The 49744-nt window shown below is 69.9% G+C and carries 80 protein-coding genes (2 of these 80 cut by a window edge); 25 read left to right on the forward strand and 55 right to left on the reverse strand.

The features are described 5' to 3' along the window. Positions 1-245, reverse strand: the beginning of a protein-coding gene (locus IG05_RS0120930; RefSeq protein ID WP_030344721.1) for a helix-turn-helix domain-containing protein. 961 nt of this gene lie to the left of the window's left edge; 245 of the gene's 1206 nt are visible here — the first part of the coding sequence; it begins with the start codon at positions 243-245; its stop codon lies off the left edge, out of view. A gap of 102 nt (positions 246-347) precedes the next feature. On the opposite strand from IG05_RS0120930, the gene IG05_RS47010 reads away from it, so the two are divergent. After that, positions 348-542 carry a hypothetical protein gene (locus IG05_RS47010; RefSeq protein WP_107051392.1) on the forward strand — a complete coding sequence of 65 codons (195 nt, stop codon included), beginning with the start codon at positions 348-350 and terminating at the stop codon, positions 540-542. A 24-nt stretch (positions 543-566) separates the two neighbouring features. Here IG05_RS47010 and IG05_RS42410 read toward each other — a convergent pair whose 3' ends face one another. Genes IG05_RS42410 through IG05_RS0120975 form a run of 8 tightly spaced genes read right to left on the reverse strand, consistent with a single transcriptional unit; the run spans position 567 to position 4773 of the window. Further along, on the reverse strand, positions 567-845 hold the full coding sequence (locus IG05_RS42410) for a hypothetical protein (RefSeq protein ID WP_037814323.1): 279 nt from the start codon (positions 843-845) through the stop codon (positions 567-569). 5 nt (positions 846-850) lie between these two features. Beyond that, positions 851-1831 (reverse strand): hypothetical protein, encoded by a 981-nt coding sequence (locus IG05_RS0120945; RefSeq protein ID WP_030344722.1) that lies wholly within the window; start codon positions 1829-1831, stop codon positions 851-853. Positions 1832-1857: 26 nt separating this feature from the next. Further along, positions 1858-2304: a hypothetical protein gene (locus IG05_RS0120950; RefSeq protein ID WP_030344724.1), complete on the reverse strand. Its 447-nt coding sequence runs from the start codon at positions 2302-2304 to the stop codon at positions 1858-1860. Positions 2305-2331: 27 nt separating this feature from the next. After that, positions 2332-2997, reverse strand: coding sequence for a collagen-like protein (locus IG05_RS45495; protein ID WP_234335950.1), 666 nt, complete (start codon positions 2995-2997; stop codon positions 2332-2334). An 11-nt stretch (positions 2998-3008) separates the two neighbouring features. Then, a complete protein-coding gene (locus tag IG05_RS0120960; protein ID WP_030344727.1) occupies positions 3009-3299 on the reverse strand; it encodes a hypothetical protein in 291 nt (96 codons plus the stop codon). A gap of 12 nt (positions 3300-3311) precedes the next feature. Beyond that, positions 3312-3683 (reverse strand): hypothetical protein, encoded by a 372-nt coding sequence (locus IG05_RS0120965; RefSeq protein ID WP_030344729.1) that lies wholly within the window; start codon positions 3681-3683, stop codon positions 3312-3314. Further along, positions 3680-3880 carry a hypothetical protein gene (locus IG05_RS42415; protein ID WP_037814325.1) on the reverse strand — a complete coding sequence of 67 codons (201 nt, stop codon included), beginning with the start codon at positions 3878-3880 and terminating at the stop codon, positions 3680-3682. Before IG05_RS42415 ends, IG05_RS0120965 begins: the two co-directional genes overlap by 4 nt. Next, a complete protein-coding gene (locus IG05_RS0120975) occupies positions 3877-4773 on the reverse strand; it encodes a peptidoglycan-binding domain-containing protein (protein ID WP_030344731.1) in 897 nt (298 codons plus the stop codon). The genes IG05_RS42415 and IG05_RS0120975 overlap by 4 nt, the downstream gene beginning before the upstream one ends. A 193-nt stretch (positions 4774-4966) precedes the next feature. On the opposite strand from IG05_RS0120975, the gene IG05_RS42420 reads away from it, so the two are divergent. The 15 genes from IG05_RS42420 (at position 4967) to IG05_RS0121060 (ending at position 13305) form a co-directional block, all read left to right on the forward strand. Then, positions 4967-5410 carry a helix-turn-helix domain-containing protein gene (locus IG05_RS42420; RefSeq protein WP_051790081.1) on the forward strand — a complete coding sequence of 148 codons (444 nt, stop codon included), beginning with the start codon at positions 4967-4969 and terminating at the stop codon, positions 5408-5410. Between the two features lie 100 nt (positions 5411-5510). Then, positions 5511-5810 carry a hypothetical protein gene (locus tag IG05_RS0120990; RefSeq protein ID WP_030344734.1) on the forward strand — a complete coding sequence of 100 codons (300 nt, stop codon included), beginning with the start codon at positions 5511-5513 and terminating at the stop codon, positions 5808-5810. Continuing rightward, a complete protein-coding gene (locus IG05_RS0120995; RefSeq protein WP_030344736.1) occupies positions 5807-6145 on the forward strand; it encodes a hypothetical protein in 339 nt (112 codons plus the stop codon). The genes IG05_RS0120990 and IG05_RS0120995 overlap by 4 nt, the downstream gene beginning before the upstream one ends. Then, positions 6135-6323 carry a hypothetical protein gene (locus IG05_RS47885; protein WP_158838967.1) on the forward strand — a complete coding sequence of 63 codons (189 nt, stop codon included), beginning with the start codon at positions 6135-6137 and terminating at the stop codon, positions 6321-6323. The genes IG05_RS0120995 and IG05_RS47885 overlap by 11 nt, the downstream gene beginning before the upstream one ends. Then, complete coding sequence (locus IG05_RS47890) at positions 6320-6469, forward strand: hypothetical protein (protein ID WP_158838969.1); 150 nt, start codon at positions 6320-6322, stop codon at positions 6467-6469. The genes IG05_RS47885 and IG05_RS47890 overlap by 4 nt, the downstream gene beginning before the upstream one ends. After that, complete coding sequence (locus tag IG05_RS0121010) at positions 6466-7539, forward strand: NAD-dependent epimerase/dehydratase family protein (protein WP_063760098.1); 1074 nt, start codon at positions 6466-6468, stop codon at positions 7537-7539. The genes IG05_RS47890 and IG05_RS0121010 overlap by 4 nt, the downstream gene beginning before the upstream one ends. A gap of 217 nt (positions 7540-7756) precedes the next feature. Continuing rightward, a complete protein-coding gene (locus IG05_RS0121020) occupies positions 7757-8350 on the forward strand; it encodes a hypothetical protein (protein ID WP_030344741.1) in 594 nt (197 codons plus the stop codon). Position 8351: 1 nt separating this feature from the next. After that, on the forward strand, positions 8352-9362 hold the full coding sequence (locus tag IG05_RS0121025) for a glycosyltransferase (RefSeq protein ID WP_030344743.1): 1011 nt from the start codon (positions 8352-8354) through the stop codon (positions 9360-9362). Next, positions 9359-9760: a DUF6221 family protein gene (locus IG05_RS47895; RefSeq protein WP_051790082.1), complete on the forward strand. Its 402-nt coding sequence runs from the start codon at positions 9359-9361 to the stop codon at positions 9758-9760. The genes IG05_RS0121025 and IG05_RS47895 overlap by 4 nt, the downstream gene beginning before the upstream one ends. Then, complete coding sequence (locus tag IG05_RS47900; RefSeq protein ID WP_030344745.1) at positions 9757-9972, forward strand: hypothetical protein; 216 nt, start codon at positions 9757-9759, stop codon at positions 9970-9972. The genes IG05_RS47895 and IG05_RS47900 overlap by 4 nt, the downstream gene beginning before the upstream one ends. Continuing rightward, positions 9969-10835, forward strand: a complete 867-nt coding sequence (locus IG05_RS0121040; RefSeq protein WP_030344746.1) for an NAD-dependent epimerase/dehydratase family protein — start codon at positions 9969-9971, stop codon at positions 10833-10835. The genes IG05_RS47900 and IG05_RS0121040 overlap by 4 nt, the downstream gene beginning before the upstream one ends. After that, entirely contained in the window at positions 10832-11596 is a 765-nt protein-coding gene (locus tag IG05_RS0121045; protein WP_158838971.1) for a glycosyltransferase family A protein, read from the forward strand. Before IG05_RS0121040 ends, IG05_RS0121045 begins: the two co-directional genes overlap by 4 nt. Further along, positions 11589-12209: a hypothetical protein gene (locus IG05_RS0121050; RefSeq protein ID WP_030344748.1), complete on the forward strand. Its 621-nt coding sequence runs from the start codon at positions 11589-11591 to the stop codon at positions 12207-12209. Before IG05_RS0121045 ends, IG05_RS0121050 begins: the two co-directional genes overlap by 8 nt. After that, positions 12206-13072 (forward strand): hypothetical protein, encoded by an 867-nt coding sequence (locus tag IG05_RS0121055; RefSeq protein ID WP_030344749.1) that lies wholly within the window; start codon positions 12206-12208, stop codon positions 13070-13072. The genes IG05_RS0121050 and IG05_RS0121055 overlap by 4 nt, the downstream gene beginning before the upstream one ends. Continuing rightward, positions 13072-13305 carry a hypothetical protein gene (locus IG05_RS0121060; RefSeq protein WP_030344750.1) on the forward strand — a complete coding sequence of 78 codons (234 nt, stop codon included), beginning with the start codon at positions 13072-13074 and terminating at the stop codon, positions 13303-13305. Before IG05_RS0121055 ends, IG05_RS0121060 begins: the two co-directional genes overlap by 1 nt. On the opposite strand, the gene IG05_RS0121065 is transcribed toward IG05_RS0121060, so the two are convergent. From IG05_RS0121065 to IG05_RS0121175, 22 genes are all read right to left on the reverse strand, one after another. Then, the gene (locus IG05_RS0121065) at positions 13302-13523 is read right to left on the reverse strand and encodes a hypothetical protein (protein WP_030344751.1); all 222 of its coding nucleotides are present in this window, start codon (positions 13521-13523) and stop codon (positions 13302-13304) included. The two genes, IG05_RS0121060 and IG05_RS0121065, sit on opposite strands and share 4 nt — an antisense overlap. A gap of 24 nt (positions 13524-13547) precedes the next feature. Continuing rightward, complete coding sequence (locus IG05_RS0121070; RefSeq protein WP_030344752.1) at positions 13548-14462, reverse strand: hypothetical protein; 915 nt, start codon at positions 14460-14462, stop codon at positions 13548-13550. Next, positions 14455-14667, reverse strand: a complete 213-nt coding sequence (locus IG05_RS47905; RefSeq protein WP_158838972.1) for a hypothetical protein — start codon at positions 14665-14667, stop codon at positions 14455-14457. The genes IG05_RS0121070 and IG05_RS47905 overlap by 8 nt, the downstream gene beginning before the upstream one ends. Then, a complete protein-coding gene (locus tag IG05_RS42425) occupies positions 14667-17567 on the reverse strand; it encodes a fibronectin type III domain-containing protein (protein WP_037814328.1) in 2901 nt (966 codons plus the stop codon). Before IG05_RS42425 ends, IG05_RS47905 begins: the two co-directional genes overlap by 1 nt. Before the next feature lie 3 nt (positions 17568-17570). Further along, on the reverse strand, positions 17571-18788 hold the full coding sequence (locus IG05_RS0121085; RefSeq protein ID WP_030344753.1) for a hypothetical protein: 1218 nt from the start codon (positions 18786-18788) through the stop codon (positions 17571-17573). Further along, entirely contained in the window at positions 18788-23737 is a 4950-nt protein-coding gene (locus IG05_RS0121090; protein ID WP_051790084.1) for a hypothetical protein, read from the reverse strand. The genes IG05_RS0121085 and IG05_RS0121090 overlap by 1 nt, the downstream gene beginning before the upstream one ends. Before the next feature lie 402 nt (positions 23738-24139). Further along, positions 24140-24550, reverse strand: a complete 411-nt coding sequence (locus IG05_RS0121100) for a hypothetical protein (RefSeq protein ID WP_030344758.1) — start codon at positions 24548-24550, stop codon at positions 24140-24142. Positions 24551-24594: 44 nt separating this feature from the next. Then, the gene (locus IG05_RS0121105; protein WP_030344760.1) at positions 24595-25155 is read right to left on the reverse strand and encodes a hypothetical protein; all 561 of its coding nucleotides are present in this window, start codon (positions 25153-25155) and stop codon (positions 24595-24597) included. A gap of 3 nt (positions 25156-25158) precedes the next feature. Continuing rightward, complete coding sequence (locus tag IG05_RS0121110) at positions 25159-25368, reverse strand: hypothetical protein (protein WP_030344761.1); 210 nt, start codon at positions 25366-25368, stop codon at positions 25159-25161. Beyond that, entirely contained in the window at positions 25368-25592 is a 225-nt protein-coding gene (locus IG05_RS0121115; RefSeq protein ID WP_030344763.1) for a hypothetical protein, read from the reverse strand. The genes IG05_RS0121110 and IG05_RS0121115 overlap by 1 nt, the downstream gene beginning before the upstream one ends. Next, positions 25589-26053, reverse strand: coding sequence for a hypothetical protein (locus IG05_RS0121120; RefSeq protein WP_030344764.1), 465 nt, complete (start codon positions 26051-26053; stop codon positions 25589-25591). Before IG05_RS0121120 ends, IG05_RS0121115 begins: the two co-directional genes overlap by 4 nt. Beyond that, positions 26050-26421 (reverse strand): hypothetical protein, encoded by a 372-nt coding sequence (locus tag IG05_RS0121125; RefSeq protein WP_051790087.1) that lies wholly within the window; start codon positions 26419-26421, stop codon positions 26050-26052. Before IG05_RS0121125 ends, IG05_RS0121120 begins: the two co-directional genes overlap by 4 nt. 71 nt (positions 26422-26492) lie before the next feature. Continuing rightward, positions 26493-26825, reverse strand: coding sequence for a hypothetical protein (locus IG05_RS0121130; RefSeq protein WP_030344768.1), 333 nt, complete (start codon positions 26823-26825; stop codon positions 26493-26495). Further along, a complete protein-coding gene (locus IG05_RS0121135) occupies positions 26825-27271 on the reverse strand; it encodes a hypothetical protein (protein WP_030344769.1) in 447 nt (148 codons plus the stop codon). The genes IG05_RS0121130 and IG05_RS0121135 overlap by 1 nt, the downstream gene beginning before the upstream one ends. Positions 27272-27274: 3 nt before the next feature. Further along, positions 27275-27733, reverse strand: coding sequence for a hypothetical protein (locus IG05_RS0121140; RefSeq protein WP_030344771.1), 459 nt, complete (start codon positions 27731-27733; stop codon positions 27275-27277). Positions 27734-27801: 68 nt separating this feature from the next. Then, positions 27802-28716: a phage major capsid protein gene (locus IG05_RS0121145; protein ID WP_030344772.1), complete on the reverse strand. Its 915-nt coding sequence runs from the start codon at positions 28714-28716 to the stop codon at positions 27802-27804. Positions 28717-28849: 133 nt separating this feature from the next. Continuing rightward, positions 28850-29635 (reverse strand): hypothetical protein, encoded by a 786-nt coding sequence (locus IG05_RS0121150; protein ID WP_030344774.1) that lies wholly within the window; start codon positions 29633-29635, stop codon positions 28850-28852. Positions 29636-29699: 64 nt separating this feature from the next. Continuing rightward, complete coding sequence (locus IG05_RS44135) at positions 29700-30011, reverse strand: hypothetical protein (protein WP_037814331.1); 312 nt, start codon at positions 30009-30011, stop codon at positions 29700-29702. Between the two features lie 20 nt (positions 30012-30031). Further along, positions 30032-31048, reverse strand: coding sequence for a hypothetical protein (locus IG05_RS0121160; protein WP_030344775.1), 1017 nt, complete (start codon positions 31046-31048; stop codon positions 30032-30034). Beyond that, the gene (locus IG05_RS0121165) at positions 31048-32574 is read right to left on the reverse strand and encodes a phage portal protein (RefSeq protein ID WP_030344777.1); all 1527 of its coding nucleotides are present in this window, start codon (positions 32572-32574) and stop codon (positions 31048-31050) included. Before IG05_RS0121165 ends, IG05_RS0121160 begins: the two co-directional genes overlap by 1 nt. 99 nt (positions 32575-32673) lie before the next feature. Further along, positions 32674-34281 (reverse strand): hypothetical protein, encoded by a 1608-nt coding sequence (locus tag IG05_RS0121170; protein ID WP_030344779.1) that lies wholly within the window; start codon positions 34279-34281, stop codon positions 32674-32676. Positions 34282-34285: 4 nt separating this feature from the next. Continuing rightward, positions 34286-34837: a hypothetical protein gene (locus IG05_RS0121175; RefSeq protein ID WP_030344780.1), complete on the reverse strand. Its 552-nt coding sequence runs from the start codon at positions 34835-34837 to the stop codon at positions 34286-34288. A 90-nt stretch (positions 34838-34927) separates the two neighbouring features. On the opposite strand from IG05_RS0121175, the gene IG05_RS0121180 reads away from it, so the two are divergent. Then, positions 34928-35125, forward strand: coding sequence for a DUF7218 family protein (locus IG05_RS0121180; protein ID WP_158838973.1), 198 nt, complete (start codon positions 34928-34930; stop codon positions 35123-35125). 427 nt (positions 35126-35552) lie between these two features. Here the strand turns inward: IG05_RS0121180 and IG05_RS0121190 are convergent, their stop codons facing one another. The 7 genes from IG05_RS0121190 to IG05_RS0121220 form a co-directional block, all read right to left on the reverse strand. Beyond that, positions 35553-35765, reverse strand: coding sequence for a hypothetical protein (locus IG05_RS0121190; protein WP_030344785.1), 213 nt, complete (start codon positions 35763-35765; stop codon positions 35553-35555). 26 nt (positions 35766-35791) lie between these two features. Beyond that, a complete protein-coding gene (locus IG05_RS47910; protein ID WP_158838974.1) occupies positions 35792-35956 on the reverse strand; it encodes a hypothetical protein in 165 nt (54 codons plus the stop codon). Positions 35957-36044: 88 nt separating this feature from the next. Then, positions 36045-36287, reverse strand: a complete 243-nt coding sequence (locus tag IG05_RS0121200) for a hypothetical protein (RefSeq protein WP_030344787.1) — start codon at positions 36285-36287, stop codon at positions 36045-36047. A 13-nt stretch (positions 36288-36300) separates the two neighbouring features. Beyond that, positions 36301-36465: a hypothetical protein gene (locus tag IG05_RS47915; protein WP_158838975.1), complete on the reverse strand. Its 165-nt coding sequence runs from the start codon at positions 36463-36465 to the stop codon at positions 36301-36303. A 16-nt stretch (positions 36466-36481) separates the two neighbouring features. After that, a complete protein-coding gene (locus tag IG05_RS0121210; protein ID WP_030344788.1) occupies positions 36482-36826 on the reverse strand; it encodes a ParB/Srx family N-terminal domain-containing protein in 345 nt (114 codons plus the stop codon). Positions 36827-36844: 18 nt separating this feature from the next. Further along, positions 36845-37153, reverse strand: coding sequence for a hypothetical protein (locus tag IG05_RS0121215; protein ID WP_030344790.1), 309 nt, complete (start codon positions 37151-37153; stop codon positions 36845-36847). A 9-nt stretch (positions 37154-37162) separates the two neighbouring features. Beyond that, positions 37163-37501, reverse strand: a complete 339-nt coding sequence (locus IG05_RS0121220) for a hypothetical protein (protein WP_030344792.1) — start codon at positions 37499-37501, stop codon at positions 37163-37165. Positions 37502-37607: 106 nt separating this feature from the next. Here IG05_RS0121220 and IG05_RS0121225 point away from each other — a divergent pair, with 106 nt between their 5' ends. Genes IG05_RS0121225 through IG05_RS0121235 form a run of 4 tightly spaced genes read left to right on the forward strand, consistent with a single transcriptional unit; the run spans position 37608 to position 38468 of the window. Beyond that, complete coding sequence (locus IG05_RS0121225; protein WP_051790091.1) at positions 37608-37832, forward strand: hypothetical protein; 225 nt, start codon at positions 37608-37610, stop codon at positions 37830-37832. Beyond that, positions 37829-38065, forward strand: coding sequence for a hypothetical protein (locus IG05_RS0121230; protein ID WP_030344796.1), 237 nt, complete (start codon positions 37829-37831; stop codon positions 38063-38065). The genes IG05_RS0121225 and IG05_RS0121230 overlap by 4 nt, the downstream gene beginning before the upstream one ends. Then, entirely contained in the window at positions 38062-38253 is a 192-nt protein-coding gene (locus IG05_RS47920) for a hypothetical protein (protein ID WP_158838976.1), read from the forward strand. Before IG05_RS0121230 ends, IG05_RS47920 begins: the two co-directional genes overlap by 4 nt. After that, positions 38250-38468 carry a hypothetical protein gene (locus IG05_RS0121235; protein WP_030344797.1) on the forward strand — a complete coding sequence of 73 codons (219 nt, stop codon included), beginning with the start codon at positions 38250-38252 and terminating at the stop codon, positions 38466-38468. The genes IG05_RS47920 and IG05_RS0121235 overlap by 4 nt, the downstream gene beginning before the upstream one ends. A gap of 45 nt (positions 38469-38513) precedes the next feature. Here the strand turns inward: IG05_RS0121235 and IG05_RS0121240 are convergent, their stop codons facing one another. The 7 genes from IG05_RS0121240 to IG05_RS50005 form a co-directional block, all read right to left on the reverse strand. Beyond that, positions 38514-38993, reverse strand: coding sequence for a hypothetical protein (locus IG05_RS0121240; protein ID WP_030344799.1), 480 nt, complete (start codon positions 38991-38993; stop codon positions 38514-38516). Between the two features lie 148 nt (positions 38994-39141). Then, entirely contained in the window at positions 39142-39594 is a 453-nt protein-coding gene (locus IG05_RS42435; protein ID WP_051790093.1) for a hypothetical protein, read from the reverse strand. After that, on the reverse strand, positions 39594-41690 hold the full coding sequence (locus IG05_RS0121250; RefSeq protein WP_030344802.1) for a hypothetical protein: 2097 nt from the start codon (positions 41688-41690) through the stop codon (positions 39594-39596). Before IG05_RS0121250 ends, IG05_RS42435 begins: the two co-directional genes overlap by 1 nt. Positions 41691-41710: 20 nt before the next feature. After that, a complete protein-coding gene (locus tag IG05_RS47925; RefSeq protein ID WP_158838977.1) occupies positions 41711-43183 on the reverse strand; it encodes a hypothetical protein in 1473 nt (490 codons plus the stop codon). A 225-nt stretch (positions 43184-43408) separates the two neighbouring features. Further along, entirely contained in the window at positions 43409-44404 is a 996-nt protein-coding gene (locus IG05_RS0121270; protein ID WP_051790094.1) for a hypothetical protein, read from the reverse strand. 22 nt (positions 44405-44426) lie between these two features. Continuing rightward, positions 44427-44636, reverse strand: a complete 210-nt coding sequence (locus tag IG05_RS0121275; RefSeq protein ID WP_030344810.1) for a hypothetical protein — start codon at positions 44634-44636, stop codon at positions 44427-44429. 152 nt (positions 44637-44788) lie between these two features. After that, complete coding sequence (locus IG05_RS50005; protein ID WP_267883320.1) at positions 44789-44911, reverse strand: hypothetical protein; 123 nt, start codon at positions 44909-44911, stop codon at positions 44789-44791. A 164-nt stretch (positions 44912-45075) separates the two neighbouring features. On the opposite strand from IG05_RS50005, the gene IG05_RS0121280 reads away from it, so the two are divergent. From IG05_RS0121280 to IG05_RS0121290, 3 genes are all read left to right on the forward strand, one after another. Continuing rightward, positions 45076-45363, forward strand: coding sequence for a helix-turn-helix domain-containing protein (locus tag IG05_RS0121280; RefSeq protein ID WP_030344812.1), 288 nt, complete (start codon positions 45076-45078; stop codon positions 45361-45363). 2 nt (positions 45364-45365) lie between these two features. Further along, the gene (locus tag IG05_RS0121285) at positions 45366-45581 is read left to right on the forward strand and encodes a hypothetical protein (RefSeq protein WP_030344815.1); all 216 of its coding nucleotides are present in this window, start codon (positions 45366-45368) and stop codon (positions 45579-45581) included. A 208-nt stretch (positions 45582-45789) separates the two neighbouring features. Beyond that, on the forward strand, positions 45790-45996 hold the full coding sequence (locus IG05_RS0121290; RefSeq protein WP_030344816.1) for a hypothetical protein: 207 nt from the start codon (positions 45790-45792) through the stop codon (positions 45994-45996). A gap of 9 nt (positions 45997-46005) precedes the next feature. On the opposite strand, the gene IG05_RS0121295 is transcribed toward IG05_RS0121290, so the two are convergent. Next, on the reverse strand, positions 46006-46263 hold the full coding sequence (locus tag IG05_RS0121295) for a hypothetical protein (RefSeq protein ID WP_030344818.1): 258 nt from the start codon (positions 46261-46263) through the stop codon (positions 46006-46008). Positions 46264-46515: 252 nt separating this feature from the next. Here IG05_RS0121295 and IG05_RS0121300 point away from each other — a divergent pair, with 252 nt between their 5' ends. Then, on the forward strand, positions 46516-46869 hold the full coding sequence (locus tag IG05_RS0121300) for a hypothetical protein (protein ID WP_158838978.1): 354 nt from the start codon (positions 46516-46518) through the stop codon (positions 46867-46869). Between the two features lie 301 nt (positions 46870-47170). Here IG05_RS0121300 and IG05_RS0121305 read toward each other — a convergent pair whose 3' ends face one another. The 9 genes from IG05_RS0121305 to IG05_RS44140 form a co-directional block, all read right to left on the reverse strand. Next, on the reverse strand, positions 47171-47560 hold the full coding sequence (locus tag IG05_RS0121305) for a hypothetical protein (RefSeq protein WP_030344823.1): 390 nt from the start codon (positions 47558-47560) through the stop codon (positions 47171-47173). Continuing rightward, positions 47557-47751, reverse strand: coding sequence for a hypothetical protein (locus tag IG05_RS0121310; protein WP_030344824.1), 195 nt, complete (start codon positions 47749-47751; stop codon positions 47557-47559). Before IG05_RS0121310 ends, IG05_RS0121305 begins: the two co-directional genes overlap by 4 nt. Positions 47752-47806: 55 nt before the next feature. Continuing rightward, the gene (locus IG05_RS0121315; RefSeq protein WP_030344826.1) at positions 47807-47998 is read right to left on the reverse strand and encodes a hypothetical protein; all 192 of its coding nucleotides are present in this window, start codon (positions 47996-47998) and stop codon (positions 47807-47809) included. Positions 47999-48152: 154 nt separating this feature from the next. After that, positions 48153-48443 carry a hypothetical protein gene (locus IG05_RS47015; RefSeq protein WP_051790095.1) on the reverse strand — a complete coding sequence of 97 codons (291 nt, stop codon included), beginning with the start codon at positions 48441-48443 and terminating at the stop codon, positions 48153-48155. Between the two features lies 1 nt (position 48444). Then, complete coding sequence (locus tag IG05_RS47930) at positions 48445-48612, reverse strand: hypothetical protein (RefSeq protein WP_158838979.1); 168 nt, start codon at positions 48610-48612, stop codon at positions 48445-48447. Then, positions 48609-49136, reverse strand: coding sequence for a hypothetical protein (locus IG05_RS0121330; protein WP_158838980.1), 528 nt, complete (start codon positions 49134-49136; stop codon positions 48609-48611). The genes IG05_RS47930 and IG05_RS0121330 overlap by 4 nt, the downstream gene beginning before the upstream one ends. 46 nt (positions 49137-49182) lie before the next feature. Beyond that, positions 49183-49353: a hypothetical protein gene (locus tag IG05_RS47935; RefSeq protein ID WP_158838981.1), complete on the reverse strand. Its 171-nt coding sequence runs from the start codon at positions 49351-49353 to the stop codon at positions 49183-49185. Then, positions 49350-49586: a hypothetical protein gene (locus IG05_RS0121340; RefSeq protein WP_030344832.1), complete on the reverse strand. Its 237-nt coding sequence runs from the start codon at positions 49584-49586 to the stop codon at positions 49350-49352. Before IG05_RS0121340 ends, IG05_RS47935 begins: the two co-directional genes overlap by 4 nt. A gap of 80 nt (positions 49587-49666) precedes the next feature. Next, positions 49667-49744, reverse strand: the 3' end of a protein-coding gene (locus IG05_RS44140; RefSeq protein WP_030344834.1) for a DNA cytosine methyltransferase. It continues 879 nt past the right edge of the window; the window shows 78 of its 957 coding nt (coding positions 880-957); its start codon lies off the right edge, out of view; its stop codon occupies positions 49667-49669.

Here is a 49744-nt window from a genome sequence, read left to right on the forward strand (position 1 = left end):
GCGATCAGCCCGCCATCGTCCTGGAGTTGCTGGGTCATGGTGGGCTGTCCTACCAGGCGCTCAAGCTGGACATCGAGGGCGCGAGCGAGCGCGCGGAGTGTGGTGATGCGGGCGGACTGTCGGACGCCTTGTTCGAGCTTGCGGATGGTGTCGACGTGGACGTCGGCTCGGGTGGCGAGCTGCTCTTGGGTGAGGTCGCGGAATTCGCGCAGGGAGCGGATGCGGTCGCCGATCGTTGTGGTCATGTGTACCCCCGCCAGAAGGTATGTGTGGGTCCACCGTACTGCGGTGCAGATCTGACGGGATCGGGATGACTCCGACGGAGGAGGGCCCGATAGGCTGGGACCATGTCCCCCTCTTCTCGGCCCTCGGGCCCGGTGCGCTCTGCCGCCGACGAGATCAACGAGGAGATCCGCCGCCTCTGGACCGGGCCGGGCGCGCATCCAACGCTGCCGCTGTCACCGGCGCAGCGGGCCCGGTATCAGCACCTGCTGGCAGAACTGCGACGAGTGGAGGGCGAGGGCGTCACCACGGCCGCGTAGCGGCGACCAGGGCCCGCCGCCGTGTCACCTTTCCTTGATCGTGAGAAAGATCGACCGCTCATCGATCAACCCCCCACCAGTGACGATCTGGCAGACCACCGAGTAGACGCCATCGACGGTCCCGCCCGACACTCGCTGGGTCACGGTGGTGTCGCCCACGATCGGCGCGCCGACGGCCGTAAGCCCGGCCGGCACGGTGACCGTCGCAGAACTGATGGTGTCGGCGACCTCGGCCAGCCACGCCGACCAGTCCCAGCTGTAGTCCAACTTTGACGCTGGGTCTTTGATGAAGCTGTCGGACATACGGGCTACCTCACTGTCAGGGTGCGGTGCTCGGCCGGCACGGCGAGCCGGCGGCGCTCGGCGGGGATCCTGTAGGTGCGCTCCGGGCTGGGGGCCGTGCTGCCGATGGACGGGATGGTGAGCGGTCGCGCCGTGTCGACCTCCAGCGCGGTCGGCAGAACTGCCGCCTTGACCCCAGTGAGAGGGAGCGCGGTCTCTACTGTGCCGGCCGTCGGCAGTGCTGCCGTGACGGTCGCGGTGAGCGACTGCGCGGACTCGACGGCACCCGCAGTACTGAGCGTTGCCGTCTTGGTACCGGCGAGGGCCTGAGCGGTGCTCTGCTCGACAGCCGGCGTGAGGACAGCGGACTTGGTTCCGGTGAGCGGCTGCGCTGATTCTGTGGCCCCAGCCACGCCTAGGGCGGCCGTCTTCGTCCCCGTGAGCGGCTGGGCGGTCTCGGTACTGCTGGCGATGGGGAGGGTCGCGCCAGCGGTGATGTCTGCGGCGGCGAAGTCGTCATAACGGACACCGTTGGTCGAGTCGGAGCGGATGCCGACGCTGGTGCCCGTCGTGACCGCGGTGTTGACGACCGAGACGCGCTGGATGCCGTTGACATACGCCGTGATGGTCGAGCCGACCGCCTGGACTTTCGCGACGTCACCAGGCGCAGCGGCTGCGGCATAGGTGCCGATGACGGTGAAGGAGCCGCCGACGACGCTGAACAAGTCCCAGCTGCTTCCGTTGTTCCGCCACAGGTAGCCGCTGGAGATGTTGGAGTTGCCGCGGATCCACACGCCCTGGCTCGCCGCGGTGGTGGCAGCGATCGTCACCTGAGCGAAGTGATCGCTGCTGTCCATCGCGGTGGCGGCGCGCAGGATGATCGTGCCGCCCGCCGCGCCCGGGCTGAGCTGCTGAGAGATGATCGACCAGTCGCCGCTCACCTCAACCCACGAGCTGCCAAGGTCAGTCGAGTCGGCGCGGTTGAAGCTATCGCTGAAGATCGCCACGGCATACTCCCCAGGGCCTCTCGCTCCTAGGCGGAGGAGCTGGACCGGAAGAAGTCCGCAATGCCGAGCGTGAACGAATTGCCGTCAGGCGTCCAGGTCAGATCATGCTTGGTCAGCGGAATCAGGTCGGCGTCGGTGCCAGTGGTGGTGTCCGGGTCGTAGCAGATCACGACCGCCCCGACCGGATTGCCGGTCGGCGATGTCCAGGTGACGTCGGCGGCGTCGATCGCAATGCGGTCGTTGGTGTCGTCAACGGTGACCGTGACCGACGTCAAGGCCTTCCGCCCGACGGTGGTCTGCTCGTTGGTGGTACCGGCGACCACTGCGGCGAAGTCGTCCTTGTCGCGCAGGACCGAGTCCGCTTCCAGCCCGCTCGCCTCCAGGGCGATCAAGACGAGGCCGTCGTTGGCGGCGGGCAGTGAGGCGTAATAACCGACCTTGCCGAGGGCGATGTTGAAGGTGATGGTGGCCATGCTGTATCACTCCGTTCTCGCACGTCGTTACACGTACAGGCGGCGCTGGGGGTCGAGGGCTGCGGCGGCCTGCGGCGACGGTGAGTCGCTGCCGCCCGGGTCGGGGGCACCGTCGCGGCGGCACACCAGCGCGTCGGGGTCGTCGGGAGGGGGCTGCTGGGAGTAGCCGTCGGGGCAGGCGGGCCCGGCGGGCCCCGTCGGCCCGCGCTCTCCCTGCGGTCCCTGCTCGCCGCGCGGGCCGGCTGGCCCCGGATCGCCCTGCGGTCCTTGAGGCCCGGCCGGTCCCGCCGGTCCTGCCGCGCCGGCGGGCCCGGCCGCGCCGGGCCGCCCGCTCGGGCCCGGACTGCCCTGCACGCCCGGCGTGCCGTTCTTCCCGTTCCTGCCAGGAGAGCCGGACGGCCCTGGGTCTCCCGGTGCCCCGGCTGGCCCCGGCCGGCCATCTGCTCCCCGTGGACCGGTGACGCTCTTGCCCGGCTCACCGCGGGACCCGGGCGGCCCGGCGACTGGCTGCTCGCCGAGCTGCTGGACCTGGCGGGCGAGGGCATCCCTGGCTTCGTTGGCTGTGTGCAGTTCGTCGGTGAGGGACTGGACGCTCAGCATGATCCACGCGAGGGCTCCACCGAGCGCCAGCGCTACTGCCACGACCAGCACGTCGCCGCGGCGGCCACGGCGTTCCTCCGCTCGGATCTGCACCCGGCTCACAGTCAGGTCCCCCTGGTGAGCAAGATGATGACGGGGAGGAGGATCCCAACGAGCGGCACGATCACCGCACCGATCAGCCACCTGCGGGTGGCGATCAGCTTCTCGGTGTCCTTCTCCCGCAGCGTCTCCAACGTCCCTACTCGCGCCGTGAGTGCTTCATGACGTAGGTCGTAGATCCGCTGGTCGACCTTCTCGTCCATGCGGCGGCCGAGCTGCTGGATGTCGTCGCGGACATCGGTGAATCGCTCGTCGAAGCGCCTGACGACTTCACCCAGCGTCGGCTCATCCGGCATGCGGGTCTCCGATCAGGCGGCCTTGATCAGGCTGGACTGTTCGATCCGAAGGGATGCGATCGGGGCGGTGACCTGCGGGCGGACGACGAACAGTGCGAGGGCGCCTTCGATGGCGAACATCCACAGGGACTGCTGCTCGGCGCTCATGTGGAGGCCGAAGCCCATGAAGAGTGCGAGCGCGGCCTGCGCCAGGTTCACGAGGGCGGCGAATGCCGCGCCGGTGTGGAGGATGAGCGCCTCGGCCACGGCGACGCAGCAGGACAAGAACGCCATGATGCAGGCCTGCTGCGCGGTGGATACGTCGAGCCCGTAGGCGGCGCTGAGCTTGAGGGCGACGGCGATGAACGCCAGGATCGTCGCCGGTTCACGTCCGAAGATTCTCATGATTCTGCTTCCTGTTCGGCGCGTGCGGCACCAGCGGCCGTCACGTGCTGGGCGATGAGTGCGTAGATGGACATGAAGGCGACCCAGAGGATGCTGTTCCGCCAGAGCAGGACGGTGGGCACGGTCAGGAGAGCCCACAGCGCAGCAAGGCTGTAGTGGATGACGACCTTGCGGTGCGCGGGTTGGGCGCCGCTCATGCCGTCACCGTGAAGCCATGACGGGCGGCGAGGCGGCGCAGGGATGCGGCGCCGGGAATACCGTCGGCGTCGGAGCCGACGTAGCCGCCGCCGGCCGGGGAGCGTTGCCAGCGGGCGTATGCGGCGATGGTCTTCGTCCCGAAGCTGCCGTCGACCCACTGTGCGGCGAGCAGGCCTTCGGCCTTGAGGGCGCGTTCGACGATGAGGACTTCGTCCTTGTGGCTGGTGTGACCCTGGGCGGCGGCGGGGTCGTGCTTGGCGGCGTACACGATGTGCGCCAGCGACACCTTCGGCTTCGCAGGCGGCTTGGCCGGTGCGGCAGGGAAGGCGGGCCAGCTGAGCGGGTCGTCGTGCTTGTTCTCGGGGGTGCCCTTGTGGGGGTACCAGCCGCTCTGGGTCTCCCACGTGTGCTCGTCCCGGGTGCAGTTCTCCGGGCGACCGTTCGGCCACGCGTTCGCCACACCCCAGCTGTGCACCCAGGCGTGCAGTTCCTCCCAGCCCTTGCACGGGGTGTCGACCAGCCGCGGGTACACCTGCTTGCCCACCCGGCAGTAGGGGAAGAAGAGCGCCTCCACCTGGATGACCACCGAGCCTGCGCGGTTGGTGCGGGTGCCGCCGGCCTGGTCAACGAGCGACTTCGAGCGGGAGTTGGCCGGGACGAACTGGGTGAAGCGGCCGCCGAAGGGATCCCAGAGGATGTGCGGTGCGACGCCCTTGCCGCTGCCGGAGAAGTAGGAGCGCAGGTCCTCGTAGGGGACGAGGTCGGCGGGCTTGGCGGCGGTGGCGTTGCGGTCCCAGGTGATGTGGCTCACCGCCTTGGCGGGGCCGCCGTCGGTGGGGGCGTGGTCGCCTATGTCGAGCCGGGTGGCGCCCGGCATCCAGAGGTCGGGCATGTGTCCTCCCAGAGGGTTGCTCTCCTTGGAATCGTAGCCCGCAACGCCTCTTCTACCTACGATTCGTAGGCTACAGTTCGGGATGGCTCTTCCGCTCAGAGGGCCTGCGGCAGGGATGTGTCCGTGCGGGTCGCGTCCCTGCCGCTGCAAATCCCGCACCCCACCCGCACGAACCCGCACTGGAGCAACGCCCATGACTGACTCACAGGTCGCTCCCGCCGTCACGGCGCCCACGAGCGAGGCCATCATCAGCGCCAACGTGCGCCGCCTCCGTAAGACGCTGAACCTCACGCAGACCGCCTTGGCTGAACGGGTCACCGCAGCGGGGATTCCCTTTGGGGACATGGCCGTCTGGGGCGTCGAGAATGGCAAGCGGCGCATCAACGTGGACGACCTCTACGCGCTCGCCCACGCACTCCAGACGACGCCGCGAGAACTGCTCAGCGCCGAACCCGAGGCGCTGAGCGAGTCTCTGGTCTACGAGGTTCGGTTCGACGGGGGATCCGTGGAACGCGTGAGCGCCGACCGCGTGGAGACCGACGAGCATGGCTGGCTGAACTTCTACGAGGGTGAGCACCGCGTGCTCTTCGCCTCCGTGGCGCGCGTCCTCTGCGTGCGAGTGCAGGGCACGGCATGAGCGGCGTCTGCGCGGCGCTCGCGTTCCTGTTCGCGTTCGGCGTCCTCTATCCGCACCCCGCTCCGCCACCTGCGGACCGGCCTGTCGCGGGGATCAGCCGATGAGCGAGCCAATCACCCACGACTTCGGCCCAGGCCGCCGCTGCTGGGGCCACGACTACAGCATCAGTAACGTCCGCGACGGCGGGCATCGCGTGCGTGCCACCGGATGGGGGCACGACGGTCGTCTCATCCAGAAGGGCGACTACCTACTCCTCGAAGCCAAGGGTGGCAAGCGGGCCACCCGCTACCAGGTTGAGGAGATCAAGCGCGTCATGGACCCGCCCGATATGTGGTTCGCCGAGCTGGTCTTTGCGCCCCGCACCTATGCCACCCAGGCCGAGAAGGACGCGACCCGATGACCGGCCCCTGCGCGCGCCCGGAATGCGGCGGCACCACCCACACCGACGGCTGGGGCAACCCCATCCAGTGCCCGCGAGACGACTCCGTCCTGTACTTCGACGGGCCCGCGGAGGAGTTCACCCTCGCGCCGCCAGTCGCCCCGCGCATCGTCATCTACGGCGAGGACAACCGGACGCCGCTCGTCACGATCAACCCCAACGGCAAGCTGGAGTACGGGCCCGGCTATACGCCCGACGAAGCCGCACGCCGTTTTTGGGACGCCCTCCGCCACCACATGCCCGCCCGCTGCCCCAACTGCGGGCACATCGACCTGGAGGCACACCATGAGGGCTGAAGTGCGGGTGCTCGGGTTCCTGGCGGCGGCGAGCTGGCTTGTGGCGGCGGTCGCCTTCATCGACTGGCTGAACGGGAATCCAAGCGCGCCGACAGGGATCGCCACGTTCGTCGTCACGGGCGCCCTGTTCACAGGCCTCGCGATCTATCTTCACCGCTCAGACCAGGAGAAGCCGTGAACACAGCCATCGCCATCACCGCGATCATCGCCGCCCTCATCCTCGGCCTCACGATCGTCACCGCCGCCCGCGACGTCGCCCAGACCAAGCACAACCCCACCCGCTGCCCCAACTGCGGCCACACCAGCAAGGAGAACCAGCAATGAAGATCGGCGTCACCGGCGGACAGGGCTTCATCGGCAGCCACATCCGCACCGAACTCCTCGCACGCGGCCACCAGGTCGTCGTCTTCGACCGCCACCCCCACACACTCATGGCCGGCGGCGAGGAGTTCTTCCTCGGCGACATCCGCGACGAAACCGCCGTCGTCGAACTCGCCGCCCACGTCGACGGCATCATCCACCTCGCCGCCGTCCTCGGCACCCAGGAGACCATCGGCAACCCTCGGCCGTCCGCCGACACCAACATCCGCGGCAGCCTGAACGTGTTCGAGGCCGCCAGCCAGTACGGGCTCCCCGTCGTCTACGCCGGCGTCGGGAACTCATGGATGCGCGACCACGGCACCGGCTCCTACACCATCAGCAAGACCGCGGCCGAGGACTACGCGCGCATGTTCAACGCCTACCGCGACGGGCGGATCACGATCGTCCGCCCGGTCAACGCCTACGGCCCGGGCCAGTCCGTCGCGGCGCCCTACGGTACGAGCAAGGTGCGGAAGATCCTGCCCGCGTTCACCTGCCGGGCGCTCACCGGTGCGGACATCGAGGTGTACGGGGACGGCACGCAGGTGTCTGACTGCGTGTACGTCGGCGACGTCGCCCGCGCGTTCGTGACGGCGCTGGAGCACAACGTCGAGACGGGACGGCCCCCGCACGCGCCGGTCGAGGTCGGGCCGATGTCCTCGGTCACGGTGAACGACATCGCTCGGCTGGTGGCCGGCGAGGCGGCGCGGGTGACGGGCCGGGAGCCGGTCGGTGTGAAGCACCTGCCCATGCGGCCCGGGGAGGTGCCGAACGCGGTCGTGTGCGCGGACACGAGCACCCTGGCGCAGATCGGGATGACAGCCGCCGACTTCGTGCCGCTGGACGAGGGCATCGCGCGGACGGTCGACTACTACGCCACCGAGTGGCTGCCCGGCTACCTGGAGCAGGACGGGCCCGGCAGCGGCGGCGTAGTCCCGGGGAACGTGTCGATCACCCTCAAGCCGGGCGAGCGAGTCGTGAGCGCGGAGGAGATCATGCGCGCGGCACGGCGCACCCCCTTCGGCCGGGCGTAAGGGAACGGCATGCCGCGTCGCACGACTGCCTTGCTGATCCCATGCCCCTGGTCCGGTGACGAGAGCGACCCCGTACCGCGCAGCTACCGCGCGTGGATCTGGCTCTACAGCCGAACGCGCCGTCTCCGCCACCTGCTGGGCCTGCACGACTACCAGTACATCTATGCGCTCCACGGGCGCCGCTGCACTTGGTGCGGCAAGACAGAGGGAGCCTGACGTGGCCCGCTTGCAGATCCTGCAACTCCCCGAAGGCGCCGGCGACGACCGGCCGCCGTTCATCCTCGTCATCGACCAGGTCACCCCGGAGATGGTGGAAGGTATCACCAGCGCCGAGCGGACCACGGCTGAGCTGATCGGCGCCCGCGCGATCTTCTCCTTCGAGGAGACCGTGCACATCCCCGCCAACGACCTAACCCCGTACAGCGAGGCGACCGAACGCACGGAGCCTCTCTGCCTCAGTGAGCGCGCGATCCAGGCCGAGGAGAAGCTGAAGGCGTTCATGGACAAGCGCTACGAGGTGGAGGAGAAGCGCAAGGCCAGCCTCACCGACGCGCTCGGCATGGACCGGCTCCGAGACTGGGACGACATCCTCAACGCCGTCACCGGATGCCGGATGGACCGTGAGGCCCTTGCTGACGCCGTCGAACGTGTCCGCGGCCTGCCTGAGCACCCCGACATCATGGACGCCAAACTCTCGGAGCCGAATGGCTACCTGCACGGCTACAGGGTCGCCATCTTCGACGCCAAGCGTGCAGTGCAGCAGCGGGCAGCGGAGAGCACCAGCCCCGAGCCCAGCCCGAAGGACGGCTAACATGCGCGTCCATTTCTGGTCCGCCGACATGGCTGGGTCGGCCTTCTACCGCGCCGTCATGCCCTCCATGGGCCTGTCCTGGCTCGGCCACACCGCCACCCACAGCGTCCGCCTCCCACCGAACTGGGCCAGCTACGACACGATCGTCGGCTGCCGCGTCGCCCAGGTCGACCCGTCCCGCATGTGGCTCCGCTTGAAAGACGAGGGGAAGCGACTCGTCCTCGACCTGGACGACGACTACTTCCACATCGACCCCACCAACACGCACGCCCGCACGGTATGGGACGTCGGCATGCTCGGCCGGCTCGCCCACAACCTGGGCATCGCCGACCTCGTCACCTGCTGCAGCGAGCCCCTCGCGGCCGTACTGCGCGACTACGCGCCCCGGGTGGAGGTCATCCCGAACGGGCTCCCCGCCCAGTACCTCGGCCACCCGCGGGACTACCAGGCGGTGGGCCGGCCGCTGTACGTGGGCTGGGCGGGGACGAGCAGCACGGTGGCCGAACTCCCGGAGGCGGTCCGGGCGCTGAACCGGATCTCCCAGTACGGGCGGCCGGGCGGGGTGATGGTGCGGCTCGTCGGGATCGCGGCCGAGCAGGCGATGGGGCTCGGGCTGCGGGGCCGGCAGATCGGTGCGCTGGGTTGGGTGGAGCGGATCGATCACTATCTGCACGCGGTCGCCGAGTTCGACGTGTGGCTGGCCCCGTACCGGGACACGGCGTTCAACCGGGCGAAGTTCCCCACGAAGTGGCTGGAATCGTCGATCCTCGGTATCCCGTTGATCGCGTCGGATGTGGAGCCGTACCGGCGGGTGATCCGGCACGGGGAGACGGGGTTCTTGGTCCGGCGTGAGCACGAGTGGGGGAAGTACCTGAAGCGACTTGTCGACGATCCCGAGCTGCGGCAGCGGGTGGGGATGGCCGCGCGCGGGGAGGCGTCGGGCAGCATCATGCAGGCGCTGCACCACCGGTGGGAGGCGGCCATGCGCGTGCCCGAGGGGGTGGCGGCGTGAACGACTTGGTGGAGTTCCTGCGGGCCCGGCTGGACGAGGACGAGGCACTGGCGCGGGAGGCGCCGCCCGGGCCGTGGCACATCGGTAACGCCGTCGACCCAACCCAGCCCTGCCACGTCCACACCTTCCCTGGCGCCCGCGTGGTGGCTGATGGGCTGAACTGGCTGGTTGCTGAGCACATTGCACACCAGCATCCGGCGCGCGTCCTCTCCGAAGTCATGGCCAAGCGCAAGATCCTCGAATCGGTCGTCCCATCTGTCGCCGATATGGCGGAGTCGATCGCTTTCGAGTACGGGGCGCGGCACAGCCCTCCCGGTCGAGTTGCAGTGGAGCTTCTGTGCCTGCTCGCGCTGCCGTACGCCAGCCACCCCGACTACCGCGAGGAGTGGAAGCCGTGACCGGGCCCGAGCACTACCTCGAAGGCGAACGCCTCCTCGCAGGACACGACATCCCAGCCGACCCCGAGCAGGCTTTGGAAGCCCACCACGTCGGCCCCAGCCAGATGGAAGTACTGGTGGCACAGACGCACTTCCTCGCCGCGCTCGTCGCCGTCCACGCCGAAGACACCTTCCCCGACAGCGTCTCGTGGCAGAAGGCGGTGGGCTGGTGAACATCCTCGTGACCGGGTCATCCGGGTTCATCGGCGGCCACCTCTACGACCAACTCGCTGCTCGCGGCCACGCCCCCATCCCCATGGACAGCCGGGCGGGAACACCCACCACCGACCTTGACTGCCTGGTCCGCACCATCGAGTACCACGACGCCGAGCTGATAGCCCACCTCGGCGCTTCCTGCTCCACCCGCTTCAGCCTCAACGACCCCACCACCGACTTCCACGACAACGCCATCGGCACCTTCAACATCGCCGAAGCCGCCCGCCGAGTCGGGAACATCCCCGTCCTCTACACCAGCACCGTCAAGGTCTACCCCGGCGCCGACGGACTCGTCGCCCCCCTCGGCCTGTCCAAGAAGGTCGGCGAAGACTACCTCCGCCTGTACCGCGACCTGTACGGGCTGCCCTCCGTGATCCTCCGCCCGTCCACCGTGTACGGGCCCGGCCAGGACGGGGCACCGGAAGCAGGGTGGGTGACCTGGTTCCTTCGCGCGTTCCTCACCCGGCAGCCCATCACCATCCACGGCGACGGCACCCAGTCACGCGACATCCTCCACATCGACGACTTCACCCAGCTCCTCGTCGACATCGTCGAGCACTTCGCCGACTACGACCGCGCCGAGCCCTACGACGTCGGCGGCGGCCCCTCCAACGAAGTCAGCCTCCTCGACCTCATCAATGCCCTCGAAGACGCCACCGGCACCCAGCACCCCATCACCCACGACGCGCGGCTTCCCGGCGACCTCCAGCGCGTCGTCACCGACAACACCGCCATCAGCAGCGTGCGCGGCTGGCAGCCCGCCACCGACTGGGCCGCCGGCGTCCGCGGCACCCTCGACTGGCTGGGGGCACAGTGGTGAAGGTCGGCGTCATCATCCCCGCCCGCAACGCCCGGCCCTGGATCGGGGAGATGCTGGAGTCGGTGCGGGCCCAGACGCACCCGGCGCAGGCGTACCTCGCCGAGGACCGGTCCGACGACGGCACCTTCGAGTGGGTGCGCGAGCGACCGGAGTTGTACGCCGGGATGGCCCGGAACCGGGTCCGTAGGGGCTGGGCCGGCAGCCTGAACGCGGCGGCGAAGCTGGCCCTGGCCGACGGCTGCGACGCCCTGTTCACCGCGAGCGCAGACGACCGGCTGCACCCCGACTGCATCGCGCGCTGTGCCGCGGTGCTGAGCGCGGATGGCGGCCGGGACTTCGTTGTGCCGTACGCGCAGCAGTTCGGTGAGGCGGACGTTGTGCAGGCCTCGTTGCCGGACGCGACGATTGAGGACTTCGTGCAGTGGCCGCCGCTGATCGACAAGGCGCTCATCCGTCGCGAGGTGTGGGAGCAGGTGGGCGGGTACAGCCCGAAGGCCACGTTGCCCGGCAGCTACGGCTCGGCGGAGGACTGGGAGTTCTGGATCCGCGTGTGGAAGGCCGGCCTGACCCGGTACGCGGTGGTGGAGCAGCCGCTGTACTTCGTGCGCGTCCACCCGGGCCAGCTGTCCCACGATCGTGGCGAGTGGCATGCGGCCACCGTCGGCCTGTTCCGCAAGCTCCACCCTGACCTGCCGTGGACGGCGGACTCGGGCGTCTGGCCGCCCCGGCACCGCACAACGAAGAGGAGCGGTCATGCATGACCCACTGACCGTCGCATTCGAGATCCGCCGCCCCTGGCCGCAGACCGCCGACTGGCGCACCGAGCAAGCCGCCCGCGAAAACATCCGCTGGCGAATCAGCGGATCGTTCTGGGTGCTCGCCGGGCGCGGCCTGTACTTCCCAGGCCTCATCACCATCTGGCACCGCGACCCGTCCGGCTACGACGACACCACCTGCCGGAAGAAGCGATGGCGGTTCCACCTGCACCACTGGCGGCTGCAGGTCCACCCCGTACAGCAGTGGCGGCGGCGCCTCCTCACCCGATGCGCCTGGTGCGGTGAACGCTCGCGCAAGGGCGACCCGGTGAACCATTCCCACCAGTGGGACGGGCCGCGGGCGCGCTGGTGGCAGGGCGAGCGCGGGCTCTTTCATTCCGACTGCTCCGTCCTCGAGCGGGCTCATGGCACGTGCGTCTGTGACCGCCCTGTCCTGGACGGCCGCGACTATGGGCGCTGCGCGGTGTGTGACCGCTTTCGGCCCTTCGGCTTCACAGAGGCCAACCTCGCCCGTGCTCGCACGCTGCAGGCGGTGCCGCGTGGTGCGCGCCGGAAGGACGTCGGCGAGACCCCCATCCGAGAGGAAGACACCCCATGATCGACGGCAAGCGCGTCATCGCCTGGACCCCCTACGGCCGACGCCGCACCTACAGCATCCTCATCCGCCACCTCCAACGCGACGTCGAACGCGGCCTGATCGACGAGGTGTGGGCGTACATGAACACTGACCCGCAGGGCCAGGAAGACGACATCGCGTACGCCCACGAGCTCGCGGCCGAGCACCCGGGCTGGTTCCGGATCAAGCACCGGCCCGAAGGCGTCGACCTCGGCAACCTGCCCAAGCAGAGGTACACCGGGTTGGCCTACCGGGAGATGACCGACACCGACACCGTCTACCTCCGCTTCGACGACGACGTCGTCTACATCCACGACGACGCCATCACCAACCTCGTCCGCGCACGCATCCAGATGCCCGCCCCGACCGCGGTGTTCCCGGTGATCTTCAACAACGCGATCGTCAGCCACTTCCTCCAGGCCTGCGGCAAGGTCCCGATGGAGTGGGGCGTCGTCAACGCCTACTGCATGGACCCCATGGGCTGGGCGAACGGGCCGTTCGCAGTCAAGCTCCACGAGCTGCTTCTCGACCACATCGAGCGCAACGCCGTCCCGGACCTCTTCCTGTACCAGGACTTCCCCATCCAGCCCGGCACTCAGTTCTCCGTCTCCTGCTTCGCCAGCCTCGGCAGCATGTACGCCGACCTCGACCAGCCAGGCGTCCTCGTCCCCGACGAGGAAGAGTCCTGGCACACCGTGCACCACCCGCTGGCCACCGGCGCCCCGAACATCCTCCGCGGCGACGCGATTGTCAGCCACTGGTCGTTCTTCCCGCAGCACCCGTTCCTCAACAACACCGGCCTCCTGGACCGCTACCGGGAGATCGCGGATAAGGCGGTGGCCTGATGGCCGGGCAGATCAGCGTCGAGGACGCCTTCCCCACCTTCCAGAAGAAGGTCCGCGAGCTTTTCGAGGCCAACCTGCTTCTGCAGGCCCAGGTCGACGTCCTTGAACGGCGCGTCACCGAGCTCACCGAGGAGAACACCAGGCTCCAGCAGGCCAGCCCGGGCCGGCCCGAGTCCGGGCCCGGCGCCGGCCTCGCAGTGCCGCCGAGGCCGGAGCCGGACGAGCGAAGCTAGAGGTTCTGGTGGCTCTCGTCGTACTTCACCAACGGAGCTGAGTCCACGTCGTCCCGCACCAGCAGCCGCTGCTTGAAGTCGATCATGAGGGCGTCCATGTCCGCGTCGTTCATGAAGTCACCGGGCGGCGCGGAGATCATCAGCATCTTGTTTCCGAACGGCCCGGACAGGTTGAAGCTGTAGATCGGGTACTCGCCGGTGTGGAGGTTGATGGCCATGCTGGGGTCCTGTCGATAGGCGGGTCAGGCGATCCGGGTCATCGTCATGTACGACCCGGCCTTGAGGGTGGTGCCGGACGCGTCGGACGCGTTCTGCGCCCACTGCAGCTGGAAGGTGCCGGCCGTTCCGCTTACGACGAGCCGGCCGTAGACCCGGGCCGCGGTGACGCTGGTGTTGCCGCAGCCGAAGCTGAGGTTGGCGCCGGCCGAGGTCGTGGCGAGCTTGCCGATCCACTCACCGTTGGCGCTGGTGCCTGCTGTGAGGTCGGTTGTGTGGGCTCCGGAGCCGTGCATGTCGAAGGTGGCGCCGGTGGGGCAGGTGAAGCTCATCTTGAAGTCGCCGACGAAGTCGGCTGCGTCGATCATGTACAGGTCCAGGGCGAAGGTGTACACCGCGTTCGCGACCACGGGCAGGACGAGGTGGTCGTCGTTCTGCAGGGTGGCGCTGCTGGTGACGGTCTCGTCGGCGGTCTTGACGACGTACTGGGTCTGGCCGATGCCGCTGACGCTCAAGTTGCCGGCGACAGAGAGGCCGCTGCTGGCGGTGAGGGCCCCGTCGACGATGAGTGCGTCGTTGGTGCGGAGCACGTTGGCGGCGGAGCGGAACAGGTTGACGTCGACGCCGATGGTCAGCTGGGCGCTGGAGGCCAGCTTGAGGGTGGAGCCGAACGTGCCGGAGCTGTTGGGGATCTCCACCCATGAGCCGGACGCCGGGGCGGTGCCGTTGGAGAAGTACGTGCGGTAGCTGGTGTCGGTCTCCATGATGGCTTTGCCGGCGTACGGCGAGGACGGCCGCGTCGACGAGGTCGCTGGCGCGAACCCCACGGCCGCGTCGACGCGGTCCCAGTTCTGGCCGATGTCCTGGGTGTAGTTGACCAGCTCTGAGCCGTCGCTCTTGGACTTGTACAGGCCGAGCCGGGTGGTGGACGGATCAGGCACCGGGCACCTCCACGATGTCGTCGTTCGCCGTCTGGCACTGGCCGCAGTGCGCGCGCAGGCGGCCGTCCGCGTTGCGGTACATCGTGATCCGGTAGGTGACGCCCTCGACCGGGCAGCCAGGCGTGCGGCAGGTGACGTCCGCCTCAACGGTCGGCCACTCCTCCAAGGTGGGCCAGTCACCGTTGACATCAGGGGCTATCTGCATTAAATCCACCCAATCAGGAAGTAATCGATCGTTGTGGTTGTCGTGTTCGTGCGGGTCAGCCAGATCGTCAGGCCACCGCTGCTGGGGCTGGCCGTACCGACGCCTGTGACCTGAGTGCCAGGCACGCTGGTCCGGGCCTGCGCGAAGGCGTAGAAAGTGTCGCCTGCGACGTTCAGTCCGGTGACCGAGACCGACGTCGGGGTGTTGGCGGCGGAGGGGATGATCTGGACGTTGCCGACGGCCCAGGACTGAGCCTGGAGCTTTCCGTTGAACTTGATCCATCCGTCCTGGTTGAAGGTGACGGAGTTCCACTTGGTGGTGTCCGCGCCGAACCAGCCGACCTCTGCCTGGTCGGACTTGGCCCAGAAGCTCCCGCCATAGTTCGCGATGGCGTTGGAGTACCAGGCAGCACGGATCCCCGTGTCGTCGGCAGCCGCGAAACCTCCCCGCGCGTGATAGATCGAGTCGCTGGGAGAGGTCGTCCACCGGCCGAACGTGGCCGTCGTCTCGTCCATCGCCATCGTGGAGAAGACCCCGCTCGCAGCCGGCGCGGTGGTGATCTGGATCCCGGACGTGGCACTGGGGGTGCCCGTATTGTCGAAGCCCTGGATGAACGCATAGTTCGAGCCGGTCGTTGCGTACAGGCGGATCTCGGGGAGCAGCGCGGCGGTCGGGTTGATGACCAGGCGCTTCCCCGCAGTGCCAGACATGAGCTGCCCGACGATCGCGACGGAGCCGTCCGCGCTGGCGATGTTCACCGTCTGGGTTCCGTCAGCGCTGTAGGACTGCACGCCGGCCGAGGAGAGTTCGACGCGGGGCCCGGTGTCGCTCGTCTTGATGCGGGCACCGACGATCCAGTCCGCGGCGATGGTGCCGGCGGTGACCTTGGAGACGGTCAGGTCGGAGATGTGGGCGTCATCGATGAGGAGCGCGGTCGCGGTGGCAGCGTCCGACGGGCCGGACTTGTTGCCGGTCTTGTCGACGGCGACAACCCGGACGTACCGCGCGCTGGTCTCCTCGACCTGCACGGTGAACACGACGGGGATCTGCGCCTGGATCATGCCCGCGTTCGCCGGTGCCTTGCCCTTGAGGGTGGTGGCGTCCGGGGTGAACATGGGCTCGTAGGAGACGTGAATCTCCAGGTGGTCGAGGTCGCTCTCCAGGTTGAAGGTGCCGCCGCTCGACTGGCCGAGGGTATGCGTGACCTGTACGGCGATCCGGGACCCGGCCACCGATGGTGCGGCCGGTGTGGACGGTGGGATGTTGTCCGTGGACGCCACGAACGTCGTCGTCCCCGACCAGGCCCCCACGTTGCCTGCCTTGTCCACGGCGCGGATCTGCACGTCGTAGCCGATCCCCGGCGACAGATCCTGCAGCTGCGCCGTGGTGGTGTCCCACGATGCGATCATGGTTTGCCACTTGGCGGTGGGGGCCGCGAACGGCTGCTTCCACACCTGCATGTCCTGCCAGCGGATCTGAGCGACGGATGCCCATGACGCCGGGTAGATCATGTCGGTGTCGACGGCGTACCGGATCTCGTAGTGGTCGCCATCCCGGATCGTGCTGCCGTCCACGTTGTTCGGGGCGTTCCACGAGAGTACGACCCTAGCTCGGGTGAAGCCGCGGGAGTCGAGGTAGGCGGAGCCGGTGAACGGCGTGATGAGCGTGGGCACGCCGGGGATGCTGGTGTCGGCGTTCGGGCGGGACCCGACCGGCTCTGAGCTGGTGCTGGTGAGCTGCCGGGAGAAGTCTCCGACGGTCACAGTGGACGTGCCGTCGGTCTCGAACTCGACGTACTGGGTCAGGTCGGTCCACGTGCCGTCACCGGCCCGGTAGGCGACCGTGTACCCCTTGGTGATGGACCAGTTGGTCTCGGTGACCTGCAGCTTGATCGGGTTGATCCGCAGGCCCCGGAACTGGATCTCTGTGGTCGTGTCGACCAGACCGCTGTCGGGGTCGTACACCCACACCCGGTCGCCGACCTGGAAGGATCCGTGGACGTCGTAGTCGGCCGTGGACAGGGTGAGCGCGTTCCGGGTCGACGTGACCTGCGACAGGGCCAGCTGCGCGCGGGTGGCGGCGTTCGCAGTCGCCGTGTCCGACTCCGACACCAAGCGGGTGAGCTTGATCGGGTTGCCGTGGATGTCCTTGTACGGCGTGGCCGGCGAGATGTCCGCCGCCCCGGTGGCGATGCTGGTGCCCTCGCCCTCGGCGAGTAGGACCACGCGGGTGCTGTAGTCCTCCACGTCCCGGGTGACGTCGATGGAGCCGGGCAGAGCGCGGAGGAACATGTCCTCGCCGGCGGCCTTGCTGGTGATGACGCACGTCGGGTTCGTGACGAACAGGCTGCTGTCCGGGCCGGCGTCGAGGGTGCCGTTGCCGTTGACCCGCCACGACACCGGCACGCTTGTGGTGGACATGGTGTCGCACACGTAGGTGATCGCCTCGCGGGGCGTCTCGTACTGGTGCCGGCCGGTGTACTGCCCGGCCACCGGGTAGACCGTGCCGACGGTGACCGGGTACGCCCCGCTGGCGGGGAGCAGCATGTTGATCGTGTCGGCGAACGTCGCGGATGCTGGGGTGATCGCGTTCTCGTAGACGGCGCCCTTGTTGTCCTCGTCGCCGAGCCACATGGCCATGCCGACGCCGCCCACGGACAGGTCGTCCTGGGGGGTGGTGGTGCGGCCGTCGTCGCCGATCGTGCGGGTGCGGAGCACACCGACGTAGCGGGCCGTGCCAGGGCTGAGGAGGTTGTCGCCGTACTGCAGCGGATCCAGTCGGCCGGGCACGATCGCGATGTGCCCGAAGTAGTCGAGCTGGTCCAGCACATCGCGGGGCGTGTTGGGCTTGAGCTTGACCTCCCACGAGCCGAGGGCCTTGAGGACTTCCTGGACGGCCACCCGCTACCTCCGCACCCCGTAGACGGCTTCCGGCATGCACGCGATGTACTGGTTGCGCAGGTCCGTCGCCGCGTCCCCGGACACCGCGCTGCCGCCGCCGACGACGGCGCCGAGCCAGAAGTCCAGTGTCGTGACGTTCGTGCGCACCACGCCGCCGTTCGCATGGCCGGTGAAGGTCCGCGCTGACCCGGCGACGAACCGGTTGCCGTCGGCGTCGTTGCTGGTGGCCGTGACGTAGCCGGCCGAGGCGAGGGCGGTCACGTTCGTCTCTGCGTTGACCAGGCGCACCTTCAGCTCGTCGGAGCTGGTGTTGCGCTGCATGTAGCCCTCGACGAACCGGCTGCCGCGGCGCAGCGTCAGGTCCACGGTCAGGCGGCCGGGGCTGAGCCCTTTGGTCAGGCGCAGGATGGCCGCCTCGAAATCGTTGCGCAGCAGGGTGGCCCCGTCCCAGGTGACGATCTGGGTGCCGGAGGTGGCGAAAACCGCCCAGGGCTTCGAGCGGTAGGCGCCGCCGGTGTAGGACTGGACGTCGAGGCTGCCACCGCCGGACGCGGACCAGGTGACGTTGACCAGCCCATTGGTCAAGGACCAGCCGGTCGCGGCCAGCGGCACGTCTGCGCCGTACACCTCCTGGCCGCCGGTCGTGGTGACGCGGACTCGGCCGGTCAGGTAGCTCGTCGGGGGGCAGCCCCAGCGGGGAGAGATGTTCGCCGGGACGCCGCGGTAGACGGTGATGGTGCCGTCGGCGCCGGTGCGGGTCATGGTGCTGGGGTTGGTGGCGCCGGTGACGTAGCCGTAGTGCCCGATGGGCGGGGCGTGCCAGCGTTCCCCGGCCAGAGCGAAGTCGTTGAGGCGGACGGCACCGGTGAGCCTGCTCTGGAGGTCGGTCTCGGCGTCGGAGCCGACCCGGTCCAGGGAGACCTTCCAGTCGGCGGTGACCATCTCGTTGCGGTACTCGATGTACGTCGACGCTGCGGTCTTCACCGCGTAGTAGCCGTTGCGTTCCGGCTTGTCGGTGAAGGTGACCGCGATGACCTGGCCCGGGATGAGCGAGTTGATGCCGTCGTGGCGTGCGATGACCTGCGCGCGGGTGAGCGGCGGGGAGCTCTCCTGCCCTTCGAGGTCGAGGGCGCGGTCGTCACCGCCGGCCTCGGTCGCGGTAAAGGTCTCCCGCAGCGGGATCCGCCCGAGCTGGAGGTCGCCCCATCCGTACTGGGCCATCAGCGCGCCCTCTCACGGTCGTAGTTGCGCAGCGCTTCCTTCATCTCCACGACCAGTTCCTGCGCGGCCTGTCGGCGCGCGGAGCGGCTGGAGAAGTCGAACGTGCCGGACACGGTGATGTTCTCGATTGTCACGCTGCCCCCGGTCCGGCTGCTGGAGACGAGCTGCTCGAACATCTGCGTCTGCTGGGCGTCGAGGATCCGCTCCGGCCGGCGGGTAGCGTTCACGGCCATCGTGGCGCCGGGCTGGAGCAGCCCACCCGCGTCGTACTTCGTGGCCGGCGCGAAGCCCCATCGGCTGGTGAACATGGGGTCGCCAGCGCCGCGCGCCGTCCTGCCGTAGTGGACGCCGCGGCCGCCGGAGCTCTCGAAGTTGATCCCGGCCAGCGTGCCCGCCGTGTGGCCCACACCGGCGTTGGTGATCCCGATTTCGAAGGGGGACTTCAGGCCGCGGACCCAGCCGGACGGGCCGGAGTTCCCGACGAAGGCGCCGGTCGCCCAGCGGCGGTGCGGCTTCTCCCCGCGGATGACGCTCTCGATGGCGCTCATGAAACCCGAGCAGTCCCAGGACGGGTTGCCGTTGCCCGCCCACTGGTACGGGAGGCCACTCTGGGTCTTGGCCCAGGCGAGCGCGCGCTGCACCGCGGGTCCGCCCGTGGCCTTCTTGTCCTCGTCGCCGAGGAAGCCGAGCATGCTGTCGAGGGTGCGGTTCGTGAGGCCCTTCAGCAGGCCACCGAACCCGCCGCCGGGGATGGCGTTGACGAGCGGCCGGATCAGCGAGTTGATCGCCTTCTGCGCGGCCTTCTTCAGCCCGCCGATGACCAGGTCCTTGGCCCAGTCGAGAGCCCCGCCGAACAGGCCCTTGGCGCCGCTGGTCACGGTGCCGACGATGCCGCCGGACGCGAAGTGCTGTCCGCCGGCCTGCTCCCGTCGGCGCTCCTGCTGCTGGGTGGGGTTGCCGCCGGTGCGGGTGGGGTGGTCCTGGCCGAGCATGGCGTCGATGCCACGGTGCCCGCCGAGTTGGGCGACCTGTCGTTTGGACAGGATGCGTTCGCCGGGGGTGAGCATGGCAGGGACGGTGTCGGTGTTGCCGCTCCCGGGGACGACACCACCCCGGTTGAAGTTGAGGCTGATCGGGGGCAGGGTGAGCTTGGAGGAGATCTTTCCGGCGATCGTGTTCCACATGCTGCGCATGCCGCCGTACACGTTCTTGATGACCCACTTCACGGGAGAAGCGATCTTCGACTTGATGCCGTCCCAGATCGTGCCGAGTGCGTTCCTCAGGTTGGAGAACGCGGTACGCATGCCCGACGCGAACGCGCTGATCTTTCCGCGGATGGTGGTGAGGATCCCGGAGATTTTGTCGCGGGCGCCATTCCACAGCGCCGACCACGTGTTGCTGATGGACGTCTTCAGGCCGGACACGCTGTTCTTCACCCACGACCAGGCGCCCGTCACCGAGCTGCGCAGTCCGCCGTAGAAGCTGTCCCACTTGGACCGGACGGCGGTCCAAAGTCCCTTCCAGGTGTCCACGACCCAGTTCTTCAGGGTCGTGAAAATTTCCTTCGTCTTGGCCCAGAGGCTGCCGAACCATTTGATGATCGCCTTGACGAGGTCGGGAATGATGCTGTGCCCAACCAGCACGTCGTAGAGCCACTTGAATTTGTCGACGATCCACTTCACGCCGTCGGTGATCGCCTTGGTGAACGTGGTGATCCATCCGATGACCGTGGTGATCACAGGCACCAGGATCTGAATCGCGCCGGCGAGCACCGTGGTGAACAGCGTGGCCAGTTGCACGATCAGCGGCAGCAGCGGCTGAATGACCTGGAGCGCCAAGGTCAGCAGCGCGACCGTCAGCTGTGCGAGCGGCGGGATCAGCGGCAGCAGCGCCTGAATCAGGGGAGGGAACAAGGGCGCGAGCTGCCCCATGAACTTACCGAACGCTGCGACGATGGGCACCAGCGCGCTGATCACTGGCATAAGGCCCTGCACCAGCGCCGAAATCAGCGGGGCAAGCGCGTCACCGAACGCTGAGATAACCGGCGCGACCGCAGTGATGACGGCCGCGATCAGATCGCCCAGCGGCTGCAGCAGGGGCGTCAGCGACTGCACCAGGTCGAGCACCAGGGCGGCGATGTTCGACAGTACCGGCATGAGCGCGGTGATGATCGGGCCGAGCGCCTTGCCGAAGCCCTTCAGCAGCTGCACCAGGACCGGGCCAAGCTGGTTCGCGAGTTGGGACACGAATGGGGCCATCTGCGCCAGCAAGGGGAGGGCCGCCTGCAGGGCTGCGCCGAGGACGCCGGCGAGCATCTTCCCGATGTCGGCGAGCGCCTTGAAGATGGTGGTCAGTGCCTGCTGTACCTCGGGCATCGCCGTGATCCGGCGCAGCTCCTTGAAGACGCTGCCGAGCGAGCCGAGCGCGTCGCCGCCCGCTGCGCCTGCGGCCTTCATGACGTTGCCGAGGGTGCCGAAGATGTCGCCGATGAGGTGCCCGAACTGCACGGCGATGTCGAGCGCCTGATTGATGATCTTTTCGAGGTGGCCGTTCTTGGCTGACTGGTCGATCTGCTTGCTGATCCGGTCGAAGAACCCGCCGCTCGCGGTCGTGATCCGCTTGAAGGCCGGGGCCGCTGCCGTGCCGATCTGCGTCAGGCCGGTGATGAACTGTCCCGGAACCTTCGACAGGGGCTTGAGGGCGCCGTTGAGGCCCGCGAACAGCTTCTTCAGCTGTCCGGTCCGCCCCAGGTTGGTGACGGCGTCCATGGCGTTCTTCGCCATGCCGTTGAGGATGTTGGCCGTGCCGGTCAGGCCCGTGCGCAGCGACGGCAGGATGGCCGTGCTCATGGTCGAGAACTTCTGCCCGAGCCCGGCGAACAGGGAGTTCTGCACGCTCAGCTTCAGACCGCGCCACGCCTCCCGCTGGGCCACGACTGCGGAGACGAACGCCCTCGCGTTCGGGGCGAGCTTGGCCATGGCGTCGGCGGTCTTGCTGGTGGCCTGGGCGCTGGAGTTCTGGGCTTCGGCCATGCTGCGGGCCGCGTCGGTTACGGCCTGCTGGGCGTCCTTGATCTGCCGAGCACCGTCGGCAGCCGCCTTGCGCTGCGCCTCGCGTGCGTCCGCCAGGTCACGCTCGGCCTTGGCGGTCTTGTCCGCGCCGTCCTGCGCGGTGTGTGCCTCGTCGGTGTGGGCGTCCTTGAGTTCCTTGGTCTTGTCCTTGACCTCCTGAGTGGCGTCGCGGACCTTGTCCTTGGCGTCCTTCACGGTCTTGGAGCCCTCGACGCCCGCGGCGTTGGCATCGGCCGTCTGCTGCTGCAGCCGCGCGGTCTCAGTCTGCTGCTCCTCAAGGGCCTGCTTTGCTCGGTCGTACTGCAGCTGGGCCTTGTCGATCTCCTCTTGGGTGGCCTTGGCGCCCTTGGCCTTGACCGCGGCGAGTTCCTTCTCCGCGTCCTGGAGATCGAGGACCTTCTGCCGCTGGTCGAGCTGGGCATCGGCGAGCCGGGCGTTCAGGTCCTGCAAGTCCTCGGCGGCCTGCTTCCTCGCCGCCGTGAGGTCGAGCTGCGCCTGCTTCGCGGCGCGCTGGGCGTCCGCCAGGTCCCGCTCAGCTTGCTCGACCTGCTCGGCCGCACGTCGGTTGGCGTCCGCCACGTCCTGCACGGTCGACTTCAGGTTCCGCTGGGCGTCAGCAACCTGCCGGGCCGCCTGCACCCGGGCCTCGGCGGCCCGCTGCTCAGCGTCCTTCACGCCCTGTTGAGCCCGGGCCAGGCTGCGCTGTGCGTCCTCGACGCGGCGGGTGGCAGAGGCAGCGGCGTTGCCCGAGGACACGGCCGGCGCGAATGCCTGCTTGAAGGCGTCACCGACCCCGCTCGTGCCGATCTTGATGGCGGCGAACGCTGCGCCAAGTGACAGCACGGCGGGCACCGCGGTCAGCGCGGCCGGGGCCATCGCGGCCATCGCGGAACCCAGCGAAACCAGGGAGGGAAGGGCCTCCAGGGCAAGGGCGACGATGCTGGTGAGAGAACCCCTCAGCGCCCCCAGGGCACCCGACAGGCCGCCGCTGAACAGGCTGCTGATACGGGACGCCGCCGAGCGGTCCACATCCGCCCGGATGGTGACCGAGCGCGTCCGGGTCAGGGCATCGAGGCTGGTACGCGCAGCGGTGGTGTTGAGGTTGACGCCGACGGTCATCTGCCTGCGCCGGGTGAGGTTGGCCAGGCTGTCGGCGGCCACGCGGGTGTCGACGTCGATGCCGATGTTCACCTTGCGGCGCTGGGTGAGGTTCCTGATCTCGTCGGCGGCGACGCGAGTGTCTGCGCTGGCCCGGATGATGACGAAGCGATCGGCGGTCAGCCGGTCCAGTTTCTTCTTCGCCGCGTTGTAGGCGGCCTCGTTGATCTTCGGAGTGACGTCGACAGTCTGCTTGCCGGTCAACGCGGCGAGCTTGGTCCTCGCAGCCGCGTCGTCTACCTGCGCGGCAAGCTGGATGACCTGTGCCCTGACCAGGTTCTCCAGCTGGGCGATGGCCGCCGCGTCATCCACCTGGACCGTGAGCCTGACAGTGATGGGGCGGGCCAGCTTCGTCAGCGCGGACGCGGCGGCCTTGCCGTCCAGCTTGGCCGTCAGCCCGATAATGCGGGGCTTGCTGAGGGCGGTCAGGCCGCTCTTCGCCGCATTGCTGTCGAGCCTCGCGGTGAGCTTGACGGCGCGGTCTTTGACCAGGGTGCGCAGCGAGGCTGTGGCGGCTTTGTCGTCGAGCTTCCCTGCGATCTTGACAGTGCGGCTCTTGGCCAGTGCCGTCAGCTTGGTCCGGGCGTCCCTGTCGTCGAGCTTGGCCAGGATCGACGCGCTGACCTTCTTTGTCCTCAGCCGGTCGATCGCGCGGTCGTAGGCGGTCTCGTCGGCTGTGACCTCGACGTAGCCCTCGGCGATTCGGAAGCTACCCGCCACCCTCTGTTCCTCCAACGCTCACGAGCCCCGGGAAGCGAGCCCGGAACTGGGTCAGCGAGACCTCACTGACCTCGCTGTCGCCGCGCCCGGCCGGGGCGGCGGTGCTCGTGCGGGTTGGGGTGGTGTTGCGGGCCGGCTGCTGGCGGTCGCGCTCGGCATCAGCGCGGGCCGCCATCACTCCGGTGTAGGCGGTCAGTCGGTGTGCCAGCGCGAAGTAGCGGCGGGCGTTGACGGTGGTGGCGTCGGCTTGCTCAAGGTCGATGCCGTAGATGGCCAGGAAGTCGGCGTCCAGGTCGTCCAGGTGGTCCAGGACCCAGGCGACTTCGGCGATGCGGTCCCAGACGGGCTCCGAGAGGTCCGGCCGGCCGAAGCCGTCGCGCAGGAGCCGCAGCCACGCCGGGCCTACCGGGCCGTCGCTTTTCCCTCCTCCTTCTCCCCGCGGCCGAGGGACAGGTCGACAACGATCTGGATGATCCGCTGCAGCTGCTCGTCCGTCAGAGCGCGCGAGGACTCCAGCGCCTCGTACGCTTCCTCGCCCAGCACCCGGGTCAGCAGGACCGGGGCGGCGAACTGCTCGCCCATCTCGCCGGCGGTGCGCAGGTACTGCAGGGCCACTCCGGGCGGGATGTCCTTGGGGATCGTGTACTCGGTGTCGCCTATGTAGAAGAGCGGCACGCGCTCTTCCTCGATGTCGTCGTCGGCGGCGATCCGGATCGGTTCGAAGTCGAGGGGCGTTGCGGCGCCGGTGGGCTTGGCCGCGGCGCGCTTTCGGGCCGCGGTGGTCTGCCGGGTGCGTGCGGGGGTGGATGCCATGGGTGGTGCTCCTCGGGATGGGCAGGGGCTGGGGGCGGCCGGGCCTAGGAGGTCTGGTCGACGATGTGGAAGGGGGCGATGCTGGCGCTGACGTAGTGGCCGCTCAGCTTGATCGGGATGAGGGTCTGCTTGTCCTTGGTGTAGGCCAGCTCGGTGGAGTCGGTGTTGAGCATCCGCCGGCCGATGACGCGGCGCCGGAACTGGTTCGGCGCGTACCCGTCCATGATCACGGCGAAGTAGTTCGGCTGCGTCGCCGAGCTGGACACGTTGGGGTCGTAGGACTTCCAGCCCGCCCCGGACGCGGCGGTGCCACCGTTGAGGCTCATGGACAGGTTCTCCAGGGTGGCCTCGGCCAGCGACGTCTCGATGGTGAAGTCGACCTTCGTCAGGCGGGAGCCGACGCGGACGGTGATCTGGTCGACCTCCAGCTCCGAGTAGGTCTGGTCGACGCTGAGCTTGACGCCGTCCTGGGTGCCGCCCAGGTCCGTCCAGCTCGACGCCGGAGGCACGGCGTTGACCGCGGTGTCGGCCGGCTCGGTCGCGCCGAACGCCCCGCTGTACAGCGACGCCGGGCCCTGGATGAGGTTGGTGGTGGTGACGGCCATGGGTCAGCTCTCCTTGCTGAGGGCGGTCTTCTTCGGCGCGACGGCCGCGGGCTGCGGAGCGGGTTCGGGTGCGGCCGGGGCCGCGGTCGCCGGCGGTACCTCCTCGGTGGCGTCCTCCTCGACGAGGAGGCCCTGCCGCTGCAGGTCGACATACTCGGAGTTGTCGACCTCGATCTCCTGGTCGGGGCGCATGGTGGTGCGGACGGTCGGCATCAGCGGTAGTCCTCTCGGCGGAGCGGGAAGGTGTGGTGGGCGAACTGCGGGTGGAACCGGAGCTCGATGGTCTGCTCGGGCGGGATGCTCGGCGGGCACGGCACGATCCGGATCGGGCCGGCGAGCAGGAACTCAAGCTCCGGCCGGCTGTCGTGGACGATCGTCCGGCCGTTCCAGCTGAGGAGCTGCCCGTGCGGGGTGTCCTCCTGAATGGCCCACTTCACGAGGGCACCTCCGTCCAGGCGATGACCAGGCCCGGGATGCTGTAACGGGCGTACGACGAGGGGTCGTCGGGCACACGCCGGGGCTCGCCGGTGGTGTATGCGGACAGCACCCGCGCGGCCGGGTAGCCGGTCGGCAGGGCGACCGTCTGGGGGATGGCCGGGTGGTCGTAGCAGGCGGCCTGGATCGCCTCGGCCAGGACGGCGGCCTTGTTCCATGGCGGCTTCTGGCTCTGGGGGTTGACCGCCCAGCAGTCGACGCCGATCGCGGGTTCGCGTAGCGGCACGTACAGGTTGGGGGTGCCGCCGGCCACGGTGAGGGTGACGAACCCGCCATCCGCCCAGCCGAGGCTGCCGTCCGTGCCCGGCTTGGGCAGGGTGGTGGCGACCCGGTCGCCGACCACGGTCTTCAGCCAGGCGGTGGCCACCAGCTCGTGGGTGGCGCGCAGCGGGGGTGTGCTCATGCGGTCCTCCGCTGGAACAGGGCCGGCCGGAGGTACGGCTGAGCGTGGGTGCCGGGGTGGTTCACGCGGGCAACCGGGTGGTCGGCGCCCGGCCAGTGCAGCGCCTTCTTGTTACGCGGCAAGATGACGTGCGGGGCCGTGCCCATCTCGACGTCGGTGGCGTAGTTGCAGTCCAGCGAGCCGACCCGGAGGACCTTGTCGTGGACCTCGGCGCGGAGAGAGTCCGCGAGCCGGCCGGACCGCTTCGGCACGAAGTTCCGGGCGTCACCGAGGATGGCGGGGCCGATGGCGTGCTCCAGCCAATCGTTGATGGCTGCGTCGACGTGCGCGCGCGCTGACGGGTCGATCCGCATGCCGGATCGCGCCATGGCCGCCTCCTCTCCGAAGGTGGTGTCGTGCTGGCCGGCCCGGTCTCCCCGGGCGTGGTGGCCGTGTGCTGTTAGGTGGTGCGCCGCAGGTCCAGCCGGAGATCGGCTGTGGCCGCGGGGTTCGCCATCGAGGAGACGGCGTCGACGATGTAGAGGGCGCCGGTGCGCTCGTCACGCACTCGGTCCTGGTCCTGGATGTCCGTGCCGGCCGCGACGCGGGCGATGGCGTAGCGGACGATGCGGGGGGTGGGGTCGTCGCGGGTGGTGACGCGGCGGGACTGCTCGGTCAGGGCGGCCGGGACCCCGGACGCGACCGGGGTGTCGGTGTCCACCTCATCGCCGTAGCCGTCGGTCGTCGTGCCCCGCAGCACGGCGATGGTGGTGGTGGCCAGAGCGATCGGCATCACGGGCCTCCGGTGTAAGGGGCCCAAACGAGCGAGTCGTCGGTGCCGTCGGACAGCGGGTCACCGAGCAGCGGGCCGGCGCCCTCGATGGCCGAGCGGATGTGCACGGTCCGCGACCGCATCCACGACACCCGCTGCAGCGCCCGCTTGGCCATGGGAGCGAGGACCAGGCCGTCGCCGGTCAGCGTGGTGGAGACCTGGTCCTGCTGGATCTGCGTGGCATCCAGCCGCGTCTCCAGCCCGAACTGCCCTGCCAGCCACGCTGCCTGATAGGCGACGGCCCGGCCCAGCCAGTAGAGGTCGCGGCTCCGCATCCGCTCCGTGTCGGGGTAGACCCGGTTGGAGAAGACCTCGATCGCGGCCTGCGCCTGGGCAAGCTGCTGGTCCGTCACCGAGACGCCCGTGGCGTCGATGACGTCCTGCGCAGCGCACCAGGCCTGAACCATGGGTCAGCCCTCGGCCTTGCTGCTGCTGGTGTCCTTGTCGTCGGCCTCGATGACGTCGCGCGGCGTGGTGGTGTCCTCGGGCTGGTGGTCGACGGAGGACGGCACGGTCTCCACCGAGTAGGTGAGGACGACCGAGACGCCGTCCGGGTGGTCCTCGGCGCCGTCGAACGAGGCCTCGCCGCGCGGGTGCAGTCCGCGCTGGATCGCCTCGTTGTGCACGGCGGCCTTGTTCGCCTCGTGCTGGTACTCCTCGCCCGTCCAGTTCCGGTCGTGGACGACGAACTCCTTGATGTGCCGCGTGCCCTCGGCGCCGTCGGCGGACCGTTCGTCGACCTCGACCTCGGGCGCGCCGGCCTTGGCGGGGAACTGCCGCTGCCGGACCTGCTCCGTGTCCTCGGCCTTGGCGGCCTGTTCCTGCTCGGTGCTGGCCGCCTTGCTGCTGGTGGTCTTCCTCGCTGCCATGGCTCACCTCCCTGCTGTGTGGCCGTACCGCCCGGAGCCGGCGGGCGGTACGGCGTACTGGGGGTGGGTCAGCCGACGAGGATGCTGGCGCCGTTGGGGTGGCCGTAGGCCCAGCCGCGGCGGGCGCGCATCTTGAGGATTGACTCGTCGGTCAAAGCGCTGAGTCCATCCCTGCCGTCGATGAACACGGACTCCGGGCCGCTCCTCACGCCGAGGAGCATGAGCTCGGGGTTGACGAACGCCATGATCGGCCGACCGGTGGGGCTGGGCGTGGCGGTCGCGGAGATCTTCGCGCCGAGGCTCCAGCGGACGGGCACGCTGAAGATGGTGTCGGGGGTACCGGCGCCGTTCTCGTTGAAGATCGGACGGTTCTGGGAGTCGAGGACGCCACGCAGCGACTTGCGGAAGGCCGGGTGGGCGATGGCGTACATCGACCCGGGGTCGAAGTAGTCGCCGGATTCCACGGCGCCGATCGCGGTGGAGAACTCGCTGTAGGTCGGCGCGCCCGAGCTGGAGGCAGTGACGATGTTCGTGCCGCCCGTGTAGCCGAGGGTGCCGTCGGTCGTGTTCAGCAGCTGGTACAGGCTGGTGAACGGGACGGTGGTGCCGTTGCTGGCCGCGGACACGGCGAGCGTCGCGTTGTCGATCATCTTGGCGTAGGACTTCGACCAGCCCAGCATCTTGGCCTCGATGACGTTGGCCACCGAGTCGTCGATGTCCTCTTCCGCCAGCCTGGCCGCCTTGCCGAACTTCACCGCCGACAGCAGGACTTCGTCGTTGAGGCTGGTGTCCTCACCGTAGGCGCCGCCCTTGGCGACCACGTCGACGCCCATCCCGGCGGTGCGGGGGACGTGCTTGGTGTCGGAGCCCATGGGGATGCGGGAGGCGAGGGCTTCGACGGCGGAGATTTGGTTGATGCTCTGGATGACCCGGCTGGTCTCGTACTCTTCCGGGATCCAGGCCTCAAGCGTATTGCGTGCCACGGGGGCCCTCCTGCGGGCGCGTGATGGGGAAGCTGGTCGGCTCGGGCCCCATCACGGGCGCCTTCGCAAGCAAGGTCGTCAGCGCGATTCGATCACCGAATCAAAGCTCACAGGCTCAATGTACCTTCGAACATCAAGCTTTGCCCAGCAGCTTGGCTGCGTGGATCTCCGCCGTCGACCGCGGCTTGTTCGGCGCCGCCGGCCGGGGCGCCCCCGTGGGCCGCGGCTTCGGCTTCCGCTCCGGCACCGCAAACAGCTCCGGGTAATCCCGGGTCAGCTCGGCGATCGCCGCGTCCAGCCCGGACACGGCGCCGTCCTCGTCGACGTCCAAGCCGTCGAGGTCCACCAGCTTGAGTAGCCGCTTCAGCCGCGACTCGCCCTTGTCCCGCGCGGTCTCCGCGTTCGGGTCCTTCTCGTCCTGTAGGAACGCCAACGCCCCCGCCTCGACGAGTGCGCCCCGTACCGCGGTCCGCACCAGGGGAGTGCGGTACCGCTTCTCGCCCTCCTCGCGGGCCTCGCGCAGCGCCTTCTCGTGCTCGGTCTCGTCGCCGCGCGCCTTCTCCTCCAGCTCCTTGTTCCGCAGCCGGTGCCGCTTGGCGTCCTCGTTGGCCTTCTTCAGCGCGGCCTGCGTTCGCGCCCACTCGTCCTTGGAGGGCGGCTTGAACTCCTCGTCCGGCTCGGTCTTCTTCGCCGGCGGTTTCGGCTTCGGTGTCTCCTCCGGCTCCTCGTCCGGGGCTTCGTCCGGGTCCGTCTCCGCCTCAGGCTCCTCGTCGGGGACCTCGATGTCCGGCCCGCCGTCGTCGGTCTCGGCGCCGCCAGCGATGATGTGGATCGGCCGGCCGTCGGTGCGGTAGCCGAGGATCGTGCCCGGCGGCAGGCTGATGCTGTCGGCTTGGTCGTCGGTGGGGTGGATGCCCATGGTGTTCTCCCATCACGGGGTCGGCGGCGGCCCATCGGCGGGCGCCGGGGTCTGCGCTGGAGCCCTACCGCACGGGCTCGTAGGTGGCCTCGAAGATGTCCGGCTTGCAGGGGTAGTGCTCGCCTTGCACGCCAGTGATGATCCAGTCGCCGGGGCAGACGGTGTGCCCACCTTCGAGGGTGTCGATCCACCCATGCTCGTGCCAGGTTCGGCCGCACAGCTCGTGGGTCTTGGTTCCCTCGTACTCCGCCTCAGGGCGGCGGAAATATCGGACGACTGCGCCTTCTCGATCGGCTGGCCCATCGTCGGGGTGGTCGCCGTTCCGGTGCCACTGGTGGGCTTCGATCTCGACGGGCTTTTTGCGGAACTTCGGCATGGGGTTCGGCTCCTTGAGTGTCAGGCGGCGGCCGGGAAGCGGCCGGTTCGGAGTGCGGCGCGGGCGCGGGCCTCGACCGCAGGCAGAAGGTCATCAACGGCCCGCAGCAGCTCCCGCGCGGCACGCAGCCGGACAGCACGAGACTCCGACGGCCGGCCGACGCCGTAGCCGATGGACCGCTCGGCCTCGCGACGCAGCGCCTCCGGGAACGGTGTCCCGGACGTCTTCCACGCGTCACTCCAGGGAACGGCGCGGCAGCGGCAGTGCGCGTGCAGCGGCGGCCCGTCCACCCCGGCCGCCCGGGCGCGGCGCTGGCGCGGGTCCCAGGACAGGCCGCCCGGGAACGGCTCGCCCGGCGGGGCGGTCCGGCCGGTGTAGGCCAGGCAGCGCACGCACGCATCGGCCTCCGACACCCACACCCGCAGCGGCGCGGTCGCGCGGACGACGACGTCCAGCCCTTGGTGGACCGCGGTATTGATGACCCACGCGATGTGCGCACGCACGGCCGGCAGGACGGCCCGGGCGGCGCCGAGCCCGGCCAGCATGTGCGACCACCGCGACACCCGGTCCGGGTGCAGCAGGAACAGGGCGCGGTCGCGGCGTTCGGCCACCATGTCCCGGACGCGGCGCGCCTCAGCCAGCAGGACGCGACTCACCGACGGCACGCGCGGCTCCCTGCGCCCCCGGCCGGACGCGGCACGCACGAACTCGGAGCCCTGCCGCACCCCCATGACCAGCGCGGGCCCCAGCCCATCGGCCAGCACCGCGGGCGCCCGACGCGCGAGGTCATCCAGCAGCCGGACGGCGGCGGCCCGGGTCGCTGCAACGATGCGGCGCAGTACGTCCCCGGGCGCGGCCGGCTGGTTCGGGCCGCCGTACGCGCGGGTCCACGCGGTGAGCGTGCGGCGAACGAGCTCCTCGAACGCGCGGTCCATCCCGAGCAGGGCCCGCCCGGCGAGCCGGTTCTCCAGGTCGACGACCTCGCCCGTGTGGTCGTCCTGCACCAGGCGGGTGAGGTGCTCGCTGGAGTACGGCATCAGCTCTCCTCCTGTGCCTGCGCGAGCGCTTCAAGGTCGTCGATGGCGCCGGTCATGAGCGCGGTGACCTGCTCGGAGGTGATGACGCCGAGCGCGGCCGCGGAGCCGAGCTTCTGCGCGGAGTCGGCGAGCGATGCGAGGACGTCGACGCGGCGCTGCAGCTCGGCGTCGTCCGTACCCGAGAGCCACGCATCAACCTGCTCAGCGCGGTAGCCGGCCTCCATCAGCGCCTGGCGCCGAGGTACGCCGGCCTCGATCTTCGCCTTGACGGTCTGCCAGCCCTCGGCCGTCGACACGGACCGGGCCGGTACCCAGTCGACGTTGACGACCGGGTCCTCGATGCCGAGGCGGCGCAACGCGAAAACGAACGCCTCATGCAGGGCGGCGCCGTAGCTGGTCTGCCGGTTCTCCACCTTCGAGATGAACGGTCCGTCCTCCTCGCGGTAGGACTCGCCTGAGCGCTGGCTCGACTGGGGGTCGAACAGGCGCAGCGGTGTCTCGGTGATCTGGGCCATGGCCCGCACGTTGAACATGATCGGGTCGAGGAACACCTGCGGGTTCGCGGCGTCGAACTGACCGACGGCCTTGTAGCCGCGCAGCAGCCACATCTCGCCCGGCCCGGCCTTCAAGCTGCTGTCCTCCCCCGAGTCGCTCGGCCCGAGGCCCTTCTCGTTGAGGGGCCAGTCGCCGTCATCCCAGTCACCGGGCTCAAGGTCGCTGGTGTCGGTAGTGGAGGTCTCGGTCAAGGCGTAGCGCTGCGGTGCGCCCTGGTAGTCGACCGTCCCCATGTGCGTGGCCTGCAATTTGGTGATCGCGTTCTGCGGGCCGTACGCGCCATAGTGCTCGGGCACGCCGTAGGGGCGATCGTTGCGGAAGTGGAAGACCGGCTGTTCGTTCCAGTCGTGCTCGATCGACCAGGACTCGGGGTCCTCTGGGTCGGCCGGCCAGGGGTGCCAGTCGCCGGCCTGGTCACCGCGCGAGTTCTCCCCGGTGGTCCAGCGTTCGGTGCGGTCGTCGTACAGCAGCTCGACACGCTCGTACCGGCCTTCGCACCACTTCTTGATGGTGAAATTCTTCTTGCGCGGGTTGTCCTCGCTGTAGAAGACGCGCACCGTCTGCGGAGAGTTGTAGAACATCTCGACCCGGACGACGTTGCCTTGGGCGTCCTCGACGGGCAGCACCATGAGGTAGGCGTCGCCGTACTCGCCGGCCCGGCGGAACAGATCCGGCAACTCGATGTTGAGCTGGTTGTCCTGCCAGATCTTCGAGATGAGGGTGTTGGTGTCCTCGTCGGGGCTGGTGATCGAGGCGACCTTCAGCCGGTTGGTGATGGCGTTCACCGGCGTTTTGGCGAAGTTGAGGTCGAAGTCGATGCGGTGAGCGGCGAGGGCACGGCGCAGGCGGACGCTGGTGAAAACCTCGGGGACCTTGCCGTCGTAGTACAGGGCGGCCTGGTCGTAGCCGGGACGGGAGCCTTCCAGCTCTTCGATTCCGAGCATGAGGTCGGCGAGCGACTCGTCATCCAATGCGTCCTCCCACCCGTGACCTTTGATTCGAAGGATAGACGGTCATTCGAGTGGCGTCATGCGTCACGACATGCGCCTCGTGCCTTCGAAATGAAGCCGCTACGCGTACGCCGCCGTACGAGCAGACGGCGCCGCCCGCTTCATTGGCGGCATGAACCGGCGCACCGCCGACCCCACCGCGTCGACCATGTCGTCGTTCGGGCCCTTCGGGAACGTGCACATCTGCTGCTCCAGCTCCGGCAGTCTGCGCGCGTGCAGCACCCGGCCCCGCTGATACAGGCCGAGCAGCCCCTCCGCCCGCGCGAACTTCGGCTCGTTCTGGTGGACCGTCTTCACCTTCACCGGCATGTCGTGCAGGATCGCCTGCCAGGCGTCGCCGCCCTGGTTGACCTCGATCAGGATCAGCCCGATCCGCGGGAACTCATCCAGCAGCGCGAGGACACGGTCGCGGAGCTCCGGGCCCGGCCGCACCTTCAGCGCCATCGCCGCGTGCACGGTGCATCGTTGGCGCTGGGCCGACCAGGACACGACGGCCAGTCCGGTGAAGTCGGACGCCCGCTTCGCAGTGGTGGCCGGGTCGATGCTCAGCATCATGTGGGTGATCGGGTCTGCGCCGGTAATCGGGTCAACCCGGTCGGCGATGTTCAGGGTGCCGTCGAGGCGGTCCAGCACGGCCGGCGGCTCCGGGTAGCGGAAGTCGTCCGGCGTCCACAACGCCCCGTCCGCGGCCAAGGGGTCGTTCGCCATGTTCTTCGCATAGCTGCGGGTGTGCCGGATCTCCAGCAGGTAGCCGATCGGCCACTTCGCCGGCCACATCGACCGCTCCGTGCCGTCCGGGCGCTGCACGATCGGCAGGCTGTGGTGCGCGCGGATGCCCTCGTCCCGGATCCAGTCCTCGACGTGGACGCCCTTCGCTGCCTTCACCAGCTGGTGGATGATGCTGCCCGGCATGGTGACAGTCCCGCAGATCGCGACGCGGGCGTAGATGTTCAGCGGCAGGATCGCGTCCAGCAGGGTGGTGAGCCGCTTCGCCGCGAGCTGCGCGGAGTACGACGCCTCGTCCGGCTCGATGTCGTCGCACAGCAGCAGGTCGGGGCGTTTCTCCTCGACCTTCATGCCGAGCGCGCTGGAGTCGATGCCGTGCGCGGCGAAGATGAACCCGGACTTGGCGATGTACATGCTCTGGGTGTCGGCGACGTTCTGCCCGGACGGGCGCTTGGCCGCGGTGCAAAGGTCGGGGAAGTCGCGGCGGAGCAGGGCGTTGCCGTCCAGCTCGCGTTTGAACGTGGACAGGTGCCGCTCAGCCTGCGTGGCCGCTGAGGCGAACGCGGCGGCGAAGCGGACGTGGCCGTGCGCGGCGGCCCACATCGGCAGGATGAGGAACCACCAGGTCGTTTTGCCCGTGTTGCGGGGGGCGATCCAGGCGTCGCGTTCCTCGGCTGGGCCGGCGGGCGGCCGTATCCAGCGGCGGGCGGCGCGGCACCAGGCGAGGTGGGCATCCCCGAAGCTGATCCGGCCTTCCTCGTCTTTGAGGTGGTGGCGGAGGTAGACGAGGGCGAACAGCAGTGGGTCGAGGCGGGTGAGGACGCGCCGGCCTTCGGGGTCGGCGAGGAGCCGAGGGTCGAACTGGGCGAGGTAGGCGTCCAGGTCGAAGGTCTCGGCGTCCAGGCCGCGGAGGTAGCCGGGTGTGCGGGTTGCGGTCGTCACCGGGTCAGGCCTCGGTCGGGCCGTCGAGGATCTGCTGCTCTTCCAACTCGGTGCGGGCCTTGGCCTCGCGGAGCATCTCCTGCAGTTCGAGGTCCTGCTGCGTCACCTCGTGCACCGTGGCGTCGACCTTCGTCGGCTGGTCGAGGCCGAACAGCTTCCGGAAGCTTTCGCGCGCGCGGAGCGCCCGGTCGACCGCGCGGAGCTTGATGTCGTAGTCCGGGAGCGGGTTGCCTTCGGCGTCGTAGACGATCCGGCCGTGGGAGACCATGACGTGGTCGGCCTGGAGGATGTCGAGCACCTCGTCGTACATCGCTTCGAGGCGGGAGGCTTCCATCTCGACGAGCTCTTTGGCCGGGCCGAGGCAGGCGTCGCGGAGGGCGTTGCGGACGGCTCGGATGGCGCCGGCTTTGTCGATGCCGAGTTCGTCGGCGATCTGCTGGTAGGTCCAGTGCTGGGCGCGGAGTTTGGCCGCGTGGGCGTCGCGTTTGGCTCCTTGGAGGGTGCGGGTGTATCGGCCGCGGCCGTCGCGGTCGTCCTGGTGCGGGTTGCCTGCCATGGTGCGCCCCTCCTCATCTGGGTACCTTTGAATCGTAGGCGAACAACTTGTGTGATCTTTGTTTCTGCGGCGAGGAGTGGGGTGCTGGCTATGGTGTCCGACCGAGGCGGCCGCTACGGGTTCGTGTACCGATCCAGGCAGAAGGTCTACCGGGCGCTGCGCCGCAAGGGCATGTCGAAGTCCAGGGCGGCACGCATCTCCAATGAAGGCTTCACGAGGGCTGGACGTAGCCTGATGGCGCGCAAGGCCGCGAAGACGCGGCAGATGCGCGGGCGGAAGCGGCGCTGACGCCAGGGTGGTGGGTGGCGGAGGCCCCGGAGCCGGGCGGTGGCTCCGGGGCCTCACGTATCCGAGGGCTGATCTGTGGGAACCGGTGTCTGCTGTCGGTGGCCGGCGGTAGCATCCCGGCACCGCGCGCGCTGGGGAGCGTGCGCTCTGTTGGGGGGTTGTGATGGGTGGAGGCTGTAGGGACTGTCGGACGTGCACGATGCCGGGGTTCGCTCGGCTCGGGCAGGACTGGGCGGTCGGGTTCATGCATCTGATGACGGCGGGGATCTCGTGGGTGGTGAAGCGGGGTGGGCTGCGGCATTGTCCGCAGTGCAGGCATCTGTATTCGCGTCATCAGCGGCGGTCGGATGGGTCGTTCATCGACTGATTGCGCGCAGGACGAAGGCCCCGCACTCGGGCGTGTGCGGGGCCTTCAGTTCGCTCGGGGTCAGGCGTTGGGGATCTCATCGGCGGTGACGGTCTCGAAGTGCCGCCACCGGCCGCCCTCCCACTGCTCGACGCGCGCGGTGTCGGCGGGGCTGGCGCCTCCGAGAGCGGCGCGGATCAGGGTGTAGGCCTTGGCTTCGCTGGTGTGGGCGGACTCGGCGCGAACGTCGGGTCCGGTGAGGATCACGCGCCACGGCTTGCGGGGCTTGGTCATGGGGTTCGTCCTGTGGTGTCGGGCGGTCAGGCGGCGGCGCGTTCGGCGCGGCGCCGGTGGATGCGGTTGGACAGGATGATGGGCCGCGCCTTGGAGTCTCGGTAGCCGAACGGCACCATCGCGCGCGTCTCAGCCTGCCGGTCGGCTGCTGCCTCGCTTTTGCGCTCCAGGATGGTCTGCAGGTTCGTCACGGCAGCGGTCCTTTCGGTGGCGGTGGGTTGAGCGTATGGCGGGGGTCAAGCGGCGAGGGCCCGCTCCCTGTGAGCGGGCCCGGGCCGGTCAGGCGCGGGTGAGGCGGGCGAAACTCTCGGTGAACTCCGCGATCAGGGCGAGGGCCCCGTCCGGGTCGTCGGCCGTCCAGCAGCAGACGGGCTGGCTGTACGGGGTCTCGGAGTCGTCCGGGTCCGTGTTCAGCCACCACGACTCGACGGTGATCCGGCCGTCGGGGAGGGTCTGGGCGGTGATGAACCCGCCGGGCAGCGGGGTGAACGGGGGGACGGTCGTGGTGGCGACAGTGGCCATGGGGGTTCTCCTCTCACGCCGCGAGGGCGAGGCGGGCGGCGCGCTTCCACTGCTGCCGCTCGCCGCGCTTCACGCGCCGGCGGGCGGTCCTGCGGTCGCGGCCGGGGGCCTGTCCGCAGCAGTGGCAGTCGCGTCCGCCGGGGCCGTCGGGGCAGTTGCGGCCGATCATGCGAGGCATTCGCGTCTCCGTTCGATCAGGCGGCGGGCCGGTACGGGCCCCAGCTGCCGGTCATCACAGGGTTGTGCGGCCGGTCCTCGACCTCCAGGGGCAGGTCGGACCAGACGAGGTGGGTGATGCCGAGGTCGATGGCGGCGGCCACGCGGTGGTGCCCGTCGACCAGCCAGGGCTGCCCGTTGTGGGTGCGGATCATGATGGGGAGTGCGATGCCGTCCTGGCGGATCTCGTCCAGCAGCTCGGCATAGTGCTCGGAGCGCCGCTTGTGGTCGAGGACGTCCTGGACGGTGATGCAGTCGGGGGTGTCGTCGTCGTCCGGGGTGAGCATGTCCAGGACGGTCACGGTGGGGATGATGCCGAGCATTTCGGAGTCTCCGTTCGGTCAGGTGGTGATGGTCCAGCGGGTGAGGCTGCCGTCGCCGTGGCGGATGGTCCGGGTGGTTCCGTCGGCGGTGACGTCCCAGCCCCGGAGGAGCGCACTGGCGGCTTCCGCCTGGACGTGGCCGCCGCACACGGTGGGCTGGCCGGCGGGCTGCCAGGTGCGGCCGTTGTCGTGGCTGATGTGGTCGATGTAGCGGGCGTCCTCGTCCAGGTCGGTGACACGGGGGTCGGCGTGGACGGTGCGGTGGTGGTCGGCGTAGTCGCGGGAGGACTGGGTGGGAACCAGGCGGCGGGTGGTGGACGGGTTCACGGCGGGCTCCTAGGCGGCGAGGGCGAGGCGCGCGGCGGCGGTGCGGTACGCGGGCTTGCGGGGCCGGTAGATGACGGCGATCGCGGCGACCTCGGCCGGGGTGTAGCGGGTGCAGGCGCGGGCGCGGCCGTGGGTGTAGGAGACGGAGGGGGTGCCGGTGACGCCGGCCTTGGTCGCGTTCTTCCGGAGGGAGCCGGCGACCGAGCGGGCCTCGCGCGGGGCGAGGCCGGCGGCGATGCAGTGGGTGGCGAGGGTGCCGGTGCCGGTGCGGCGGATGCGGCCCTGGGCGGAGGTCTGGGTGCGGCGGGCGCGGAGGGTGGCGCGGCGGGTGCGGTTGGCGGCGATCATTTGGTCCCCCTCGTTCTTGGTGTACGTACACCGTAGCGCGAGGTGTACGTACACCGCAAGGGGTTCGGGCTATCCAGCTGTACGTACACCCGGTACCGTGGGAGACATGCCAAGCAGCCCGAAGACCCAGCACCGCTCAGTCCGCATCAGCGACGACGACTGGGCCGACCTGCTCGCCGCCGCGAAAACCCAAGGCAGCGACCGGGGCACAGTCATCAAGGACCTCGTCGCCTGGTATCTACGCCGGCCCGGCGCGACCATGCCGAAGCGGCCCGAGTCGGGCTCCTGGAAGCCGGAGCGCCCGGCGAGCAGCGAGGAGAAGACCGCATGAACGAGAGCGTCGACCCCTATGAGCTGCGCGCCCGACTGCACCGCATTGCGGCCGGTCAACTGCGCGCGGCCGCCGCCGTGCTGGCCACGAAGTCGATGAGGCAGTTCACCGACGCCTTCAACGCGGGCGTGACGCGAGACGTGGCCCAGCATCCCGACTTGGCCGAGCTGAACGCGCAGATGGACGGCTTCTACGGCGCGGGCCCGGTGCGCCCGGACGAGGAGCCCACGTGAACCTGAAGGCATTCCTGCGCACGATGCTCCGTCGGCCCCGCGGCGGTGCCGTCACGCACCGGCCAGACGATAGCCCCCTGATCGCCCTCAGTCCCGGCCGCCCGATCACGGACCCTGATGAAGCCGAAGCACTGGGGCTGACCGCCAACGCCAGAACGATGCGCGCAAACGAGGAGCCAACGCAATGATCGTTCCTCTGCTGCTCAGTCTCACCGTCCTCTACGGCGCAGCGTGCGGCCTGTACGGCACCACACCGCACGCGCCGCTGATCCTCCGCTGGCCGCTGCCGATCTGGAACCGGATCGCGCACGACTGGCGGCGCCCCCGTCCGCGGCCCGACTACGCGCGGATCGCCCGACTCGAACGCGAACTCGGCATCGGGGACGACATTCCCACCGCATGACGACGGCCCCGCCCGGACACCCGGTGCGGGGCCGCTGCAGTGGTGTTACTCCCCGTCCAACTGTGCAGCGAGCGCGTTGAACGCGGTCACGTACTGGTTCGCTGCCCGGAGCGTGCTCGACTCCGGCGTCACCTTGTACGTCTGTGCCGCACCGTTCCCGAACACCACATTGATCACCGCGGCGCCCTTGTTCTTCCGACCCGTCATCGCAGCCGAGGCTCCCAACGTCGCCGCGCCGGCAATCAGCCGCGTGGCCGTCCATGCCTTGTGCGCGCCTGCGTCGATGAACTCAGCCTGCCCTCCGCGGATCGGGCCCAGGCTGGTCTGCCCCATCTTGGAGGCCGGCCAAGGACGCATGAGGGCTGCCTGGTTCATGGTCACCTCGGCGGGGTGGTCTTCTCGCCAGATCTTCAGTTCGAGGCGTTCCTCCGCGCGCTGGTCGGCTGCTGCCTGTCGCTGCTTGCGGCGTTCCTCGCGGGCGGCGGCGCGCTCGGCTGCCTTCTCTGGGTCTCGGTTGAACAGCATGGTGCCCCCCTTGCGTTGTTGATCGGAGCATCATCTGGGTTTCGGGAGGCGCGTGATGGCGTCGTCACAGGACTGTGACCCTGCGGCGGCGCAGCAGTAGACCCCGCCACGACGGGGGGCGTGGCGGGGTCAGGGTTCAGTGTGGCAGTCAGCCGTGGTGCGTGATGTCAGTACGGCCGAACCACTTCTGCGTCACGTGCGTCTCGTGGCGGACGTTCACCACGCTCCGCCCGCGCACACTGCCGGCAGCGAGGAGCAGCGCGGCCAGCATTGCCAGCCCGCTCGTCCCCATAAGGGCCACCCCGGCGGCCAGCTCGTGCAGCCCGAAGCCGACCCCCGCGCCCGCTGCGCCGACACCGACGCCGCCAGCGAGCATGCGCTGTGCGAGCGGATCGAAAAGCGGCTGCGGGGTCAAGTCCCGCGGTGCCGGCATGGGCATCGGCTGAACGTACTCCCTCAGCACCGGCACCATCACGTTCGGGTCGGCCCCGGACGGCACCCAGGCAACCGCGGGCCGTTCGGCGCGCAGCTCGACGCCAGCGGGGTGGACGGGACGCTGCTCGACGGCTGGGGCGTAGCGCTGGTAGGGCTCGGACAGCATCACGACTCCTGAGAGCGGTCGGGGCGGACGGCGTAACGGCCGAAGCGGGGCTTGTGGACGCGCGAGTCCGCGGCGAGCCACCGGCCGATCGTGGCCGCGTGCGGGACTTCCTGGGCGGGATGCTGGCGGGCGAAGCAGTCACGGATCGCCTCAGGACCGATGCCGTCTGGGCCAGCCTTCTCGACGATGCGGTAGACCATCTCGCGGCGCGGGTCACCGTCTTCCCCGCCCGGCGCGGGCTGCTGGGGATCGACAGTGGGCGGCTTCCAAGTCAGGCCGCCGCCGCTGAGGATCTCCTGGAACCGAGCGTCAAGGTCGCCGTCGCGGCTGCTGGTCTCGCTCATCGCCTCGTGCAGGCGGCGGCGGGCGGCCTCGGCCTGGTCGATCGTGGCCTGCGCGTCGCCGCCGGCCGGGGTGATGCCCCAGTCCGCGGTGATGCCTCGGCCGCGCGGCGTGGGAGGCTCCGGGGTGGACTCGACGACCGGCGTGGGCTCGGGGGCGGGCCCGCCGAAGAGGTGGTCGGTTCCGATCCATCGCTTCTCGTACGCTTCGCCGGCCGCGCGGCGGGACAGCTCGTCGAGCTCGGGGTGTCGCTCGGCGGTCGCGCGGACGATGTCGAGGATCTGCGACGGGCGCATCCGGTACACCTTCATCGGGTGGACCTGGCCGTCGCCGTCCCGGACGAGTGCGCACCCCGGGTAGGGGGCGTCTTCCGCGCTGGCGTTGTGGTTGTAGCCGAAGAAGTAGTTCAGCTCGGAGTCGTCGGCGACCTTCATCCCGGCCTTGAACGTGGACTGCTTCAGGATCTGCGGGTCGGACAGGACGTCCTGGGTGGCGCGTAGACCGCTGGTGGTCTCGTTGACCGCGGCGGCGCGGGCGATCTCCAGGGTCTGGATCAAGTTGTCGGCGATCGCGCGCAGCGTGTCGTTGCGCCGGGACCGGGTGGAGAAGATCTCCGCGCCCTCGTCGTTGAAGACACGGATCTCCGGGACCTCGGCGTCCACCGGGAGTTTGTCGTCGTTGGCGGCGATCTCCCGATCCTGATAGCCGACCTTCCTCGCCTTCGCGACCCGCACTAGCGCGGTCGCCATGCCGAGCGCCTGCTCCGGGGTATCGGCCACCCAGTCGATCGGCGGCCGGCCCGGCTTGCCCGCGGCGGCCCACGCGCGCATCCACTTCAGGGCGAGGCCCCCGCCGTTGAGGTCGATGACCCAGGTGATCGAGTCGACCATCCTGCACTGGTTGGCGATCATCACGTTGAGCAGGTTCGTCTTACCCGACCCGCGCTGCCCGACGACCAGCATGGACGCCTGCCGGTTGACCGGCCCCTCCGGCATGCCGTCGCGGAGGATGCCTAGCGGGGCGGGCGCGTTGACGGTGAGCGGCGAGTAGTCCTCCGGGTAGTACACGTCCTCGACGAGCCTGTTGACGGTCGAGACGTGGATGAGGACTGCGCCGCGGTGCGCGCCGGGCCCGACGTCGACGCCGCACCCTTCGGGGAGGCGGGCGTCCGCGGCGAGCTGCTCCTTGTAGACGGCGACGTCCTTCCAGCGGGTGCCGCCGGCGCCGCACTCGCCGTCGAGGCTGAACCCGCCGCCGCCGTCCCACACCTCGACGCCGACGATCTGCACGACCGCCCCGGCGCAGACGCGGACGATGCGGTCTTCCCACTCGTCCGCGATGGCTTTGCGCTTGCCGTCCAGGGTGGCGCGCCGGGCGGCGGCTTCCTTCTCCGCGCGTTGTTCCTCGGCTTTCTCCTCGACGTGGTGTGCACCGGCCATCGCTGCGCCGAGGCCGAGGATGCCGGCGAGGAGGCTGCCCATGCCCCACTGCGACCACGGCCCGGAGACGATGGCCCACGAGCACCAGCCGCCGGCACCCAGCCAGCCCGCGGCGCGCAGCGCGAGCGTGGCCGTGGTGACGTTGTGGCGGCGGCCGGCGATGTGGCTGCCGGCCAGGCCGGCGCCCGCGGTGAGGGCGGCCCATTCCCACGGCATGCCGAGGGTGTGGCCGGCGTAGCCGACGGCGAGCGCGGCGGCACCGGTGTTGATGGGACCGGTGATGGCGCCGTGCTTGGCGTCCCAGTCGAGGTTCACAGCGTGCTCCAGTCGGCGAGTCAGAGGTTGGCGGAGACGTCCCACATGCGCTCGCCGGTGCGGGGGTTCTCCAGGCGGGCAATGTCGACGTCGTGGAGCTGGCGGAAGGCGGGCGTGAGTTCGGTGGCGAGTTCGGCCGCCTTGAGTTGCAGACCGTGGATCTGCCGCATGATCTCCACGATGTTCGGGTGGAGCGGCCAGCTCGCGTCCGCGTTCTCGACGGTCGTGGCCAGCGCCTCGGCGTGGATACGCAGGGCCTCCTCCAGGCCGGCGAAGTCCTGGCCGACCTGCAGCATCCCTTGCGGCTGGTAGGCGGCGGCGGCGCGGGCCATCTCGGTGGCGGCGGCGACGAAGTGGTGCCCTCCGGACATGGCGGTTCCTCCTGTGAACGTGACGGGGGTGGTAGGGCGCCGCACAGTGGCGGCGATGGACGGCTCGGGTGCGGTGTCCTGCTCGGCGCGGTTCTTACGGCGTCGCTTCCACACCGCCTTGAGTCGGTCGAGTGCGGCGGCGCGCCCGCGGCCCAGGAGGGTCCAGGCGCTGGCACCGAGCGCGCAGATGCCGTCCCACAGTGCGCCGCTGGCGCGGCGGGCCTGCTTCGCGGCGGCCTTGCTTGCGCGGGTGACGAGGGGGCGGCCGGCGCGGTAGGCGGCGCGGGCCGCCCGGTTGGCGGCGGCCTTCAGTGCGTGGCCGGTGCTGGAGGTGCGGGTCTTGGGTGTGGTGGTCTTGCCGGTGTTCTTCCCGGCGAGGTCTTTCGCGGCCTGCTTCAGCGCCTTCTTCGCGGTCTTCTGAGCCGCCTTCTGCGCGGCGGCTTCCGCCTTCTTCTGCTGCCGCTTCGTCGCGCCCGGGGTGTGGCTGCCGGAGCGGTGGCGGCCAGGTCCGCTGTGGTGGCTCGGACCGCTCTTGCGGAAGAGTCCGCCACCGGCGCGCTGACTCCCGCCACCCGCCACGCCACGGGAGCCGCCGCGCGAGCCGAGCCCGGACGAGCCGCCACCGCTACGCGACAGCGGACCGCTCGCACCGCTACCGGAGCGCGTAGCGCCACCGCTACGACCGCCACGCCAGCCGCTACCCGACCCGCTACCGCCGCGTCCGCCGCCCGTCCCGGACCCGCTACGCAGGCCGCTACCAGCGCCGCTACGCAGGCTGGAGGCAGTAGCGCGCCCGGCTTTCACCGTGGCGCGGCGGCGGAGCGTCGCGGCCGTAGCGCCCGCCACGATCACCGCTCCGGTAGCGGCCGCGGCGACCGGCCCGCCGACGTTGTACGCGGCGGTCGCGGCCAGGCTGGTGGCGTTGCCGGCGCCGGCGAGGACGGGGGCCATGGGCAGGCCGCGGGTGCGGCGCCGGCGGGTCTGCTGCTCGGGGAGCTCGGGGACGGGCCATTCGGAGGGCCAGGCCAGGACGGGGGACGGCCGGGCGGTGCCCTGTGTGGGGGGATCGGGTGGGGTGTCGCTGGTGGGCGTGGTCTCGGGGGCGGTCTTGGTGCGGGCCACGACGGTGCTCCGTTCACTGCGACTGTGACTCTGACTGCAGTCGGACTCTGATCGGGTGGGGGTTTCCGCTGCTCAGGGGGCGGACGGGGGGCGGGTTTGACTGCGGCTGCGGTCACGGTCACGGTCACGGCGCGCCTTGTCGTCGGCGTGAGCCATCACAAGGAAGACGATCGTGATCAAGGTCAAGGCGATGGCGGCGGCGAGAAGCATGAGGTTCCTTCGGGGTCAGGCGGCGCGGGGGCCGGGCAGGGCGGGGTTCTCGGCTTCGACCTGGCGGCGGATCTTCCCGGCCTGCGCCCGGCTGTTCGCCAGCCCGGCCTCGCCTAGGGCGTCGACGATCGCGCCCTCGGTGGGCCGGTGGCCGAGGTTCAGCCACAGGCCGCGGACGACGTACTGCGGGGTGCCAGGCTCGTAAGCCGGCACCGTCTGATCGGTAGTGGCATCGGGCATGGTGGCGGGCTCGGCGGGTGGCGTAGCGGTCTTCTCTGGCGTGGTGGCACGCGACGGCTTCGGGGTGGCGGTGGCGGGCGTGGCCGGTCGTGGCGTGGCGGCGGGCGTAGTGGGCGCCGCTACAGGCGGTAGAGCGGGGGCGCTACTGAACATGGCGGCGAGCGCCGTGTTGGCGCCGTCAACGATGCGGGTGTTCTGCACGTCGGTGAGCGCGCTACCGAGGGTGGCGTCGCTATCGCCGAGGCGCCCCATGAGCCGCCACGCCGCGAGCGCCGACGCTTTTCGCACCCACTTCCAGGGGTGGCGTTCGGCGCGTGCCCGGTGGTAGGCGATCCTGCGCAGCACGGCGGCATTGCGCCGCTGCGCCTCGATGTCGACGCCGGTGCGGTGCACGACGATCCGGCGGGCGAGGAAGCTGATGCCCTCCGCCGAGGCGGTCATCGCGAGCGGGGTGAGGGCGAACACGATGGCCTCGGTTGGGGTCGGGGCGATCGCCAGGCCCATGACGGACGCGGCGGCCGGCAGGAGCCACAGTGCAGCGCGGATCGCGAGGGGCGCGGCCTGACCGAGCATGGTGACGCCGATCATGACGAGAGCGGCGACGAGGGTTGCGCCTTCGCCAGCGGCGACGACGCCGAGGGCGGTCTCCTTGCGGTGGAGGACGGAGCCGGCGTTGGCGTAGGTGCCGATGGCGCCGCCGATACCGACGGCGATCATCGGGATGGTGGCGATGGCGAGGACGGTGATCTGTCCCTTGGTCAGCTTCTTCACGGTGACGGCTCCGTGGAACGGGTCAGCGGTAGCGCCAGGCGAGGGCGGCCAGACCGGCGGCAATCAGGGTGGGGGCGGTGAGTTGTGCGTAGAGGCCCGCGATGGTGCAGAGGGTGAAGCCGTAGCGGGCGACGGGCGAGCACAGGGTGTTGACGAGGGGTGAGTGGGCGCGGATGCGGTGGCGGCGGCGTCTGCATTGGGGGCAGGGCGCGCGGCGCGCGGTACGGGTCATGGCGGGCTTCCTCGCGGGAGTGGGTGCCGGGCTGGCGGGACGAGGGGTTGGGTACCGCCAGCCCGGCGGTCGGTGGGGTGGGGGTCAGCCTTGCGGGTGGGGGCGGGGCGGGCGGATGGGGAGCGGTTCTTTGGCTCGCTCGTGCTCGGCGCTCATCGGCCGGCAGGGCGGGGCGTGAGCTTCCGCTCCAGGCGGGCCAGGGCCTGCTGCGCGGCGGGCGGCAGCGGCTCGGTGCGCGGGGTGGGCGGTTGGGGTTGGGGCTGGGTACGCTGCATGCGGTCACTCCTGGTCACGTCAGGCGGTGGCTGGCCCGGACGGGAGTTGCACCTCCCGTCCGGGCATTTCTTGTTGAGCGAGCAGTGGTGGCTGCTGCCCAGTACCGACTGTACGGGATACCCCGTACACTGGCAATGCGGCCTGCCCACGGAAGGGACAGGGCATGGAAGAGGAGGTGCAGCGCGTGCTGGACGCTCTCGCAGGTCTCTCAGAGATCGACGATCCGAAGACGCGCGCGCTCGCTGTGGCGAGGGTGCTGAAGGAGTGGCCCGAGCACAGTAAGGCGCTACGGGAGGTACGGCGGCAGGCCGTGCTGGAGCTGCTGGCGCCCGACGATGCCTCCGTCCGGAAGGTCGCGAAGGAGCTAGGCGTGTCGCCGACGACGGTCCAGGACATCGCGGCGGGCTACTCGCGGTCCGGGAAGGATCGCGCGAAGAAGACCGAGGAGTAGGCGTGGCGAGGAACGAGTACCACTATGTGATCACCCTCCAATTCCAGAAGGAGGGCGTGCCTGGCGTCAATGCGAACACCGTCACGGGCACGGTCGCGGCCCGGCGCGGCGAGGACCGTCAGGCCCTGTATCAGCGCCTCCTGAAGCACGCCATGGCCGCTCTGGAAGCGGACAACGCGGTGACCTTGTTCTTCGACCTCGCACCCAACGGCCTGTAGCCGCGCCGGACAGACGAGAGCCCCTGCCGTTCCCAGGCCGGCAGGGGCTTCGTCATGCTCAGGCGGGTTCCATGCGCCGGTAGCAGCGCTGCCGGTGCGCGAGCAGCGTGTCCGCCCGGCAGCACTCCCAGGATCACACCGGTGTCAAGCCGCCCCGGTCGGCCGTACCCGGCGCGCCGCTGCCAGCGTGGTGCGGGAGGCTGGCCGTATGCCTGTGGTGATCGTGTACCCGCCCGATGAGCAGGGCGGCCGGCGCGTCCGGATCGACGGCGAGATCGCGGGCAGAGCGTTCGACCTCGGCGACGTGGTCGAGTTCCTACGCCGGGCCGGCCTGGAAGGCGTGGACGATACGGACGTGGTGCGCGCGGACTGGATCGAATGGCGGGATGGTGGGCCACTCGTGTGGGAGCACTGACCGGCAGGCTCAGCCGTGGTACCAGGGGCAGGCCTCGCAGCGGCTGTTCGTGCAGACGACCTTTTCGTCGTCCGGGTGGGCCGGGTTGGCGCCGCGGCGGAGGCCGTAGCAGCCGCACTCGGGGCACGGCCCTTTCGGACCGGGCTTGGTCGCTGAGAGCCATTCGTTGAACGGCTGGGGCATGGGCCACCGCTCGCGGTCGGGGTGGTGGTCGGCTTTCCACTGTTCGAAGTTGGTGACGGCGGGCTGTTCGCTGTTTTCGGTCATGGCTGGTTTCCCTCCCCTTGGGTGAGGGATCATGCTGCGCCCGTGTGCCGTGTAGTTCAAGGGTGCATACAGCTACCGTTCCGGCCACGGCGGGCGTAGCTTCATGGTCCCGCGAAGGGGCGCACCTTGGGGGTGCACCACCATGGCCCGCTGGCTGGATCCCGGCCGGCGGGCCGCTGTTGTGGCGGGCGTCTCCGCTCGCGTGCACTCGGAGTGCACACGGCGTCGCGGGGCTCCGCGAGTATGCAGGTCATGGAGACGACGACCGACCGAGCCTGTACCGCGCTTCTCGCCCTGCGCCGCAGCATCGTCGCGGGCGAGTGCTTCCCTGACTGGACGGTGGCTAGCCCGAGCGGGCACCTGATCGGCCTCATCATCGAGACGCCTTACGGCGGGCCGCGCCACCGGCTGAAGACTGCCGTCCGCGATCAGACGGTGGCGGCATGGGTGACGGCGGGCTGGATCACGCTCGGCGCCGAGGAGCCGCTGCCGGAGTACGAGGGGAGCCGGCCTGGGCTGCGGTGGGAGCCGGGGCGTGTGGGCCGCCGGCTGGTGTTGACGGAGGCGGGGCGTGAGCTCGCGGGGTGGCGGCCGGTTGAGTGGTGACGCACGACCGCCCCGTCTCGGTGGAGGCGGGGCGGAAGGCGGTGCGCTGGGTAGCCACTCCGGCGCGAGGCCCGGTGCCGCGCGGACATGACCTCCCTGAGGCCACCCACACCGGGCGGAGCAGGCCTACCCCCGGCAGGGGCCGGGATCAGCTTGCGCATCCCAGGATGCCACGGCCGTCAAGCCGGGCGCTCAGGGTTCCAGCGGGCGGGCTTCAAGCTGAGCCGTCCGTCCGGGAGTCGGTCCCACCAGTAGGGCCGGTGGAACAGCCAGACGACGCGCAGCGCATCAGGGCCCCAGATCACTTCGGCAGGTGGAGGTCGGGCTGGTCGCAGCAGTGTCGGGTGTGGTCCTCGACGGTGGCGGTGGTCGGGCAGTAGTACAGGCGGCCGGTCGGTTGGGTCGCTGCCGGCGTGGGCTGGTCGAGGGCTTGGATGGTGGGGCAGGGCCAGGGCACGCCGTGGCTGCCGGTGCATTCGTCGCAGAGGCCGTAGCTGTTGACGTGCAGGGCTCGAACGCGGGCGATCGCGCCCTGGAGTTCTTCGACGCGTCCGGCGTAGCTGCCGGCGGCGATGTCGGCGGATTCTGCTTCGGCCCAGGCGCGGCATTCGGCGCGGAGGGCGTCGAGGTCGCGGTACAGCTGGTCGAGTTCGGCGTCGTTGATCGTGGATGCGGTCTTGCGGTCGGTCACTGCTGCGGCTCCTTGCTGGCGCAGGTCTTGCAGACGTCTTCAACGCCGCCGTCGACGGGGTTGAGTTGATCGCGGGTGCAGTACTCGAAGCAGAGGCAGCACATGATCCGACCGTCCGTGAGACGGTCGAGGCGGGTGTAGCTGCCCCCGTTGGCAAGGGGCACGGTGAGGAAGTCAACGCGCTGGGTCATGCTGTTCCGTTCGTCGGGCGCCTGTGCGGGCGCTGGAGGGGCTGTCGTGGGCGGGCTACCAGCCCTCGGTGAAGTGCGGGGCGTCGACGCTGATGTAGCGGTTGTCGCCGAGCGGTCGGGCGCGGACCCAGTCACGGCGCGGGTGGAGGGCGCGGGGTCCGTAGCAGTGGCGGCAGATCCAGTAGCGCCATCCCTGGGGCTCCCACGGGTGTGGGCCAACGCTGGTTGTGGGCTCGGTGTCGTTCACGGGCTTCTCCTCGGATCAGCTGTACGGCCTCTGTGAGGCTCTGCGGGTGGGTCTGGCGTTGCGAGACCCGCGCGGGCGCCTGTTCGGCGCTCCTGGGGACCGCGTAGCCCCGTCCCGGGCCCCGGCCGCCCACACGACAGCCGGGGCAAGTGGGTCAGGGGCGGGCGCGGCGCTTGGCGGCCCAGTCCGGGTCGTACTGCGGCGCCGGGCTACGGGGCGGTGGCGGGTCGTTGCGGTGCTGCCAGGCGTGCCAGCCCTGCACCGGGTGGGCGACCAGCCAGCCCAGGTTCTCGGCGGACAGCACGGTGAACATCACGGCGTAGCGCCAGCCGGTGGGCTTGCCGTACTTCTGCCAGTTCGCCCAGTCGGAGAGGCGGTGGCCGAGCCGGGCCCGGCCGAGGAGGTAGCCAACGGCCAGGGTGGCGAGGGCGTACAGCCAGGCCATGTCAGCCCTCCCCGCAGGCGTGCTCGTCGGGGTCGAAGCGCTGCCCGTTCTCGTCGTGCAGGACGAGTCCGTCGTCCACGTCGTACCAGCCGTCTCCGCTGGCGCCGCAGTTGCCGCACTCCCAGCGGCCGGCGAGGCTGATCCCGGTGAATCCTCCGCTGCTGCTCACGACTGCGTCTCCTCCTCGCTGTCGGCCGCGGGCTGGGGCGCCACAGGAGCGGGCGGGTCGGCGTCGATGCCGAGGATGTGCACCGGGTCCATCGGCGGTCGCTTGGGCTTCCGCTGGTCCTCGCCCACCAGGCGGGCCTTGCGGCGCAGCTCCTGCTCGGTGATCACGCCGCCCCACTCGGCTGCTTCGTCGGCCAGCGCGCGGTACAGGTCGGCGAGCGCGTCCGTCGGCGCCACAGGGGCGGTCTGCTGCTGCGCCCCGGCGGCCATACGGCGCAGCTCGTCGGCGGCATCCTTGCGGCCGAGCGCGTAGGGCGAGTTGCGGGGTTCGTCCGGCCATTGCGCGAAGAACCGTTCCATGTCCGCGTCCAGCGCGTCGGCTGCCTGCCCGAGGATTGCGGCCCGCTGGTCGGCGGCGGGCGCCATACCAGCAGCGGGTGAGCAGCGCGGGCACTCCCAGTCCGGGCCGGGAGCGGTCTTCTGGCCGCGGCACGTGTGCCGGGTCGGGGTGGTCTGTTCGGTCACGGTGGTCTCCGTTCAGGGGGCCGGGTGGCCCCCACGGGCGGGAAGGTCAGGCGTCGTCTCGGGCGGCCTTGGGCCGGCGCTTCCGGCAGGCGGTCTTGTTGGCGCAGACGGTGATCCGGATGCCGTGCTCCTTGTTGGCGAGGGTCCGGAAGCCGCGGGTTCCGGACCGGCCGCACTGCTCGCAGCGGCGGCTGCTCTGTGTGGTGTCGGCGCTCACCGCGACCCCCCAGCGGGCAGCCGGTCGAGGGCCTCGGCGATCGCCGCGCGCTCCACCTCGTCGTCGTGCATCGGCCGGTTCCAGCGGCAGTTCGCGCACCAGAACTCGGCGGGCTCCGGCTGCGGCTGGAAGTCCCGGCACAGCGGGTTCGGGTTCTGCGGGACGTTGCGGGCGGCGCGCGCGGCCGGGCTGTTGTCCCACCGTGCGGGCGAGGTGGCGGGCTGCTCGGTCATGGTGTTCCTCCGGGTGGTCGTGATGGACTGGGTCCGGCCGGCCCGCGTGATTGGTGCACGCGGGCCGGCCTTCGTGCGGGTCACGCGGCGAGCGGGAGCCTGGTGCGCGCGGCGGCCCGCAGCACCGTGTACGCGGTGACGCCCTGAAGCGCGACGAC

The sequence above is a fragment of the Streptomyces sp. NRRL S-1022 genome, from assembly GCF_000720135.1.
Classification (GTDB): Bacteria; Actinomycetota; Actinomycetes; order Streptomycetales; family Streptomycetaceae; genus Streptomyces.

What these genes read in the sequence shown, in the direction of transcription:
- IG05_RS47905 (WP_158838972.1), bottom strand. Translation starts at nt 14,667, where the DNA reads ATGCAGATAGCCCCTGATGTCAACGGTGACTGGCCCACCTTGGAGGAG.
- IG05_RS0121010 (WP_063760098.1), top strand. Translation starts at nt 6,466, where the DNA reads ATGAAGATCGGCGTCACCGGCGGACAGGGCTTCATCGGCAGCCACATC.
- IG05_RS0121160 (WP_030344775.1), bottom strand. Translation starts at nt 31,048, where the DNA reads ATGCCGTACTCCAGCGAGCACCTCACCCGCCTGGTGCAGGACGACCAC.
- IG05_RS50005 (WP_267883320.1), bottom strand. Translation starts at nt 44,911, where the DNA reads ATGCAGCGTACCCAGCCCCAACCCCAACCGCCCACCCCGCGCACCGAG.
- IG05_RS0121135 (WP_030344769.1), bottom strand. Translation starts at nt 27,271, where the DNA reads ATGGTTCAGGCCTGGTGCGCTGCGCAGGACGTCATCGACGCCACGGGC.
- IG05_RS42435 (WP_051790093.1), bottom strand. Translation starts at nt 39,594, where the DNA reads ATGCTGTCCGAGCCCTACCAGCGCTACGCCCCAGCCGTCGAGCAGCGT.
- IG05_RS0120965 (WP_030344729.1), bottom strand. Translation starts at nt 3,683, where the DNA reads ATGAGAATCTTCGGACGTGAACCGGCGACGATCCTGGCGTTCATCGCC.
- IG05_RS0120990 (WP_030344734.1), top strand. Translation starts at nt 5,511, where the DNA reads ATGAGCGAGCCAATCACCCACGACTTCGGCCCAGGCCGCCGCTGCTGG.
- IG05_RS0120960 (WP_030344727.1), bottom strand. Translation starts at nt 3,299, where the DNA reads ATGCCGGATGAGCCGACGCTGGGTGAAGTCGTCAGGCGCTTCGACGAG.
- IG05_RS0121100 (WP_030344758.1), bottom strand. Translation starts at nt 24,550, where the DNA reads ATGGCATCCACCCCCGCACGCACCCGGCAGACCACCGCGGCCCGAAAG.
- IG05_RS42410 (WP_037814323.1), bottom strand. Translation starts at nt 845, where the DNA reads ATGTCCGACAGCTTCATCAAAGACCCAGCGTCAAAGTTGGACTACAGC.
- IG05_RS0121120 (WP_030344764.1), bottom strand. Translation starts at nt 26,053, where the DNA reads ATGAGCACACCCCCGCTGCGCGCCACCCACGAGCTGGTGGCCACCGCC.
- IG05_RS0121300 (WP_158838978.1), top strand. Translation starts at nt 46,516, where the DNA reads ATGGAGACGACGACCGACCGAGCCTGTACCGCGCTTCTCGCCCTGCGC.
- IG05_RS0121085 (WP_030344753.1), bottom strand. Translation starts at nt 18,788, where the DNA reads ATGGCCCAGTACGGATGGGGCGACCTCCAGCTCGGGCGGATCCCGCTG.
- IG05_RS0121340 (WP_030344832.1), bottom strand. Translation starts at nt 49,586, where the DNA reads ATGACCGAGCAGCCCGCCACCTCGCCCGCACGGTGGGACAACAGCCCG.
- IG05_RS0121065 (WP_030344751.1), bottom strand. Translation starts at nt 13,523, where the DNA reads ATGGCCATCAACCTCCACACCGGCGAGTACCCGATCTACAGCTTCAAC.
- IG05_RS0120995 (WP_030344736.1), top strand. Translation starts at nt 5,807, where the DNA reads ATGACCGGCCCCTGCGCGCGCCCGGAATGCGGCGGCACCACCCACACC.
- IG05_RS0120975 (WP_030344731.1), bottom strand. Translation starts at nt 4,773, where the DNA reads ATGCCCGACCTCTGGATGCCGGGCGCCACCCGGCTCGACATAGGCGAC.
- IG05_RS0121235 (WP_030344797.1), top strand. Translation starts at nt 38,250, where the DNA reads ATGATCGTTCCTCTGCTGCTCAGTCTCACCGTCCTCTACGGCGCAGCG.
- IG05_RS0121290 (WP_030344816.1), top strand. Translation starts at nt 45,790, where the DNA reads ATGCCTGTGGTGATCGTGTACCCGCCCGATGAGCAGGGCGGCCGGCGC.
- IG05_RS0121230 (WP_030344796.1), top strand. Translation starts at nt 37,829, where the DNA reads ATGAACGAGAGCGTCGACCCCTATGAGCTGCGCGCCCGACTGCACCGC.
- IG05_RS47015 (WP_051790095.1), bottom strand. Translation starts at nt 48,443, where the DNA reads ATGGCCTGGCTGTACGCCCTCGCCACCCTGGCCGTTGGCTACCTCCTC.
- IG05_RS0121150 (WP_030344774.1), bottom strand. Translation starts at nt 29,635, where the DNA reads ATGGGCATCCACCCCACCGACGACCAAGCCGACAGCATCAGCCTGCCG.
- IG05_RS0121125 (WP_051790087.1), bottom strand. Translation starts at nt 26,421, where the DNA reads ATGGCGCGATCCGGCATGCGGATCGACCCGTCAGCGCGCGCGCACGTC.
- IG05_RS0121025 (WP_030344743.1), top strand. Translation starts at nt 8,352, where the DNA reads ATGCGCGTCCATTTCTGGTCCGCCGACATGGCTGGGTCGGCCTTCTAC.
- IG05_RS0121060 (WP_030344750.1), top strand. Translation starts at nt 13,072, where the DNA reads ATGGCCGGGCAGATCAGCGTCGAGGACGCCTTCCCCACCTTCCAGAAG.
- IG05_RS47885 (WP_158838967.1), top strand. Translation starts at nt 6,135, where the DNA reads ATGAGGGCTGAAGTGCGGGTGCTCGGGTTCCTGGCGGCGGCGAGCTGG.
- IG05_RS0121190 (WP_030344785.1), bottom strand. Translation starts at nt 35,765, where the DNA reads ATGACCAAGCCCCGCAAGCCGTGGCGCGTGATCCTCACCGGACCCGAC.
- IG05_RS0121110 (WP_030344761.1), bottom strand. Translation starts at nt 25,368, where the DNA reads ATGCCGACCGTCCGCACCACCATGCGCCCCGACCAGGAGATCGAGGTC.
- IG05_RS0121175 (WP_030344780.1), bottom strand. Translation starts at nt 34,837, where the DNA reads ATGGCAGGCAACCCGCACCAGGACGACCGCGACGGCCGCGGCCGATAC.
- IG05_RS0121220 (WP_030344792.1), bottom strand. Translation starts at nt 37,501, where the DNA reads ATGATCGCCGCCAACCGCACCCGCCGCGCCACCCTCCGCGCCCGCCGC.
- IG05_RS0121240 (WP_030344799.1), bottom strand. Translation starts at nt 38,993, where the DNA reads ATGCTGTTCAACCGAGACCCAGAGAAGGCAGCCGAGCGCGCCGCCGCC.
- IG05_RS0121130 (WP_030344768.1), bottom strand. Translation starts at nt 26,825, where the DNA reads ATGCCGATCGCTCTGGCCACCACCACCATCGCCGTGCTGCGGGGCACG.
- IG05_RS0121200 (WP_030344787.1), bottom strand. Translation starts at nt 36,287, where the DNA reads ATGGCCACTGTCGCCACCACGACCGTCCCCCCGTTCACCCCGCTGCCC.
- IG05_RS0121050 (WP_030344748.1), top strand. Translation starts at nt 11,589, where the DNA reads ATGCATGACCCACTGACCGTCGCATTCGAGATCCGCCGCCCCTGGCCG.
- IG05_RS42415 (WP_037814325.1), bottom strand. Translation starts at nt 3,880, where the DNA reads ATGAGCGGCGCCCAACCCGCGCACCGCAAGGTCGTCATCCACTACAGC.
- IG05_RS44135 (WP_037814331.1), bottom strand. Translation starts at nt 30,011, where the DNA reads ATGCCGAAGTTCCGCAAAAAGCCCGTCGAGATCGAAGCCCACCAGTGG.
- IG05_RS42420 (WP_051790081.1), top strand. Translation starts at nt 4,967, where the DNA reads ATGACTGACTCACAGGTCGCTCCCGCCGTCACGGCGCCCACGAGCGAG.
- IG05_RS0121210 (WP_030344788.1), bottom strand. Translation starts at nt 36,826, where the DNA reads ATGCTCGGCATCATCCCCACCGTGACCGTCCTGGACATGCTCACCCCG.
- IG05_RS0121140 (WP_030344771.1), bottom strand. Translation starts at nt 27,733, where the DNA reads ATGGCAGCGAGGAAGACCACCAGCAGCAAGGCGGCCAGCACCGAGCAG.
- IG05_RS47010 (WP_107051392.1), top strand. Translation starts at nt 348, where the DNA reads ATGTCCCCCTCTTCTCGGCCCTCGGGCCCGGTGCGCTCTGCCGCCGAC.
- IG05_RS0121055 (WP_030344749.1), top strand. Translation starts at nt 12,206, where the DNA reads ATGATCGACGGCAAGCGCGTCATCGCCTGGACCCCCTACGGCCGACGC.
- IG05_RS47915 (WP_158838975.1), bottom strand. Translation starts at nt 36,465, where the DNA reads ATGCCTCGCATGATCGGCCGCAACTGCCCCGACGGCCCCGGCGGACGC.
- IG05_RS0120950 (WP_030344724.1), bottom strand. Translation starts at nt 2,304, where the DNA reads ATGGCCACCATCACCTTCAACATCGCCCTCGGCAAGGTCGGTTATTAC.
- IG05_RS0121310 (WP_030344824.1), bottom strand. Translation starts at nt 47,751, where the DNA reads ATGACCCAGCGCGTTGACTTCCTCACCGTGCCCCTTGCCAACGGGGGC.
- IG05_RS0121280 (WP_030344812.1), top strand. Translation starts at nt 45,076, where the DNA reads ATGGAAGAGGAGGTGCAGCGCGTGCTGGACGCTCTCGCAGGTCTCTCA.
- IG05_RS0121105 (WP_030344760.1), bottom strand. Translation starts at nt 25,155, where the DNA reads ATGGCCGTCACCACCACCAACCTCATCCAGGGCCCGGCGTCGCTGTAC.
- IG05_RS0121225 (WP_051790091.1), top strand. Translation starts at nt 37,608, where the DNA reads ATGCCAAGCAGCCCGAAGACCCAGCACCGCTCAGTCCGCATCAGCGAC.
- IG05_RS0121180 (WP_158838973.1), top strand. Translation starts at nt 34,928, where the DNA reads ATGGTGTCCGACCGAGGCGGCCGCTACGGGTTCGTGTACCGATCCAGG.
- IG05_RS0121275 (WP_030344810.1), bottom strand. Translation starts at nt 44,636, where the DNA reads ATGACCCGTACCGCGCGCCGCGCGCCCTGCCCCCAATGCAGACGCCGC.
- IG05_RS0121295 (WP_030344818.1), bottom strand. Translation starts at nt 46,263, where the DNA reads ATGACCGAAAACAGCGAACAGCCCGCCGTCACCAACTTCGAACAGTGG.